The sequence below is a fragment of the Nonomuraea sp. NPDC049646 genome, assembly GCF_044465525.1.
Classification (GTDB): domain Bacteria; phylum Actinomycetota; class Actinomycetes; order Streptosporangiales; family Streptosporangiaceae; genus Nonomuraea.
Genome location: NZ_JBITLU010000008.1, coordinates 385,017 through 440,478, shown reverse-complemented (window position 1 = coordinate 440,478; position 55,462 = coordinate 385,017). Strand labels below are relative to the sequence as shown.

Sequence of the window (55,462 nt, the reverse complement as noted above, 5' to 3'; positions counted from 1 at the left end):
TTTGTTCTTCGTGTGCGTCGTCGTGGTCGCCAGTGGGTGAGGCGGTGTCGAGTGGGGCCAGGCCGAGGAGCATGCGGGCGTGATCGGGCAGGCGTAGGCCGGCGGCGATGCGCTCGATGACGGCGAGTTCTTTGATCGTGGTGGTGCCGCGCATGATGGCGTTGACGCGGGGCTGGCCGAGGCCGGTGGCTGTGCCGATCCGGACCTGGCTGGCGCCGTATTTGGCTGCGATACCGAAAAGTCCGGCGATGTCGCGCTTTCTGAGAATGTCGCATGTCTGTTCCTGTTCCCAGACGGCAACGGGTAGTTCAATGGGGTCGAACGCGCCATTCTGCATTGCTGACCTCCGGCTTTTCGCGTCCGGATGATGATTTCCCTCGCGCGGCGGAGCCTATATCCCAAGGTCGTATATCGGCGTGAGATAGGTCTGAAAAGTATCGGCAATCATGCTGTCCGGCATGACAACGCCAGTCAGATGCACAGAATGCGACGGACGAGGCTGGAAGATCGTCACTCGGCGCGGCCATGTGGCGGCCGCCGGGTTGGGCCTGGCGGCCTCCGCTCAGGAGGACTGCCTGCACTGCCCGGGGTCAGCCGATGCGCCGCAGGAGCGGTTTGAGTGGGAGGTTCGCATCCCCTCCAAGCAGGGCGACGCCCTGGGGCCGTGCGGCTCCTCCGCGTTCCAGGCCACCGCGATGGACGAGCTGCGCAAGGCGATGCGGAGCATGCCGGGTGACGTCCCTGTCCGAGGCAGCGTCGTTCACAAGGTCTTTGACTTCGGCGCGGGTCCTGACGCTTCGTCAAGCCGTCATATCTTCCGCGCATATCTCGATCCGGCAGGTTCCGTACTTTTTGAGCGGATCGCCAAGTGATCCGGCCGCCCATGCTGTTCAGCACCGCGGCCTGTCGGTCGGCCGGGCTCCTTCATCAGGAATTGCGCCACGGCGGAATCAGCGCCGATGTCCATACTGGTTACGGTCTGGCGTTGGTTTCGGTCTGGGTCGGCCTGGTCGTCTGGTGCGATGGCCAACGGTTCTGGTGGCGGACCGGGTGGAATGCCGATCGCCATCGCGTCATTTATGCGTGGCATCCGGCGACTGATCCTCGTGGGGCGGCTCGCCGAATCGCGATGCGTTATGCCGAACTCCGCTCTCGGCAGACCTCGGAGCCGTCGTGACGCGCTCGGGTTCGCGCGTCGGCTGGAGGGCGACGATCGTGGACACCTTCCACAGTCACGCGCGCACGGCTGCTTATCACTCGGCCTTGGTCGGGCGTGAGGGTGTGGTGGTGGCGGTGCTGACCAATGGCACGACGGCTCTGGTGCAGCTTGACGGCGACGCCTGGGACCTGCCCGACGGTGTGCGTCGCTGGCCACTGCGGTGGGATGACCTTGATCTGAAAGAGCCGGTCGGGATGGTTGCTCTGCCGGCGCACGTGACGGGCTGGAAGAAGACGGGGCGGTCCATTGAGCTGCACGCCGTGGAACCGGGCGCCAAGGTGGCGGTGTGCTCATCACCTGCCAGGCCGCTGCCGATGTGCGGTTGGTCCGTGCCCTTCTCGGTGACCGCGTCCAGAGCGTGCCCGAGATGTGTCGTCCTGGTGAAGGGCTCTTGAGCCGGTTACATACTGCTGGCCTTTGGACCAGGGCCACTGACAGATGATGCCTCAGCCGGTACTGTGCTTATGCGCACAAGTGGAAGAGTGAACGGGCGGTTGAGATGGGCATGGATTTCGCCCCACCCAAATACGCGCAGGTCATGCGGACGATCCAAGAGCGGATCGAGTCGGGCGAGTACGCCCCGGGTGACATGCTGCCGTCTGAGACCCAACTCGTGCGCGAACTCGGTGTCGGTCGGACCACTGTCGTGCGTGCCCTTCAGACCCTGGCCATGCAGGGGTGGATCGAACGTGAGCACGGCCGCGGGTCGTTCGTCAAAGGCCGCCCTCAGAGTCCGGCCGAGAGCGTGCGCCCCAGTCTGAGCACGACCGAGCAGGGCGAGAGTGCTGATGCGGTCCTGGAGGCGGGGCGCGTGTCGGCTCCCCGTCATGTCGCGCGCCTGCTGGGTATCGCCGAGGGGACTCCGCTGATCGCGCGGAAGAGAGTGGCACGGCAAGCCGATGTCATCTCGGCGGTAGAGACCATCTGGGTGCCGCTGGAACACGCCCTCGGCACCGACCTGGACAAGCCCGAACCTCTGCGGCGGGGCATCCGCCAGCATCTTCAGTCGGTCAAGCATCTGCGCTTCGACCACATCACCGAGCGTGTCAGCGCGCGCAAGCCGACCAAGGAGGAAGCCGATCTGCTCGGATCCTCCAACCCGGTCCTCGGCGTGCTGGCCACCGTGCACGACCCGGCCGGCGACGTGCTGATGGTGGTGAGCCTGGCGCTGCCGGGGAGCCTGCACGTGCTCGAAGATGTCTTCAAGGTGAGCTAACTCTTACCCGCCACTTACTGCTCAACCACTTGTGCGGACGAGTTGCGATCACATACTCTCAACTCATGCGGACAAGTGGACGAGCGAACGAAGGGCTCTCCTCCGCTAGCGAGAGGAACAACATGGCTATCCAGGGACCTATCCCCGTCACCTACACGATGGTCTTTCCGCACGGCTGCTACATCGTCGGCGAGGTCGAGCCCGTCAAAGACTTCGGCGCCTCGTCCAACGGCCGGTTCGTGCAGGCCCGCGACAAGCAGACCGCAGAGCTGGTCTGGCAGGTCGCGGTCATGGACGGTGACCCAACCCTCAAGCCCGCCCAGAAGACGGTGGCGGTGAAGATCCTCGCGCCGGTCCAGCCGGTGCCGCCGGCCCCGATGCCGGGGCTTCCGTTCACGCCGGTCGAGTTCGACGGCATCGCGATCACTCCGTACGTCAACGCCACCGGACGCCTCGCGTACTCCATCAAGGTTCGCGAGATGCACGCACCCCGTCAGCTGAACCAGCCCGCTCAGAGCAAGGCTTCGGCCGGAAAGGACGCCGCCTGATGACCCGACGCCGTACCCCACGCAACAGCGTGATCCGGCTGACCACCGGGCACGCCGCCCGCACCATGAACCATCCATTCGCCCGCCGTGAGCCCGTCCTGGCGCTCGACTTCGGCGCCACCTCCGTCCTGGTCACCACGGATGGTCCGGTGACGGCGGAGGACCTGGAGTTCGCCCGCCAGCTCGCCCACGCGGCTCACCGCTTCGTCCGCTCGCTGGAGCGCAGCTTCTACGGCCTCCCTGACGGGCGGGGGGTTGCGGCATGAGTCGCCGCCCGTACACCTACGTCACCCTGTCCCTGGAACCGGAGGCCACGCCGCACGTCGGCGTCTCCTTCCACACTCCCGGCCTCAAGGTCCGCGCCGGTCTCCTGCTCAGCAGCCCGCGCCCGTACCTGGAGCTCTACTCCACCGAGGCGAACGTGCACATCTCCACCACTGGAGCCGGTCCAATAACCGACGCCGACCTGAGCACCGCCCGCGAGATCTTCCACGCCGCTGCTCGCTACCTGGCCGACTGCGAGCAACTGCACGCCGAACAGTCCGACAAGGACGCCACCGACCCGGCGACCTGACATGAGGCGGGGCCGCTGGAAGCGGCAACTTCCGGCGGCCCCTCGGTTCTCCCCTGACTCCACATCACGAGAGGTTCCAAGCTTATGTTCAAGCGGCTGCCTGGCGACGAGGCGCGCAACCTCGTCACCACCACGCCCGACACGGCCGTCGTCTTCCGCCCGGCCGTCGTCACCACTCCCGCCATCCTCACCATCGTCATCCTCACCGGACGCATGCTCGCCGGGCTCGTCCGTACGATCTGGCGTCACCCCATCGCGGCCCTCGTTCCGGCGGCTCTCGGCGCTGCCTGGTACTTCTACGGCTGGCCGTTGGCGGCGTCCTTGGCCGGGACGGTCGTCTTGGCCTTGGTCTCGTGGGCGTTCCTCGACCGGCCGTCGTTCGCCCGTCTCGCTGGTTACCGGCTGCTGGCCTGGTGGCGGCTCGTGTGGGTCTACCGCCGGCACTGGCAACCCGTCATGATCGTCTCCGGTCTCGGCCGTCACCTGCGGGGCCGTGACTACGTCCCGCGCCTGGGCAAGGTCACGTGCACCTCGTGGGCCGACCTGGTCACCGTACGCATGCTCAAGGGTCAAGCGGTCAAGGACTGGTCCGACCGAACCGACCACCTGGCCCAAGGCTTCGGCGCGAAGTCGTGCCGGGTGGCGCTGTCTCACGCTGGTCGGCTGACGCTGACCTTTCCGCGCAGTGATCCACTCGCCTCGCCCCTCTCGGCGCTGCCTATACCGCAGGAGCCGACCGTGGGGCCGGTCGAGATTGGCAAGCAAGAGGACGGGCGGCCGTGGCGGCTGAAGGTGCACGGCACCCATGTCCTCGTCGCGGGCGCGACCGGGGCCGGCAAGGGATCGATCATCTGGTCCGTCATCCGCTCCCTGCTCCCCGCCGCCCGTGCGGGCCTGGTCGAGCTGTGGGCGCTGGACCCCAAGCTGATGGAACTGTCCTACGGCCGCGACCTGTTCGGCCCGCGTTACGCGGCCACGCCGGAAGAGTGCGCCGACCTGCTGGACGAGGCCGTGAGCGTCATGCAGAAGCGGGCGGCTCGCTTCGCCGGCCTCCAGCGCTCCCACTCCCCCACCGTCGATGCCCCCTTCGTCCTGGTCGTGGTCGACGAGGTGGCGTTCCTGACCGCCTACCAGTCCGACCGGCAACTCCGGCAACGCATCTCCGCCGCGCTGGCCACGCTCACCACGCAAGGCCGCGCAGTCGGCGTCGGCGTCCTGGCCGCACTCCAGGACCCGCGCAAAGAGGTCATGAACATCCGCAACCTGTTCCCCGACAAGATCGCCCTGCGGCTGGACGAGTCGGAGCAGGTGGACATGGTCCTCGGTGACGGCGCACGTGATCGCGGCGCGCTCGCTGACCACATCTCGCCGGTTCCGGAGCTGGGCGCGGGCGTCGGCTACGTCCGGCTGGAAGCCAGCCCCGAACCCGTCCGAGTCCGCGCCGCCTACGTCTCCGACGCCGACATCCGTGCCATGGCCGCTCAGTTCGGGGAGGCCGCGTGAAGATCTGCTTCCACGGGACGGCCGATGAGATCAGCCTGGTCGCCGCCCGTCCGCTGCTGGTCCTGCTGACCGCTCGTGACCTGCCCCGCATGCGCGTCTTCGAGCTCTACCACTCCCGCATCCACGCTCACCCCCAACTGGGGCACTACCGCCTCTGCGCCCTCATGACCGAGACCACCGACGAAGGGAGGACCGCGTGACCCATCCGCACGACCGCGCACTCCCCCGGGCCGTACGTCAGGCCATGCCAGTGGCCCGGGACGTGCTTGTGGAGGTCGCCAAGCAGCACGGCGTCTGCATCCGGCCCATCCCGCTCAAGCGCCTCGACACGTACACCGGCAAGTGGGAGATCATCGACGTTCCGTGCGGGGCCACCTTCGACAGCAAGTGCCCGCCGTGTGCCAAGCGCAACAAGCAGCTCCGCAAGGCTCAGTGCCGCGAGGGCTGGCACCTCGACAGCGAACCCGCGATCACCCCGGACGAGCCGAACGAGGAACAGCGCTGGCTGGTCGAGTTCCGCGCCGATGTCCACGCCCAGCGCGAGGCCGCCGAGAAGGCCGGCCACGACACCACCGAGTTGGACCAGCTAATCAGCGGCCTGGACGAGGAGATCAATGCCGCCGGGATGCGCGGCAACGTCCTCGGTCGTACCACCGCGAAGCGCTCTCGCTCCACGCGGCGGCGGCAGGACGCGCCTGACCTGCCCAAGCGCAAGATGGCCCACACCACCCTGGGACGTACCTTCCAAGGCACGGACGGCAAGGTCTACCGACCGTCTCTGTTCGTGACGCTCACCCTGCCCAGCTACGGCAAGGTCCGCGACGGCGTACCGCTCGACCCGGACGCCTACGACTACCGGCGTGCCGCTCGGGACGCGCTGCACTTCTCCAAGCTCGTGGACCGGTTCGTGCAGAACCTGCGCCGGGTCGCGGGTTACGACGTCCAGTACTTCGCCTCGGTGGAACCTCAGAAGCGGCTCGCCCCACACCTGCACATGGCCATCCGCGGCACCCTCCCCCGCGCGGAGATCAAGCAGATCGCGGCGGCCACCTATCACCAGGTCTGGTGGCCCCAGGCCGACGAAGTCGTCTTCGACGGTGACCACCTGCCCGTCTGGGACGAGCAGGCCGGCTACCTCGACCCGGCCACCGGGGAAGTTCTGCCCAGCTGGGACGAAGCCCTCGACGCCCTCGACGAGGACGCGGAACCATTGCACGTCATCCGCTTCGGCGAACAGATCGACGTCCAAGGCGTCTTGGCGGGCACCCCGGACGCCGATCAGTGCATCCGGTATCTGTCCAAGTACCTCACCAAGTCCCTCGGCGACGCCCTCGACGGCGGCCATGCCCAGCGCGAGCACGCCGCCCGCATGCTGGACGCCCTCCGCTACGAACCCTGCTCGCCTACCTGCCCGAACTGGCTCCGCTACGGCGTCCAGCCCAAGGGCGCCAAGCCCGGCATGCAGCCCGGCCGGTGCCGTGGCAAGGCCCACAAGCCCGACCACCTCGGCTACGCCGGACGGCGCGTCCTGGTCTCCCGCAAGTGGAGCAACAAGACCCTCGCCGAGCACAAGCAGGACCGCCGGACATGGGTCCTGGAAGCCCTCGGCCAGGCCGACGAACCCACCGACCCGCATCGCTACATCTGGCGCCCCGTCCCGGCCGGCGACGCCAACGTACCGCCGTTGGCCGTCCGGCTCCTCCGCTCCGTACACGAACGCCAACGCTGGCGCGCTCATCTCCGCGAGCTGGAGGCCAGAGCAGCCGGACAAGATCTTTCGGCAACCGAGGACATGGGGAGGGCCGCATGACCAAGCACGACGAACTCCTGACCGTCCGCCAGGTCCTCAACGAACTCGGCGGAGTCTCCCGTCGCACCTTCTACCGCTGGCGCGAGATCGGCAAGGCACCACACGGCATCCGCCTGCCCAACGGCGAGCTCCGCATCTACCGCAGCGAACTCAACATCTGGCTGGAGTCCTTGAGGGAGGTCGCGTGAACGCCTCCTACGACGTGAAGTTCTGGGACATCCGCCCGAACAAGTCCACGAAGCCCGGCGAGAACCGCAAGACGATCTCCTACACCGTGCGCTGGACCGTGGCCGGCCGCGAGAAGTCCAAGACCTACCGCACCTCGGCTCAGGCGAAGAACTGGCTCTCTGACCTTCGCCAGGCCGCCAAGACGGGCGAACTGTTCGACCTGGAGACGGGCCTCCCTCAGTCGATGATCAAGGCGAAGGAGGCCCGTACCGTCTACGCCTTCGTCAGGGCGTACATCGACATGAAGTGGCCGCACGCGGCGGCCAAGACGCGCGACAGCATTTCTGACGCTCTCGCCACGGCCCTGCCCGCTCTCACGAAGGACCGCCCCGGCCGTCCGGACGCCGAGATCTTGCGTACCGCGCTGCGCAAGTACGCTCTCCTGCCTGAGACCAAGCGTCGTCCGGATGTGCCGTTGGAGAGCAGGCAGGCGCTTCGGTGGCTGGAAGGTGCGTCGCTCGACCTGACCGACCTGAACGAGACCAAGACGGTACGCCTGGCGCTCGACGCCCTCGCCCTCCGTCTCGACGGCAAGGCCGCGAGCGCCAACACGGTCCGCCGCAAGCGGGCGGTCCTGCACGCCGTTCTGGAGTACGCGGTGGAGCTGGAGGAGCTGCCCGTCAACCCCGTGCACAAAGTCAAGTGGAAGCCCCCCAAGACCACGGAGACCGTAGACCCTCGGGTGGTGGTGAATCCCCGCCAGGCGGAAGCGCTGCTGACTGCAGTTGCGTCCGTGGGCGGACGGGGCCGCGGGCGTCGGCTTCAGGCCATGTTCGCGTGCATGTACTACGCCGCCCTCCGCCCCGGCGAGACGGTGGCGCTCAGACAGCAGGACTGCCATCTTCCGGCAACCGGCTGGGGCCGCATCCTCGTGGATGTCTCCCGCCCGGAGGTCAACGTCCAGTGGACCGACACCGGCGACGCCCACGAGGAACGCGGGCTCAAGCACCGTGGCCGCGACGATGTCCGCCCGGTGCCCATCCCGCCCAAGCTGGTTCGGATTCTTCGGCAACACATCCAAGAGTTCGGTGTCGCCGAGGATGGCCGGCTGTTCCGCAGCGAGCGTGGTGGAGTCGTGGCCTCGACGGCCTACACGGAGGTCTGGCAAGAGGCCCGGAAGCTGGCCCTGACGCCCGCCCAGTTCGCCTCACCGCTCGCTCGTCGTCCGTACGACCTGAGGCATGCGGCGGTGTCCCTCTGGCTGAACGTGGGCGTGCCCGCTCCGGACGTAGCCGAGCGAGCCGGGCACGGCGTGGACGTGCTCCTCAGGGTCTACGCCAAGTGCCTCGACGGCCAACAGGAGATCGCCAACAAGCGGATTGAGGACGCCCTCCCCGTGTGATCAACCAGCACCACCCAGAAGGGTCCCGGAACGCCACCGGGACCCTTCGCCGTTCCCAATACGTTCCCACGCCCGGCACATCCCGCGAATCCTCCGGATCATGGCCTCCGACCAGGGGAAACGCTCCAAGATCCATTCCGGACATATTCCGGGACCTGCGACAACGGGCCGCTCACGGCGACATCCGGCTGCATACCCCTGAAACGCAGAAGAGGCCCCGAAGGGCCTCTGACCTGCAGCTACTGCTGGTGGCAGGTGCAAGGTTCGAACTTGCGTAGGCTGAGCCGACGGTTTTACAGACCGCTCCCTTTGGCCACTCGGGCAACCTGCCGTGCCATCCGCTTTCGCGGCGACAGACAGAAGAATAGCGGACTTCCGAGGTGTACGTGACACCAGTTTGTCCCCAGCCGGATCGTGGTCACCTGCTGCGCCGGAACAGCAGGCGTCCCATCCCGCGTGCGTGCTGGTCGAAGCCTGCCGCGTCGTTGGTTCTGGGGAAGGGTTCGTCCGGGACGGGTACGCCGAGGAAGTCGCATAGCGGCTGCCAGCCCTGGGCTACTTCGAACACCAGCAGGCGGTCCTGGGGGATGGTGGCTTTGACCTCCTCCACGTGTTCGTTAAAGATCTTCAGCGCGAGTTCGGTGTCGGGGATGCCGCCGCCGAAGACGCGTTCGCTCACGACCAGCCGGGTCATCCGGATGAATGCCGCGAAGTCCGTGTCGAGGAGGCGGGAGAGCGTGGCCATCGTCCGGCCCGACCAGGTGCGGGCGCGGGCCGACTGTTTGAAGATGGTGGCGTTCATGCTGGCCAGCCAGCGTTCCGGGTCGCGGACGGTGAGGATGACCTTGGCGTCGGTGTAGTGCTGGGCGAGTTCGCGCCAGTACGCGGCGGCCGGCCAGTCGACGCAGGAGTCGTACCCCGACATGAGGGTTTCCCAGGTGACCGGACGGCCTTCGGCGAGGTCCAGCCAGCGTCGGATGTGGACGGGATTCTGGAGCACCTCCGTCATGTGGTGACATGGGCCGAAGCCCAGACGTTCCAGCGCGGTCTTGGTGGACAAGGTTCCGGTGCGGCCGAAGCCGGCTCCGATGACTCGCATGATCCCTACCAATACGATCGGAAACTGCGAAATGTGGGCCCACAGGCATGATCCGTCGCCGAGGGCCCGGCATCAAGCCGCCGCACGCCCACGTGGACTGCACGGCGCGCCGATGCTGGCTAGGCTCGTTCGCTGGGTCCGCGCATTCGACGTACGGCGGAGCGGTTTCGCCTACGGCGGAGAGGCGGGATCCCGAATAACGCTTTCACAGCCGAGAGGATGGGTGTTTTGGCCGATTCATCTTTCGACATCGTCAGCAAGATCGACCGCCAGGAGGTCGACAACGCGCTGAACCAGACGGTCAAGGAGATCGGACACCGCTTCGACTTCAAGGGCACCGGGGCGAGCATCAGCTGGTCCGGTCAGGACAACATCGAGATCAAGGCGAACAGCGAGGAGCGCGCGAATGCCGCACTCGACGTGTTCAAGGAGAAGGTGGTCAAGCGCGGGCTCTCGCTGAAGATCCTCGACGCGGGCGAGCCCAGGCTGTCGGGCAAGGAATACCGCATGCTGGTCACCCTCAAGGAGGGCATCGACCAGGAGAACGCCAAGAAGATCTCCAAGCTGATCCGCGACGAGGGCCCCAAGGGCATCAAGGCGCAGATCCAGGGCGAGGAGCTGCGGGTCAGCTCGAAGAAGAAGGACGATCTGCAGGACGTCATTTCTCTGCTCAAGGGCAAGGATCTGGACATCGCTCTGCAATTCGTGAACTACCGCTAACAGGTCGGCATCCGGGGCACATGGCGGCGTACGCGCCTTCTTGTGCCTCGGGCCTGCGTTCGCGTTGGAACGGGCGAATCCGGCATCGTAGGCTCGACCACCGTGACGAAGATCCCCCTGCGCCGCTTCACGGCACGCGTCCTGCCCCTCGACGCGAAAGACCGGGTGCTGCTGCTGCACGGCTTTGATCCGCAAGTGCCGGACGAGCCGTTCTGGTTCACCATCGGGGGCGCGGCGGAGGCCGGGGAGGAGCTTCGGCAGGCCGCCGCGCGCGAGCTGTACGAGGAGGTCGGGATCCGGCGGGAGGTGGAGGAGTTCACCGGGCCGTACGGGACGAGCACGATCGAGTTCTGCTGGTCCGATTATGCGATCACGCAGGACCAGACCTTCTTCGCGATCCGGGTGCACGACGCCGCCGTCTCGTTCGAGCACATGGAGCAGATCGAGAAGGAGACGACGACCGGGCACCGGTGGTGGAGCGCGGAGGAACTCGAGAGCACCGAGGAGACCTTCTTCCCGGAGGACCTGCCGGCCATCCTGAGGAGGATCTCTGCGGCCGGAGAGCCCGGATAGTCCCGGCGTCGCCGGAAGGCCCTGATCGCGGCAGCAAGACCACCCAAGAGCAGGATGACGGGTGAGCCCCTTTCGGGACTCTCGGTCGATTTCGGAGGCCCTGGCGCATTCAGCACGGACGTGTCCCCCCGCACTTCGTACCGGCCGGGAAGGTCAGCGGCGGTAGCCGGCCATGCGCTCCAGCCTCGCCACCCGCTCCGACGTGGGCGGATGCGTCGAGAAGAGGCGGCCGAGGCCGGATCCGCTGAACGGGTTCGCGATCATCATGTGGGAAGCCGACGTGAGACGGCTGTTCTCGGGAAGCGGCAGCCTGCGCGCACCCATCTCGATCTTGCGAAGGGCTGAGGCCAGGGCCAGCGGGTCGCCCGTGAGCCGCGCGCCCGACTCGTCGGCCTGGAACTCCCTGGTGCGGGAGATGGCCATCTGGACCATGCCGGCCGCCACGGGCCCGAGGATCATCATCAGCAGGGCGCCCACGAACCCGGGCCCCTCGTCGTCGTCGGAGCCGCCGAAGAAGACGGCGACGTAGCTGACCCATGTGATCATCGTGGCCAGCGCACCGGCCACGGACGAGACGAGGATGTCCCGGTTGTACACGTGGGACAGCTCGTGCCCGATCACGCCGCGCAGCTCGCGCTCGTCGAGCAACTGGGTCAGGCCGTACGTGACGCACACGGCGGCCTTCCGCGGGCTGCGGCCGGTCGCGAAGGCGTTGGGCTGTACCGTCGGGGAGATGTACAGCCGCGGCATCGGCTGGCGCGCCTCGGTGGAGAGCTCGCGGACGATCCGGTAGAGCGTGGGGTGCTCGACCTCGCTGACCGGCCTGGCCCGCATGGCCGACAGCGCGATGCGGTCGGAGAAGAAGTAGGCGACGCCGTTGCTCAGCAGGGCCAGCACGAGCGCGATCTGCAGGCCGGTGCCACCCCCGAGCCACGCGCCCATCACGATGATGAACGCGGACAGACCTCCCAGGAGGATGGCGGTACGCAGACCGTTGTGGTGCAAGGTCTCCCCCCTTCGTGGTCCGGGTTTCACCTCGTCCAACGACGATGACCCGGTCTATCGTTCCCCGGCGTGCTCAGCTGCGGGCGGAGCGCGACTTACCCCCGTGTCCGCCGGGTAGCGGGGCGCGTTGCGGCCCGGCTGGCCGCAACGGGGACAGCCGGTGTCATGACCTGCTTCCGGTCAGCTCGTGGCCGATAAGGACGTCATGTCCAGCACGAGCTGCGGAGCGAGCGAGAAGAGGATCGCCACGGCCAGGGCCAGGCCGACGGCGAGCCACGCAGGCAGGGACGAGCCACGCAGGCGCGTCTCCCCGGGAGGAGCGAAGAGGCGGGCCGCCCAGGCGGCGTAGTAGTAGAGGCCGATCACGGTGTTGACGGCCATGACCAGCGCGAGCCAGCCGAGGCCGCCCTCGACGATCGTCCGGAACACGAAGACCTTGGCGAAGAGGCCGGCCAGCCCCGGCGGCAGCCCGGCCAGGCAGACCAGGCAGAACGCCAGCGCGATGCCGGCCGCCGGGCTGCGCAGGACGAGGCCGCGATAGTCGTCGAGCTCGTTGCGCGGGGCGGCCCTGGAGACGAGCATGACGACGGCGAAGGCTCCGAGGTTCATGGCCGCGTAGATGACCAGGTACGCGACGGAGGTGCCGGCCGCGGCCTGGGACGTGGCCGCCGTGGCGGCGACCGCCAGCGGGGCCAGGATGTAGCCGGACTGCGCGACCGAGGACCAGGCCAGCATGCGGACGGCCGACCGCTGACGCATGGCGAGCAGGTTGCCCACGGTCATGGTCAGCGCCGAGACGACCGCGATCACCGGCCCCCAGGCGGACGACTGGCCGGCCAGCCCGGCGACCAGGACCAGGATGAGCCCCGCGAACCCGGCCGCCTTGGAGATGACCGAGAGCAGGGCCGCCACCGGGACGGGCGCACCCTGGTAGACGTCCGCCGCCCAGGAGTGGAACGGCACGGCCGCGATCTTGAACGCGAACCCGGCCGCCACGAGGACGACGCCCACCGTGACGACCGCGGGCAGCCCGTGGGCCGTCGCCAAGGCCGTGGAATGCGTGCCCGCCGCCGCTCCCGGCGCCGGGATCCGGCCTCCCAGGACGGCCGCCAGGCGGGAGAGGTGAACCGCACCGGAGACGCCGTACAGGAGGGAGACGCCGAACAGCATGACGGCCGTGGACACGACCGACACGACGAAGAGCTTGACCGCGGCCTCGGAGGCGCGGCCGTCGTAGCGCCTGAGCGCGGTGAGGGCGAACACCGGCAGCGAGACCAGTTCGAGCGCCACCACGAGCATGATCAGGTCGCGGGAGGCAGGCAGGGTCACCGCGCCGACGAGGGTGCACAGCAGCAGGAAGTACCACTCACCGGCCGGGATGCCGCCCCCGGCCAGCTCCGTCATCGACATCAGCACGACCACCAGGGCCGCGACGAGCACCAGCCCCGCGAAGGCCGTCGTGAACCGGTCGGCGACGAACGAGCAGAGCGTGCCCGCTCCCCCGGTCGCGAGATCCGGCGGCACGCAGAACGTCGCCCGGGACGTGCCGCCCGCGGCCTGCGCGATCACGAACCCGAGGGCCACGACGACCCCCGCCAGGGTCACCAGCCCGAGCGCGGTGCGGGTGCGCGTCGCGGCGGGCAGGAACACGTCGAGCAGCAGCACGAGCCCGGCCACCACCGCCAACGCCAGCGGCGGCGCGATGACGAAGTAGTCGATCTGCTGAGTCATGGCAGGGCTCCCAGCAGGGTCTGCGCCACCGGCGTGGTGAGTGAGAGCAGGAGACCGGGCCAGAGCCCGAAAAGCACGATCAGGACCACCAGCGGGGTCCACGCCGCCGCTTCGTAGGACCGGAGGTCGTCGATGCGCTGCGTGGGGTTCCCGGCTTCGAGCGTCGCGGTCGCCGGCCGCCCCGCGAGCGACTCCGCCGAGCCGAGAGGCACTACGGGACGTTCGTCCGGAGTCTCCCCCTCCGGCTGGGGCTCCCGCTGCCGCGCGGCTCCCGACGGGCGGCCGTGGGTGACGCGGGACAGCATGAGCACGAAGTACGCGGCCGTCAGGACCGCCCCAAGGCCGCCGATCACCATGTACGTGCGGAAAAGCGCCCGCGGCAGGCCGCTCGCCGGCTGGAACGCCCCCAGCAGCGCCAGCATCTCCCCCCAGAACCCGGCCAGGCCGGGCAGCCCGAGCGAGGCGATCGCGGCGAACGTGAGCACCGATCCCAGGCGCGGCATCGTGGCCAGCAGACCGCCGCCGAGGCTCGGCATGTCGGCCGTGCGGTAGCGGTCCTTGATCCCGCCGGCGAGGAAGAACAGCAGGCCGGTGATCAGACCGTGGGCGACGTTCGCGAACAGGGCGCCGTTGACGCCGACCGGGGTCAGCGTGGCGAAGCCGAGCAGGACGAAACCCATGTGGCCCACGGAGGAGTAGGCGATCATGCGCTTGAGGTCACGCTGGGCCAGGCACGCCAGGGCGCCGTAGACGATGCCCGCCACGGCGAACGCCCCCAGCCACGGCGCCACCGCCGTCGCCCCCTCGGGGAGGACGGGGATGGCGATCCTGGCGAAACCGTACGTGCCCATCTTCAGCAGCACTCCGGCCAGCAGCACCGAGCCGACGGTCGGGGCCTCGGTGTGGGCGTCGGGCAACCAGGTGTGCAGGGGCCACATCGGCGTCTTGACCGCCAGCCCCACACCGATCGCCACGAACGCCAGGATCTGCACGGACCTGGACATCCCTGCGCCGTGTGCCGCGGCCAGCTCGGCCATGTCGAGCGTGCCGGTACGCGCCCAGACGAGCAGCAGGCCGAGGAGCATCACGACCGAGCCGAGCAGCGTGTACAGGATGAACTTGACCGACGCCGCCCGCCGCCCGGCGCCGCCCCAGATGCCGATCAGGAAGTACATCGGGATCAGCACGATCTCGAAGAAGACGAAGAAGAGCAGCAGGTCGAGGGCGAGGAACGTGCCGATCATGCCGACTTCGAGCACCAGCAGCGTGAACACCAGCGCCCTCGGCCTGTTGCCCAGGAAGCGGCCGGGCGTGCGGGGCCGGCCCCAGGACAGGTAGCCGAAGCAGAGGAACGTCAGCAGCGCGGTGAGGACGATCAGCGGCAGGGAGATGCCGTCGACGCCCAGGTGGAACCGGAGCCCCAGGCCGGGGATCCACGGCTGGTCGAGCGCGAACTGCAGGCTCGTCGGCCGCCCGTGGTCGAACGTGGCCGCCATGACCAGGGCCAACGTCAGCGTGATTCCCGACAGGATCAAGCCGTACGTGCGCAGGACCGGGCGGAGCGCGCCGGGGGCGAGGAGGAGCACGAGCGCGCCGAGCAGGGGCACGGCGAGCAGCGCGACCGACAGCCAGCCCGTCATGTGAGCATCACCGCCCCCACCGCGATCAGGATCACGCCGGCGAGAACGCCGCTGACATAGAGCTGGACGTTGCCGTTCTGGGCCAGGCGCAGCCATCCGGACAGGCCGCGGGCGGTGCGGCCCGACCCGCGGACGGCGCCGTCCACGACCACGTCGTCCGTTCTGACGACCAGCCGGGCCAGGGCCGTGATCGGGCGGACGAACAGCGCCGCGTAGACGTCGTCGACGTAGAAGGCGCGCTCGCAGGGCACCCGTAGAGGGCCCAGCAGGCGTGCCGGGTCGGTGACGGGATCGCCGCGCCAGACGGCATAGACGACGCCCGCGCCGAGCAGGGCGAGCACGACGCTGATGGCGGCCACCCCCAGGTCGACGTGCGGCCGACCCGCGAAGCCCAGCAGCAGGGCGGGGACCGCGAGGAGCACGACGGGCACGAGCATGGTCCTGGGGGCCTCGGTGACGTCGACGACGTGGGCCGTGCCGGGCTCGGGCTCGGGGAGCGCCACCACCCGCGGCGGCCCGAAGAAGGTGCGGAGCCAGGCTCTGGTGGCGTACGCGCCGGTGACGGCGACGGTCGCGAGGGCGCAGCCGTACAGGAGCAGGGCGGCGGCGTCCGTGAGGCTGCCGCCGGCCAGCGCGCCGTCCATGGCCGCCAGGACGCCGTCCTTGCTGAAGAAGCCGCTGGCCGGCGGGAGGCCCATCAGAGCGGCGAACCCCACCGTCATCGTTGCGAACGTGACCGGCAGCTCACGGCGCAACCCGCCCATCTGAGTCATCAGGTTGGAGCCGACGTGGTGGATCACCACGCCCGCGCACAGGAACAGCAGCGCTTTGAACGCCCCGTGGGTCACCAGGTGGAAGATCGCCGCCCGGTCGGAGCCCGCGGCCAGGCCGCCGGCCATGTAGGCGAGCTGGCTGACCGTGGAGTAGGCCAGCACGCGTTTCAGGTCGTCCTGGGCGAACGCGGCCAGTGCGGCGCCCAGCATGCCGATCGCGGCGATGACGGCCAGGACGTCGAGCGTGGGACGGGCGGCGAGGAAGGCGGGAAAGAGCCTGGCCACGATGAAGATGCCCGCGGCGACCATGGTGGCGGCGTGGATCAGGGCGCTGATCGGGGTCGGGCCGGCCATGGCGTCCGGGAGCCAGGTGTGCAGCGGCACCTGGGCGCTCTTGCCGGCGACGCCGCACAGCAGCAGCATGGTGGCCGTCGTCAGGGTGGCCGCGGACAGGTCGGGCACCTTCGCCAGCACGTCGGCGACGCGGAAGCTGCCCGCCGCCGTGCCGAGGACGAAGATGCCGAACAGGAAGCCGACGTCGCCGAGCCGGGTGACGAGGAACGCCTTGACCGCCGCGCGCGAATTGCCCCGGTCTTCCCACCAGTGACCGATGAGCAGGTAGGAGCACAGGCCCATGATCTCCCAGCCCACGTAGAGGACCAGGAGGTCGCCCGCGTAGACCACCAGGAGCATGGCACTGGTGAACAGGCTGATGAACGCGCTGTAGGAGGGGTAGCGGGGATCGTCTTTGAGGTAGCCGACCGAGTAGACCTGCACGGCGAGCGCCACCAGCGTCACCAGGACGCCGAGGACGGCCGACAGGTCGTCGGCCAGCAGGGTCAGCGAGATCGGGACGCCGCCGGTGACGATCGAGCCGTACGTGCGGCCCACGGGCTGTGTGGGGGCGCCGCCTTCGAGGAACGTGAAGCCCGGCCCCCAGGCCAGCCAGAGAGCCAGGACGGCCGACGCCGCGGTCGGGATGACGGCGATCCAGGCGGCTCGGGTGTTGCCGCGTTCGCCGGCGGTCTTCTCGGCCGCCGCCAGCCGCGCGCGGCCCGGTGGTTGTCCCTGGACAGCGGGGCGGCCGTGCGGCCAGCGGGAGAGCAGCAGGCCTGTGGCGGCGGCGATGGCCGGCAGCAACACGGCCAGCAGCGGGAACGTCGTCACAGCTCGCCCCCTCGCCCGGCGCGGTGGTCGTCCGAGAGGGGCCGGCCCGAGCCGGCCGGACGGTGGTCGTCGGGAGAGGGCGGCATGGTGTCAGCGGCGGGGGTGGCGGTCGGGCGGACGCCGCTCGGGACCAGGTCAGGGCGTTCGTCGGCAGGCTCGGACAGCTCACGGAGGTGGTCGAGGTCGACGGTGCGGCGGTTGCGGTAGAGGGCCAGGACGATCGCCAGGCCGAGACCGACCTCGGCGGCGGCGATGACGATGACGAAGAGGGTGAGCACCTGGCCGCTGTGCAGCCGGTCGCGCAGCCACACGTCGAACGCCACCAGATTGAGGTTGACGGCGTTGAGCATCAGCTCGACCGACATCAGCACGAGGATCGTGTTGCGCCTGGCCAGCACGCCGTAGACGCCCACGGAGAACAGCAGCGCGGAGACGACCGCCGGGTAGACGATGTGCACTAGTGACCCCCGGTCTGATCGGGCGGCGAGCCGGGAATGTCCGTACGGGACAGCACGATGGCTCCGATCAATGCGGCGAGCAGCAGCACGGACAACGCCTCGAACGGCAGCACCCAGGTGGCGAAGACGCTGGCGCCCAGTTCCTTGGCCGCCCCCTGGCCCGGCGTGAGCGGGGTGTACGCCGTGCGGAAACCGTCGATCACGACCGTGACCAGGACCGCGGCGGTCGCCACCGCCACCAGGGCGGCCACCGGCCGGTTGCCGCTGTCGAGGTCGGCGGAACGGCCGATCGGGGCACGGGTGAGCATGATGCCGAACAGCATCAGGACCACCACCGCGCCCACGTAGATGAGCACCTGGACCCAGGCCACGAACTCGGCCGTCAGCACCAGGTAGCCGCCCGCGAGCGCGCCGAAGGAGACCACGAGCCACAGGGCGGCGTGGACGAGTTGCCGGGTCGTGACGACGAGCAGCGCCGATCCAACCGCTACCGCTCCCAGCAGCAAGAAGACGATCTCTTGCCCGGTGGGTGACAGGTAGGAGGGCACCGCCTCGGTCACGACTCCTCCTCGGACTCCTCTGTGTCGTCAGGGCCGAGCCGCCCCGGCGGTCGGATGGACCTCGGGTCCGCCATCCGGCGCCTGCGGGGGCTCGCGGAAGAAGTCTGCTCGTCCGGGCCGGGTTCCGGAGACGGTTCACCCGCGCCTGTGGAAAACCCGTTCGAGGGCGGCTCGCCTGTGGATGAAGGCGTTCCCGGCGGGTGCTCGTCCGGGGCTGGGGTGCCCTGGCCGGGCGGGCGGCGGTTCGGCTCCTCGCCTGCCGGAGCTGCGGCGTCGTCCTCATGGACGCGCGGCGCGGCGCCCTCCGCCGCGGGGGGAACATCGCCTTCCGTCACATCTGACGGGCTTGCCGCTGTCGGTGGTTTCGGGGGCTTTGTGTCGGACGGGCGAGTGTCTTCCGGTTCCTGGCCCTGTGCGGGGGCGGGAGTTGCGGAGGACGGCTCGGACGGCTGCGGGCTGGGCGGGAGAGCGCCTGGAGGACGGATGCCTCGTACGTTGGACATGGGCCTGCGCGTGCGCTCGCGGCGGCCCGCGGGGGGCGGAGGCGCGGCCGGGCCTTCGCCGGGGGCGGCCTTGGGAGCTTCCGCGGAGCCGGCCTTCTCACCTGCCCGCTCTTCCCGGTCGGCGCCGGCACGCTCTTCGACGCCTCCGGCCGACGGGCTCGCGTCGGTGCGCCCAGAAGGCGGAGTCGCGGCGGCCCGTCCGGCGTCACCTGCTGCGGCGCCCTCGGGGGCAGGGGCGGCTTCCCCGCCTTCAGGACGGCGCGCTGCTTCGGTGCCGGGAGTTGCGCTTGTGGCGGAGCCCGCGTCGGGGGTTGCGCTCACGGCGGAGTCGGGGCCGAGCGTCGATGTGGTGCCGGTCTCGGAGTCGGCGCCCGGCGTCGCACCGGAGGCAGCCGCCCCAGGTTCTCCGCTCCCCGGTGGCACGGCTCCCGGCTCGGTGGCGCCCTCGCCCGGGACGCCCGTCGCTCCCCTGCGGGCACGCTCGCCCTGCGGGGCCGCCCCCGGTCGCGCGGTGCCCGTCCCCAGGGGGGCCGCTGCTTCGCCCGTGGCGTCCGCCCGCTCTCGCGGGGCGCGGCGCCCGGCTCCGGCGGGGCCGGGGGCCTCAGGCGCCGCTCCGGGGCGGGTGGTTCCGGTACGGGCGGCGGGACGGCGAGGGGCCGCCGTGAGCTCCTTGGGAGGTTCGGCGCCGGGATCGTGGGCGGGCGGCGGCGGGACGGTCTGGGTCCACGACGCCAGCTTGTCCTTCTCGTGAAGAAGGTTCCGGATGTCACCCTCGGCGTACTCGAACTCCGGAGACCAGAAGAGCGCGTCGAAGGGGCAGACCTCGATGCAGATGCCGCAGTACATGCACAGCGCGAAGTCGATGGCGAACCGGTCGAGCACGTTGCGCTGACGGGGACGCCCGCCCTCCGGCGCCGGGATCGTCTCCTTGTGGGAGTCGATGTAGATGCACCAGTCGGGGCACTCTCGGGCACAGAGCATGCAAGAGGTGCAATTTTCCTCAACGAGGGCGATGACACCTCGACTGCGCGGCGGAAGAGCCGGCTTGACCTCGGGATACTGCTGGGTGACGGATTTGCGCAGCATGTGGCGAAGAGTGATGGACAACCCTTTCGCCAGTCCGACTCCCGGTATCCGCGCCATGGTTCAACATCATGACGTACTTGGCGGCGGAGGTGAATGAGCCAAGACCGTTGTCCCCAGTTTTTCCACAGCCGTCCACAGGTTCGGTGGAAGTTATCCACAGGCTGGATGACTGTCCGATATGAACGACTGCATGGCGATAGTCTCTCGGCCATGCCGTACAGCCATCCGGTCCGTCCCAGCAGCGGGGCGTGGGCGGCCGCCATCGGGTGGGCCAGCCTGGCCCTCATCTCGTGCGGGCTGGCGACCCCGTTCACGATCGGGTTCGCGGCATTCTGGCTGCGGAGCACCTGGCAGGCCATCGGGGCCTGCGTCTACCTGGTCCTGATCGGCTCGTTCGTCATCGCCATCATGCTGTACGAGGACTTCGACAACATCCCCGAGCCGATGTCGACTTTGATCTCGTTCGGGTTCGTGATCGCCTGGATCGGCGGGATCGCCCATTCGGCCGTCCTGGTGCCGGCGATGGCGCGGGCGCGCCACCGGCCGCCGGTGCACGCGCAGGCCACCGTACGCACGCAGGCGCCCATGCACGCCCCCGCCCAGACGCCCGGGCCGCAGCACCGGCCCGCCGACCTGCATCAACGGACCACGGCCCCCACCCATCAGCAGCATCGCGGGCAGCCGGAGTGGATCGGGCACTACCGGGTGCTGCACCAGCTCGGGCGCGGCGGGCAGGGCGCCGTCTACCTGGCCATGGCGCCCAACGGGGCGCGGGTGGCGGTCAAGGTGCTGCACGACCTGGTCGACGAGACGGCCCGCACCCGGTTCGCGCGGGAGGTGGACGCGGCTCGGCGGGTCGCCACGTTCTCCACAGCCCGGGTGCTCGATGTGAACATCAACGGGCAGCACGCGTACATCGTCTCGGAATATGTGGAGGGGCCGTCGCTGGAGCAACTCGTACGGCGCCACGGGCCCCGCGACGAGGACGGCCTGACGCGGCTGGCGTTATCCACAGCCGGAGCGCTGGCGGCCATCCACAAGGCCGGGGTGGTGCATCGTGACTTCAAGCCGAGCAACGTCCTGATCGGGCACGACGGGCCGCGGGTGATCGACTTCGGGATCGCCAGGGCGCTCGACCGGATGACCATGACGTCCGGGAAGATGGTGGGGACGCCGCCGTACATGTCGCCGGAGCAGCTGACCGGGGAGCCTGTGGGGCCGGCGTCCGACGTGTTCAGCTGGGCGGTGACGATGATGTTCGCGGCCACCGGGCGTCCGGCGTTCGGCGAGGACACCGTGCCTGCCGTCTTCAACCGGGTGCTCACGTTCCATCCGGACCTGTCGCCGCTGCCGCCCGCCTTGCGCGGCGTGGTCGGGGCATGCCTGAACAAACGCCCCGAGGAACGCCCTTCGGCTTCGGACGTGATGGTCGCAATCGTCCACTAACGGCCGATCGCCCCCGTACAGGCCGGCAACTGCCACACAACCGACCACAGACGGCTTGACCACCGCTCACCCATCGCCCACCGGTGGCTACGACCGAGCGGCCACCCACTGGTAACTCCACCGAACGACCGCGAACCGGTGATCGCCGTAACACCACCGAAGGCGAGTGGCCGCCGCCGTACAACCGCGGACCGACGATCGCCGCCCAGCCACCGAAGACCGGTGGCCGACCAATAGCCACCGCCAACCTGGAGGCCGTCGTGGTCTGGCCGGAGGGTTCGGGGAGGGCGGCGCGACGGTGGAACGGTCAGGGAAAGGCTTGGGGGGAGTGGGTGGTGAGGGTGAGGTATTCCTCGTGGGAGACCCGGTGCATCGCCAGCCCCAGCCCGTGCCGTTCGGTGAAGCGGTGGAGCGAAGCCGGGGGCCAGCGGCCGGGCAGGTGGAGCAGGGGGTTCCCTGCGGGGTCGAGGAAGAAGACGCCGCACAGGTCGTCGTGGCGGTACCGGAGGAGGCTGCTGCCCGGTTCGACCGGAAGTTCGGCGACGACCTCCGAACGGCGGTACACCGACAGCGTCCGGGACGACTTCATCCGCAGGTACGGCCCTCCAGGCAGCCCCACGACCAGACCACGCCTCTCCTGCCACCGATGCACCCCGCCCAGCACAGGCCGTACGACGAGCAGTGCGGGACTGAAAGCCACCACCAGCCATTTGGCCTGGATCAGGTCCGTCAGGAAATGGCCGACGGTCGAGAAGCCGCGCCAGGCGCCCCACATTCCGGCAGCCCCCAGATACACCATCAACGCCAGCCCGGCGATTCCCGCGCACACCCCCAGCGCCATGTCCCATCGGGCCGTCCGAGGCGCCGGAATTCCGCGGATGCGTTCCCAGCCGGGGGCGCGGGCGGCGAGGATCCGGCGCGCCCGTCCGGAGCTGTCGTCCCGGCCGTCGCGGAGCGGGATGCCGGCCTTGGCGGCGAAGTCCCGCAGGTGGGGTGGGTCCCAGTCGCCGGGGAGGTCCAGCAGGACGAGCCCGTCGGGGTCGAGGGCGGCGACCCCTTTCAGGAAGCGCGACCTCTTCCCGGAGCCGTCCGTCGAATAGTCGTAACGGTAGAGCGACGCGGGCGACAGGGTGGTGGAACGGCCCCTGGCTTCGTCGGTGACGGTCAAGGTGCGGCCGTCGGAGGTGAGGCTGACTTTCGGGCAGCGGGCGCCTTTCATCGCACCCGCGACGGGCAGGATTTGCGCGTTCACGAATCGTCCCCTTCATTTGGGGCCCCCTATGCCGGATACGACGGATAAGCGCGGCATAAAGTTTCCGTCGGGACGAAGCTCAGATGAGAACCTTCACCACTCCGGTGAGCGCTAGCTGCACGAGCGCCAGCGGCACCAGTCCGGCCCAGGCGAGCTTCTGTAGCTGGTCCTCACGCAGCCGCGGAAAGGTGACGCGCAGCCAGATCACCACGAACGCCAGCGCGAACACCTTGATCAGGGTCCAGATCCAGCCGGGCAGGAACGGCCCGTGCCAGCCGCCCAGGAAGAGCACGGTGGTCAGGAAGGACAGGACGACGATCCCGACGTACTCGGAGAGCATGAACAGGGCGAAACGCATGCCGGTGTACTCGGTCATCGGGCCCATGATGATCTCGGACTCGGCGATCGGCATGTCGAACGGCGGACGGCGCAACTCGGCCAGCCCCGCCACGAAGAACACCACGCCGCCGATCGCCTGCCAGGGCAGCCACCACCACTGCCACGCCTCGACGATGCCGGGCATCGACAGCGTGCCCGCCGCCATCGCCACGGACGAGGCCGCCAGCACCAGCGGCAGCTCGTACGACATGAGCTGGGCAGCCGCCCGCATGCCGCCGAGCACCGAATACTTGTTGGCCGACGCCCACCCCGCCATGATCGCGCCAAGCACCCCGACGCCCATGACGGCGAGCACGAAGAACAGCCCGAGATCGAGGTCGACGGCGACCAGGCCGCGGTCGAGCGGAATGACGATCAGCACGAGCAGGTACGGGACCAGCGCCACGCCCGGCGCGATCATGAAGACGCGGCGGTCGGCCGCGGCCGGGATGACGTCCTCCTTCTGCATGAACTTCACGCCGTCGGCGATGAGCTGCGCCCAGCCGTGGAAGCCGCCGGCGTACATGGGGCCGAGCCTCGACTGCATGTGGGCCATGACCTTGTGCTCGGTCTGGCCGACGATCAGCGGCAGCACCAGGAACACGACGAGGATGACGACGAAGCTCAGCACCACTTCAAGCATCAGGCGGACCCCAATCGGCCGGTACTCCGGGCGGAAGCGTCTTGCGGCGGCTCGGGGCGCCGTGCCCCGACTCGCCCGGCTCCTTGGCGCCCGGCCACGGCTTGGCCACGCGGGCGGCCAGCACGAAGTCCTTGCGCAGCGGATGGCCCTCGAAGCCGTCGGGCAGGAGCAGCGGCACCAGGTGGGGGTGCTCCTCGAAGATCACCCCGAACATCTCGTACGTCTCGCGCTCGTACCAGTTCGCCCCCCGGTAGACGCCGACGGCGGAGGGCAGGCGCGGGTCGGCGCGCGGCACGCGGGTGCGCAGCAGCAGCCGCTCGCGGGCGTCCGGGTTGTAGACGTGGGCGACGACGACGAAGGCGTCGGGCGGCTCGTCCACGCCGGTCAGCCAGTCGAAGAAGGCGTGGCCGAGGTCGTCGCGGGCGAAGGCCAGCAGCTCGATCCAGTCGGCGGGGGCGACGTCGACCGTGGTCTCGCCGTAGGACTCGCTGATCTCGGCGCGCTCGCCGAACCGGGCGGCGACGGCGGCGTTCACGCCTCGTCCTCGGAGCCGTGGGAGCGGGACCAGACGTAGCGGTCGCTGAGCTTCTCCCCCGCGATCTTCTCCTGGAGCTTCATGATCCCGTAGAGCAGCGCCTCGGGACGGGGCGGGCAGCCGGGCACGTAGACGTCGACGGGGATGATCTGGTCGACGCCGTTGGTCACGCAGTAGGAGTCCCAGTAGGGGCCGCCGGTGTTGGAGCAGGCGCCGAAGGAGATCACGTACTTGGGGTCGGGCATCTGCTCGTAGAGGCGCTTCACGGCGGGGGCCATCTTGTCGGTGACCGTGCCGGAGACGATCATCAGGTCGGCCTGACGGGGGCCGTTGGCGAACGGGATGACCCCGAACCGGATGAAGTCGTGCCTGCTCATGGAGGTCGCGATGAACTCGATGGCGCAGCAGGCCAGCCCGAAGTTGAACACCCACAGCGAATAGCGCCGCCCCCAGTTGAGCACGAACCGCATGGGTTTGGGCGCGAGCCTGGAGACAGGTCCGACGGTGGGCATCGGGAGATCCGTTGCTGCCATGTCGCCCATTCTTGCGCGAATCGCAGGTCAGGCAAAGGACGCGCCCGCGGCGGCCGGCGGCTTGCTCAGCGGTACAGAGCCGACTGGACGTCTTCCTTGAGGCCGAGCGCCACGCGTTCGGCCGGCCGCGCCAGCTCCTCCTCGATCTCCTCCATGGCCTCCGCCAGCACCCGCGCCTCCGCGTACGGCAGCGCCGCCAGATGCTCCTTCCGCAGGTGCGTGGGCGGGTGCGTCCTGTCCACCCGTAGTTCGTCCAGCCCGGCTTCCGCGCACAGCCGTTCGATCTCCGCCTCAGAGATGCCGGCGACGTGGGCCCGCAGCTCCGCCCACAGGTCCTGCCGGCCCACCGCGAGGGTCTGCGTCTCCAGGAACCGGTCGGCGGGCACGACCCGCGTGCGCAGAGCGTCCATCGAGGAGAGCGCCGCCTCGGTCCCGCCGACGCGGGCCTGGATGGCGTCGGCGCGGTACTCGGCCCGCTGCGACGACCGGTGGACCATCAGCTCCAGGACGAGGATGAGCCCCCGCACCGGCAGCCCGACGACCGCGAGCAGGCATTCGGCGGCCAGCCGGGACAGGCCGTCGCCCGGCTGCCAGCAGAACCGGGTCACCTCCCGCAGCTCGTCCAGCGAGTACAGCGCGCCGCCCACGACAAGCCCGTGCCTGGCGTCGCCGTTGCGCGAGTGGGCCATCTCGTGGGCGATCACCGACACGCGTTCGGCCGGGGTCAGCAGCATCCAGAGGGGGTAACCGATCTCCACCAGGCGGCGCCTGCGCCAGCCGTACGTGGCGAAGGCGGCGTTCGGGACGCCGCTGAGCACGACGAGGTCGGTGGGCGGCGCGCCGACCTCCGCGCCGATCCGGTCGATCAGCTCGTACAGGCGCGGGGCGTTCTTCCGGGTGAGGGTCTCGGCTCCGCCCGGGACGCCCATGACGCGGGGACGCAGCAACCAGGCGACGTCGAGCGCGATCACCCCGAACGGCACGCTGAGCAGGGTGAACCTGGTCACCAGGTAGCCGCCGAGGACGAGGAAGGCGAACGGGAGCAGATGGACCAGCGCGGCGAGCGCGTAACCGGCCGCCCGCGCGGCCCCGGCCGATCCGCCCGCCCGAGCGGCGTCTCCCTCGCGGGCGGCGCGCATCACGTCACGGTGGAGGCCGTGGATCACGGCCGCCTGCCGGCGCGCCGCCCATCCCTTGCCGGTGCTGGACACGGCAGACAAATGTGCCGAGGCGGCACGAGAACGTCAAGGGTGATCTACGTCCAGGACAGGACGCGTTTGCGCCAGGCGTACAGGATGCCGAGGGCGATGAAGCCGAGGAACACGAACATCTCCACCAGCGTCGTGACCCCGTAGCCGGGCGCGTCGAAGATCGTGGCCCACGGGAAGAGGAAGACGGCGTCGACGGCGAAGACGACGTAGAGATAGGTGAAGACGTAGTAGCGGACCTGCGACTGCGCCCAGCCGTCGCCGACGGGGTCGACGCCGCATTCGTACGTGGTCAGCTTCTCGGGGGTCGGCCTGGTGGGCCGCAGGAGCCGGTTGGCCATGAGGGCCCCGGCGACGATGGCGACACCGATCGCGAGCAGCGCGGCGACCAGCACGTAGGACCCGAAGTAGCCCTCCATGACGTGATCGTAACCCAGTCAAACCTCAGACCCCATAACCCCAAGACGGGGCAAAAGGTAAGATCCCCCACATACCCTGACAGACATGCATCAAACGCGATTCTTTGCTGGAATCGCTCTGCTGGCCCTCTCGGCCGGGGGCTGCGGGCTGGCCGCCGCCGCACCCGAGCGGGACGTGCTGGTCCCGGCAGAGCCGACCGCGATCGACTTCGTCGACCCCGCGACAGTCGTCGGCCTGTCCACCGCGACCATCACGAACGAGGACGACGACCACAGCAGATACGTGCACATCAGCTACCCGGAACTGGCCGACGCGCCGGGCCTCAACCGCGCGCTGCGCGCCGACGCCGAGCGGCAGCTGCGGGACTTCCGAGCCGCCAAGAGCGTCAACGGCGACTACCCGCGTCCGGAGCTGAACGTGGACTGGCAGCTCGCCGCCCGTTCCCCGGAGGCCGTCGCGGTACGGCTGCGCACCGGCGAGTTCCTGGGCGCGAGCTGGGGCAACTCCACTCGTACCTTCTGGTTCGACCCGCGTACCGGCAAGGCGGGCGGGTCCACGGCGCTGCTGGGCGGGACGCAGGCGCTGGACCGGCTCGCGGTGCTGGTCAAGGAGCAGCTCAAGGGACGCGGGCCGCAGGTCGAGCGGGACGGCGTGCGGGCCGACCCCGGCCAGTTCGACTCCATGGCCTTCAACCGCAGCGGTGACCTGGTGGTCGAGTTCGACGACTGCCAGGTCGGGCCGTGCTCGCTCGGCCGGGTCGCGGTGGCCGTCCAGGCCGGACGGGTCGCGCCGCTGCTGTCCGAGCTGGGCCGCCGGGCGCAGGAGAGCGTGCGGGAGGCCGCCCGCAGCGCCCCTCCGGCCGGGCCGACGACGACGCCGAAGACGGGGCCGACGGCGAGCCCCGAGGCGTCCAGCAACCGGGCCGGGAGCGTGAACTGCGCCAGGACCAAGTGCGTGGCGCTGACGTTCGACGACGGGCCGGGGCCGCGCACCGGGCGGCTGCTCGACCTGCTGGCCGCGGGCAAGGCGCGGGCCACCTTCTTCGCCGTCGGGACGAACGCCGTCGCCCAGCCGGGCCTGCTGCGCCGGATGAGCGCCGAAGGCCACCTGGTCGGCAACCACTCCTGGTCGCACCGGGACCTGTCCAAGCAGGCGACCAGCAAGATCGCCGACTCCTTCCGGCGTACCGACGACGCCGTCCGGGCGGCGATCGCGCAGGAGCCCACGCTGGCCCGCCCGCCCTACGGCGCGATCAGCAAGGACGTGCGCGACGTCGCCCGCGACCTGGGCCTGTCGCTGGTCGGCTGGGACGTGAACTCCAGGGACGAGCCGGGCGCGACGGCCTCGGAGATCACCGACCGCGTCGTGCGCAAGGCCCATCCGGGCGCGATCATCCTGATGCACGACACCAACCCCGAGTCGATCGACGCGATTCCGGGCATCCTGAAAGAACTCAGCGGGAAGGGTTACACCTTCGTGACCGTTCCAGAGTTGTACGGCTCCGCATCGATGCGCGCCGGACGCCTGTACGAGTCGGGGAACCAGCAGTCGCGTAAGCAGCCCCTGACGTAGCACACGTGTTGGGGGGACGTATCATTGGCGCTCGTGACCCGAACCGTCCTCTTCGCACGCCTGCATGTAGACCTCTGCAGGCTCGCGTCAGGGCTGTGTCGTCGTTCTCCCGCCTCACCCTGACTTCCGACCGCGTTACCCGCTTTCGCGGCTGGCAAACGCGTGACCTTCCGAGGATCTAGCATGGAAACAGAGAACGCGCCCAAAGCAACCGCGCCTTGGCGCGTCGAGGAGGACTGAGCTGTGACGAAGCAGGTCCAGCAACTCGACCGCGTGATCATCAGGTTCGCCGGCGACTCCGGCGACGGCATGCAGCTCACCGGCGACCGCTTCACCGCGGGGACGGCGGAGTTCGGCAACGACCTGTCGACGCTGCCCAACTTCCCCGCCGAGATCCGCGCCCCCGCAGGAACCCTGCCCGGCGTGTCGAGCTTCCAGCTCCACTTCGCCGACCACGACATCCTGACCCCCGGCGACGCGCCCAACGTGCTCGTGGCCATGAACCCGGCGGCGCTGAAGGCCAACCTCGGCGACCTGCCGCGCGGCGCCGACATCATCGCCAACACCGACGAGTTCTCCAAGCGCAACCTGCAGAAGGTCGGCTACGCGGCCAACCCGCTGGAGGACGACTCCCTGAGCGAGTGGCGCGTGCACGCGGTGCCGCTGACCTCGCTGACGGTCAAGGCGCTCGAAGGCTTCGAGATCTCGAAGAAGGACGCCGAGCGCGCCAAGAACATGTTCGCCCTCGGCCTGCTGTCGTGGCTCTACCACCGGCCGACCGAGCAGACGATCTCGTTCCTGCAGCAGAAGTTCGCCAAGAAGCCCGACATCGCCAAGGCGAACATCGCGGCCTTCCAGGCGGGCTGGAACTACGGCGAGACGACCGAGTCGTTCTCGGTCTCCTACGAGGTCAAGCCGGCCAGGCTGGCTCCCGGCGTCTATCGCAACATCTCCGGGAACCAGGCCCTCGCCTACGGGCTGATCGCGGCCAGCGTGCAGTCGAAGCTGCCGCTGTTCCTGGGCTCGTACCCGATCACGCCGGCCAGCGACATCCTGCACGAGTTGTCCAAGCACAAGCGGTTCGGCATCCGCACCTTCCAGGCGGAGGACGAGATCGCGGGCGTCGGCGCGGCGCTGGGGGCCGCGTTCGGCGGGGCGCTGGGCGTGACCACCACCTCCGGCCCCGGCGTGGCGCTGAAGGCGGAGACGGTCGGCCTGGCGGTCACCACCGAGCTGCCGTTGATCATCGTTGACGTCCAGCGCGCCGGTCCCAGCACGGGCATGCCGACCAAGACCGAGCAGACCGACCTGCTGATGGCCATGTTCGGCCGCAACGGCGAGTCGCCGGTGCCGATCGTCGCGCCACTCTCGCCGAGCGACTGCTTCGACGCGGCCGTCGAGGCGGCCCGCATCGCGGTCAAGTACCGCACGCCGGTCATGTTGCTCTCGGACGGCTACCTGGCCAACGGCTCGGAGCCGTGGCGCCTGCCCGAAGTTTCCGACTTGCCCGACATTTCGCAGGAATTTACGACCGAGCCCAACGGTGAGGGCGGCGAGTTCCTGCCGTTCAAGCGTGACACCGAGACGCTGGCCCGCCCCTGGGCCATCCCCGGCACCCCCGGCCTCGAACACCGCATCGGCGGCATCGAGAAGGCCGACGGCACCGGCAACATCTCCTACGACCCGGACAACCACGACCTGATGGTCCGCACCCGGGCCGCCAAGATCGCCGGGATCGACGTGCCCGACCTGGAGGTCGACGACCCCGACGGCGACGCCAAGGTCCTGGTCATCGGCTGGGGCTCGACGTACGGGCCGATCGCGGCGGCCGTGCGGCGCATCAGGCGCAACGGCGGCAAGGTCGCCCAGGCGCACCTGCGCCACCTCAACCCGCTGCCGGCCAACACCGGCGAGGTGCTCAAGAGCTACGACAAGGTGCTGCTGCCCGAGATCAACCTCGGCCAGCTCGCGCTGCTGCTGCGGGCCCGCTACCTCGTCGACGTGATCAGCTACAACCGCGTGCGCGGGCTCCCGTTCAAGGCCGAGGAGCTGGCCGGAGTCATTCAGGACGTGATCGACAGTGACTGAGCTGGTGAACGGGAAGGGCCTGAGCCTGGTTCCCAAGACCGACGTCAAGCAGGGGCTGAAGGACTTCAAGTCCGACCAGGAGGTGCGCTGGTGCCCGGGTTGCGGCGACTACGCGATCCTGGCCGCGGTGCAGAGCTTCCTGCCCGAGCTGGGGTTGCGGCGCGAGAACATCGTGTTCGTCTCCGGCATCGGCTGCTCCTCGCGCTTCCCGTACTACCTCGACACCTACGGCTTCCACTCGATCCACGGCCGCGCGCCCGCGATCGCGACCGGCCTGGCCGCCTCGCGGCCCGACCTGTCGGTGTGGGTGATCACCGGTGACGGCGACGCGCTGTCGATCGGCGGCAACCACCTGATCCACGCGCTGCGCCGCAACGTCAACCTGAACATCCTGCTGTTCAACAACAGGATCTACGGTCTGACCAAGGGCCAGTACTCGCCCACCTCCGAGGTCGGCAAGATCACCAAGTCGACGCCGATGGGCTCGCTGGACAAGCCGTTCAACCCGATCTCGCTGGCCATCGGCGCCGAGGCGTCGTTCGTGGCCCGCACGATCGACTCCGACCGCAAGCACCTGCAGTCGGTGCTGCGCGAGGCCACGGCCCACCGCGGCACGTCGCTGGTGGAGATCTACCAGAACTGCAACATCTTCAACGACAACGCCTTCGAGCAGCTCAAGGACCCGGCGGTCCGCGACGACATCACGCTGCGCCTGGAGCACGGCGAGCCGATCGTGAGCGCGTCCAAGGCCGTCGTGCGCGGCGCGAACGGCGGCATCGAGGTCGTCGCCAGGGACGGCGTGAGCGAGGAGCAGATCCTCGTGCACGACGCCCACAACCCCGACCCGTCGGTGGCCTTCGCCCTCAGCAGGCTCGACGAGCCGGCCTTCGAGCACGTGCCGATCGGCATCTTCCGCCAGGTCGACCGCCCGGCCTACGACGTGCTCATGGCCGACCAGCTGGAGGAGGCCGTGGCGCAGAAGGGCCCCGGCGACCTGAGCGAGCTGCTCATGGGTGGAGACACCTGGCGCATCGGCTAGTTCGTGTATTAGATGGAGCCGTCGGCCCGACGGCTCCATCTTCCACGGAGGTCAATCCACGATGTCGTATTGGCCTGAGGCCGTGGTGCTGGTGACGGGTGCGGCCGGGTTCATCGGATCGCACCTGGCCGCGCGCTTACGCGTGCTCGGCGCGCAGGTGCACACGGTCAGCCGGCGGCCCCAGCGCGCCCGCCACGGGGAGATCTGGCACCAGGCCCGGCTCGACGACGCCGGCGACACCGCGCGGCTGTTCCGGTCGGTACGCCCCGACCTGCTGTTCCACCTGGCCGGCGAGGTCACCGGGTCGCGCGGCGACGAGGTCGTCCGGGCCACGCTGGAGAGCAACGTCGTGGGCGCGGTCAACGTGCTGTCGGCCGCGCGCGAGCACGGCGTCCGGACCGTGTTCACCGGCTCGATCGAGGAGCCGCGGCCGGGCAACGACCATGCGCCGCCCTCGTCGGCGTACGCGATGTCCAAGTGGGCCGCCACCGGCTACGCGCGGCTCTACCACCGGCTCTGGGACCTTCCCGTCACCGTGCTGCGTCCCAGCATGGTCTACGGCCCGGCCCAGCCCGACACCACCAAGCTGGTGCCGTACGTGACGCTCAGCCTGCTGCGCGGCGAACGTCCCCGGCTCACCAAGGGCGCCAAGCTCGCCGACTGGATCTACGTGGACGACGTCGTCGACGCGTTCGTGCTGGCCGGCGAGTCCGACAAGGCGGTCGGCCACACGCTCGACGTCGGCACCGGCGTACGGACCGCCGCCCACGAGGTCGTCGAGCGGCTCTACCGCATCACGGGCGCGGGCACCCGGCCCGAGTTCGGCACCGCGCCGGACCGCCCGCACGACATCACGCAGGTCGCCGACATCGTCCCGGCGGCGGACCGGCTCGGCTGGCGCCCTGCCACGGAATTGGACGAAGGGTTGCGCCGGACGGTCAATTGGTACGCATCCCAAGAATGTCACGAAGAAAGGCGTCCTTAGCCGGGCAGGCGAAATTCTGGGAGCATGGGGCTACTTATTCCGGCCGGAGGAGTCGCCTTTATGAGCCGCCTGAACGCCCTGCGCAGTCGTTTCGTGGACGCTCCCGACTCGCTGGGGGCCAAGGCGCGGGCACGCAGGTGGCAGTGGTTCGCCGCCCGTTTCCCCGACCTCGACCGGATGAGCGTCCTCGACCTCGGCGGCACGGCCGGGGCCTGGATGCGCGCCCCGGTCAGGCCCGCGCACGTGCACATCGTCAACCTCGAACAGCCGCCCGCCGACCTGCCGTCCTGGCTGCGGGCCGACGTCGCCGACGCCTGCGACCTGCCGCCCGCGATCCGCGGCGCCCGCTACGACCTGGTCTTCTCCAACGCCGTCATCGAGCACGTCGGCGGGCACCAGCGCCGGCAGCGGTTCGCCGACACCGTGCACGAGATGGCCGACCGCCACTGGGTGCAGACGCCCTACCGGTACTTCCCGGTCGAACCGCACTTCCTGTTCCCCGGCTTCCAGTTCCTGCCGCTCGCCGCGCGGACGACGATCCTGCGCCGCTGGCCGCTCGTCCACACGCCGACCTCCGACCGGGACGCCGCCCGGATGATCGCCATGGAGGTCGAACTGCTGAGCGTGACCGAGATGCGGCACTACTTCCCGAAGTCGCGGCTGCGCTTCGAGCGGCTGGCCGGGCTGGTGAAGTCGGTCATCGCGGTCCGCAGCTAGCGTCCGGGCTCGGCGGGGTCAGTCCGTGCCCATGATGCTCGCGCCGCCGCCCTCCCAGGAGTTGCCCTTCCAGACGTTGCCCGGCCCGTTCGCGTCCCAGTACGACACCGGGCCGGCGTAGCCGCCCTTCGGCCAGACCTTGCGGCTGAAGACGTTGTCGATCACCTTGATGTTGGACGACAGGCCCTTCCGCCCGGCGCCCGCGTACAGCGACCAGCCGCCGCCGGCGAGGTAGTTGCCCTGGACGGTGACGTTCCTCGTGACGCCGAAGTCCTGGAAGAGGGCGATGGCGCCGGTCTGGTCGAGGGTGTTGATCACCGTGTTGCGCCGGATGACCAGCTCGGTGCCGGGTGCGGCGGTGCCGGTGGACATGATCATGTCGGTGTGGTCGCCGGAGTAGTACTTCGGGTCGTGCACGTAGGAGTCCTCGACCAGGCCCTGGTCGGTGAGGATGCCGTTGGAGATGGTGTGGATGTCCACGCGGCGGATGGTGATCAGCTTGCCCTGGTTGAGGATGCCGAACTGGGTGCGCACCTTGCCGTTGCCGAAGATCTCGCTGTCCTCGACCTTCAGGCCGGAGAAGCCCTCGCGCTGGAGGATGCCCCAGTAGTCGCTCTGGCCGCGGACGCGGGTGTTGCGGATGGTCACGTTGTCGGCCTCGACGGTGATGTCACCGGTGACGTCCCAGCCGTCGATGACCTTGCCGTCCTCCTTGATGACGATCGAGCCGGTCTTCTTGACCAGGTCGGTGCCGTCGGGGACGCCGGTGTTGCCCGCCCCGGGCCAGCCGCCGCCGGGGGGCGGGGTGGAGGTGGGGGTCTTGGTGGGGGTCTGGGTCGGCGTCTGTGTCGGGGTGTGCGTCGGGGTCGGCGACTCGCTGGGCGGCGGGCCCGTGGGGGTCGGGGTGCGGGTGGCCGTGACGGTCGGCGTGGCGGGAGGGCTCACCGTGGGCGTCACTGTGGGCGTCGTCGTGGGCGTCCCGGGCGTCGCGGTGGGCGTCCCGGGCGTCGCGGTGGGGGTGCCGGGCGTCGCGGTGGGGGTGCCGGTCGGCGTCGGGCGGTGCGTGGGCCGGTGGGTGGGACGGCGCGTCGGGCGCGCGGTCGGCTTCCTCGTCGGCCTCCTGGGCCACCACCAGGGCTCCTGGCTCCTCGTCCTGGCGGGCCGGGGCTTGTGGGTGGTGGGACGCGGCCGGGCACGCCGGCCGGCGGCGGCCTGCGGCGAGGTCGCGCCGCTCGCCCCGCTCGCCTCCGTCAGGACGGCCCTGGGCTCCAGTACGTCGGAGACGACGAGGCCGTACCCGCCGGCCAGCACCGCCACCACGGAGACCCCGGCCAGGGATAACCAGCCGGTGCGTCTCTTGCCTCTTCGATGCCGCGACACAGGCGACTCCTTCCGATCGTGGCCGAGTCCGAGTCCCCCAAGGGGAGAGAGTAGCCATGCCGAAAGAAGAAGTAGTGCCTTTTACCGAAATAAACTCGTTATCCTCCAAATTCCCAACAAGCTCATGTTTCACATCTATCGCGGCAAATCCGACAAAGGGTCGTTATCCCGGCGTTACCGTGCCGCCGTTTTCCCAGGTGTTCCCGTGCCACCGATTTCCGGGCCCGTCTTTATCCCAATATGAAACCGGCCCCGCCGCTCCGCCCTTGGGCCAGACGCGGCGGCTGAAGACGTTGTCGATCACCTTGATGTTGGACGACTTCCCCTTCACCCCGGCCCCGGCGTACAGCGACCAGCCGCCGCCGGCCAGCAGGTTGCCCTCGACCGTCACGTCCTTGACCACGCCGAAGTCCTGGAAGAGGGCGATGGCGCCGGTCTGGTCGAGGGTGTTGATCACCGTGTTGCGCCGGATGACCAGCTCGGTGCCGGGCGCGGGCGGGCCGGTGGACATGATCATGTCGGTGTGGTCGCCGGAGTAGTACTTCGGGTCGTGCACGTACGAGTCCTCGACCAGGCCCTGCTGGGTCAGGATGCCGTTGGAGATCGTGTGGACGTCCACGCGGCGGACGGTGATCAGCTTGCCCTGGTTGAGGATGCCGAACTGGGTGCGCACCTTGCCGTTGCCGAAGATCTCGGTGTCCTCGACCGTCAGGCCCGTGCGTCCCTCGCGCTGGAGGATGCCCCACCAGCCCTTGGTGCCGCGCACCCGCGTGTTGCGGATGACCACGTCGTCGGCCTCGACCGTGATGTAGCCGGTCACCTCGACGCCGTCGATCACCGTGCCGTTCCTGGTCACCCGGATCGATCCCGACTTGCGCAGCGTCACCCCCTCGGGGACGCCGGTGTTGTGCGCGCCCGGCCAGCCCTGCTCGGCCGGCTTCGACGGCGACGGCGTGCCCGGCCTGGACGTGCCCACAGCGGGCGACCGGGTGACCTCGGGCCCGCCCGGGGACCCGGTGCAGCCGCCCAGCAGCACGACCAGGACCGCGACGAGGCACCAGCCCCCTCGGACGTACGGCCTCACTCGCCCTTGGTCCTCCGGCCGCCGACGAGGTCGGCCAGCGCGGGCGGCGTCCAGCGCTTGGCGACCTGGCGCAGGTTGCTCTTCCACGCCTCGCCCGGCCGCTGCTTGAACAGCGTGGTGTGGTCGTCGGTGACCTCGTCCTCGGGTCTGCCGTTGGAGTAGTAGTAGAGCGCCATCGAGCGGCGGGCCCGGTCGTCCGGGCAGGTGAGCGGGTCGGGGTGGCCGTGGTTGGCGTCGTCGGTCGTGGCGAACAGCACGAACCGGTTGAAGACCGGGAGGATCTTGCCCTCGCACTCGGTCATGTCCTTGTTCCACAGCTGCAGGTGGCCGCCGTAGCTCTCCTGCCAGTCCTTGTTGAGGTAGAGCAGGCCGTTGAGCCGGCGGTCGAGGTTGAGCCGGCGGCTGCGGTTGAAGTCGGCGTGCACCTTCAGGAAGCCGCCGGGCCGGATCTGGTGCAGGCCGCCGCCCTCGAAGTGCGGGTCGGAGACCAGCTGCGTGATGCCGGTCAGCCGCTCCAGGAACTCGACGAACACGCCGCTGTTGAATTCGGCCAGCAGCCGCCGGGTGGCCGGCCCCATGCGCTCGGTGTCGGCCAGCGCCAGCTTCACCTCGCGCGCGCTGTCGAACCGCTGCCAGGTGGCGTCGCGCGGCTCGGGGAACTCGTCCAGGACGGGCTCCAGCACCTCGGGCGGCAGGAAGTCGTCGATGACGACGTGACGGAACGGCGAGGCGGTACGGAACTGCTCGGAGTACTTGTCCGCCAGCGGGAACAGCTCGTCCCGGTGGAAGGTGAAAGCCTGCAGATCCTGCATGGAATGTGTCTCCGTCTCCTACGACACCCGGCCCCTACCTCCTCATCGCCTCAGCAGTGCCTTCTGTTACCTGTAACGATCCATTCCCGGCCGCCGATGGCGACATGTGACGCCCGGCTCTCCCCGAGTCGCGATCGTGATCGTGACCTACAACAGCGCGCCGGTCCTCGGCGGTTGCCTGGCCTCCCTGCCCGAGGGCGCGAAGGGGGTCCGGCTCACCGACGTCGTCGTGGCCGACAACGCCTCCAAGGACGACTCGCTCGCCATCGCCGAACAGGCCGCCGGCCTGCCCGTACGGCCCCTCCAGGTAGGCCGGAACGCCGGGTACGCCGCGGCGATCAACGCCGGGGTCGCCTCGCTCGGCCTGGACGGCCTCGACGCGGTGCTCGTCCTGAACCCGGACTGCCGCCTGCGCCCCGGCGCGCTGGCCGTGCTGGCCGCGGCACTCGACCGGCCCGGCACCGGCATCGCGGTCCCCCGGCTGGTCAGCACCGAGGGGGTGCTCCACCACTCGCTGCGCCGCACGCCCGCGGTACGCCGCGCGCTGGCCGAGTCGCTGGTCGGCGGCCGATTGGCGGGCCGGATCGGCACGCTGGGCGAGATGGTCGTCGATCCGGCCCGCTACGAGCGTCCCGGGCCGGCCGACTGGGCCACCGGCGCCGCCATGCTCGTCTCGGCCACGGCGCTGGCCCGGCTCGGCCCCTGGGACGAGTCCTTCCTGCTCTACAGCGAGGAGACCGAGTACGCCCTGCGCGCCGCGGACGCCGGCTGGACCCTCTGGTACGAGCCGGCCGCGGTGGTCGAGCACATCGGCGGCGAGGCCAAGACCAGCCCGATGCTGGCCGCGCTGCTCACCGTCAACCGCGTCCGGCTGTTCCGGCGGCGGCGGGGCCGGGTCGCGACCGCGGGCTTCTACCTGGCGGTGCTGCTCGGCGAGGTGATGCGGGCGGCGGCCGGGCGGCGTACGGCCAGGGCCTCGGTCGTGGCGCTGCTCAGGCCGTCCCGCCGGTTGCGGGCCCTGCCGGGCTGAGCCGCGGGCCCTTCCACCGCAGCCGCGGGCCCGTCCGCGGGACGCCGGCCCTTCCACAGGAGAGGAACACGATGAGAGTCGAGCGACTGGGGCTCGAAGGCGCGCTGCTGTTCGTGCCGACGCCGAGCCACGACGACCGCGGCCTGTTCACCAGGACCTTCGACGCCGTGATCGCGGCCGAGCACGGGCTGGACCACACGGCGTTCGTCCAGGACAGCCAGTCGCGCTCGCGGCTCGGCACGGTCAGGGGCATGCACGGCCGGTCGGGGCGCGGCGAGGCCAAGCTGGTGCGCGCCGCCCGGGGCGCGGTGCTGGACGTCCTGGTGGACGCGCGGCCGGGGTCGCCGACGTTCGGCTCGCACGTCGCCGTCCGGCTCGACGACGTGACCTTCGCCAACCTGTACGTGCCGCCGGGCGTCCTGCACGGCTACCAGGCGCTGACCGAGCAGGCCGACGTCTGCTACCGCATCGACAGGGAGCACGACCCGGCCGAGGACCTGGCGGTCCGCTACGACGACCCCGACCTCGCGCTGCCGTGGCCGTTGCCGGTGACCGCGATCAGCGAGCGCGACAGGTCGGCGGGCTCGTGGAAGGAGCTCAGGGCCGTCCTGGCCGCCTGATCGCGGCGTTCGAACCGCATCAGCGCCCCGGCCGCGCCGACGAGCAGGAACAGCACGCTGGTGATGCCGGGGAAGGACAGCAGGTCGAAGGTGGCCGCGCCGAGCAGCGGGATCACCAGGCAGGCGGCGATGGTCAGGCCGAGGTTGCGCACGTTCGGGTCGGTGCTCATCCGGCGCACCCGCAGGGCGACGACGATCCCGCACACGATCACGCCGACGAACCCGAGCACGCCGACCACCCCGGTCTCCACCAGGGACAGCAGGTACTGGTTGTCGAACACCTGGTGCTTGAAGGGGTACCAGGTGCCCAGGCCGCGGCCGAAGACCGGGCTCTTGGCGAACTCCCGCATCGCGAAGGGGTAGTCGTGGGTGCGGTAGATGACGCTGCTGTCCTCGCCCGCGCCGGCGAACAGGTTGTAGAACGTGCCGATCAGGCCCGGCGCCAGGACCTTCATGAAGCCCAGGAACACCACGAACGCGCCGATGGTGACGATCCGCCGCCGGTTGGACCAGCCGAGCAGCAGGATCAGCCCGGCCCCGGCCAGGCCGAGCACGGCCGTCCTGGAGACCGAGAACATCAGGCCGGCCGCGATGACGGCCGCGCAGACCCACCAGCGGCCCGCGGCCTGGCCCCGGCTGCGCGCCTGGAAGCCGAGGTGGGCGGCCAGCGGCAGCAGCATCGCCGACAGCGCGCCGAACTCGATCGGGTGGCCGAGCGTGCCGGCGACCCTGCGCAGGTCGGACCGGGAGATCACGGTCGGCACCTCCTCGACCGAGGAGTGGCGCAGGCCGGGGACGCGCATGTACTCGGTCAGGTCGAAGTCCAGCCGGAACTGCAGCAACGCGACGATCGCGGCGAACGTGCCGCCGATGACGACCGCCTTGAGCACGAAGTCGAGGCGCTCGCGGCTGCCGATCCCGTCGCACATGACCAGCAGCAGGCTCGCGTACCCCAGGTAGAGCACCAGCGTGTGGTCGGCGAGGTTGAGCTCGTCGGAGGGCAGGTAGCGGTAGGTCGTGTAGCCGTAGACGGCCAGCAGGAGCATGCCGTAGACGAAGATCGAGGTGCGGACGGGGTTGCCGCCCTTGGCGACGCCGGTCGTGCCGACCATCTGGGCGCACACCCACACCACGCCCATGAACAGGGCCATGATCTCGGCGGGGGTGAGCGAGAGCGGCAGCCCGGCGACCGCCAGGCGGGCCGGCAGGATCAGCAGGAACAGCACGAACAGGCAGGCCAGGGTGGCGCCGTCGGCGCGCCGCGGCAGGACGGTCGCGGTCATCCTTCGTGTCCCGCCGGCGTCCTGGCGCCGTTGGCGAGCGCGGGCTCGAACCGCACGGGACCGCTCCCGGACCGGCGGCGCGCCCGGCGGTGCCGGGCGAGGCTCTCGACGGCGAAGGCGGCGAACAGGCTCATGAAGAACGCCAGCGCGCCGGTGATGACGGCGCTGCGCATGCGGCTGCCCTTCTTCTCGTCGGGCGCGGTCGGCGGCACCACGACGGTGGCGGTCACGTACGTGCTGGGCGGCGCCTTGACCTGCTGCTGGCGGGCCCGGAGCTCCTTCTGGGCCAGGGCGGTGACCTTCACGACGATGCCGTGGGCCAGCTCGGCGGTCGGCGCCTCACAGATGATCACGATGAACGGCGTCGCGGGCATCAGCTCGGGGTTGGTGCCGCCGCTGGTGATCTTGAGGGTGACGTCGCCGCCGATGGGCGCGCCGAGCTCGGCGGCCGTCCGGGGCGTGTTGAGCGCCTGGATGAGGATCGAGGAGGTCATGCTGAGCCCCTGGTCGAAGGAGACCAGGGGGTTGGTGCGCGGGTTGGGGAACTTGGGGTCGCTCGGCACGCTGCCGCCGGTCACCGGCAGGGTCAGCACGAGCGCCGAGGTGGAGATGAAGGTCTTGGGCGCGACGGCGAAGACGCCGAGGGCCGTGACGACCGTGAGCAGGAACGCGGGGACCGTCACGTACCAGCGCTTGAACAGGATCTTCGCCGTCGCCCAGAAGTCCATGGCGGGCCCTCACTCCTCGCCGTCGTCCTGGTTCGCCTTCCTCGGCCCCGGGACGGGCGACAGCGGGCCGGCCCGGTAGGCGGGGAACTCCATGGTGGCCGAGCTGTCCTCGTCGAGGACCGGGAGCTCGGCGGGCTCGCCCGCCTGGGCCTCGACCGGCTCGGGCGCCGCAACCGGGACGGGAACCGGAACGGGGGCGGCGATCGGGGGCGCGGGCGGGGCGGCGGGTTCGGGCTGCCGGCGCTGCCGGGGCTCGCGCCGGACCACCACGCCGTAGGCGATGCCGAGGCCCAGGAACAGGGTGAGCAGCGCGCCGCCGATCGCCCCCTGCCAGTTCACGCTGTGGTCGGCCTCGGGCTTGGACGGCGGCACGATGTCGGTGGAGGTGATGAAGGTGTTCGGCGGCGCGCCGAGCGTCTTCTGCCATTTGTACAGCTCGGTCGCCACGCGCTCGCGGGCCGCCATGAGCACGGTCGTGGCCTGCCGGGGGGACTCGCTGTCCACCCTGATGTAGATGTAGGGCCCGTTGATGTCCAGGACGTTGGGGTTGGTGCGCCCGTCATCGATGGTGATCTCGGTCGGGCCGTCCTTGGGGGCGCCGAGCTCGGTCCAGACGTCCTGGGTGTTCATCGCGAGGATGACGATGCTGGCCCCGGTCTTGAGCGCGTCGTTGAAGGACAGGAAGGGGTTGGTCAGCCCTTGCTTGGTCTTGTCGCTGTTGACCGTACCGCCGTTCACCGGGGTGGCGAGGACGAGGGAGACGTCGGTCGTGTAGTGGGCCGGGAGGACGAGGTACACGACACCGCCCACCAGGATCGACAGGAGGATCAGCGGCGGGCCTATCAGAATTCGTCGGAGAAGACCAAGGATCGCCTTCCAGAACTCCATTTTGGTACGTTCCCCCGCATCAGCGAACTTGCCCTATAGCGGACCATCGCCCAATCACTGGCAGACGTTACATCCCCCCAGATCGGTTACATCGGACGTGATCGCCGCGATAGACCTACGACTACGGCGACGGGGGCTTTCGGTGGGGCTGACAACTGAGCGTCCGGCGACGCGGAGCAGGCTCGCCGGGCTCGACGGGTTACGGGGGCTGGCCGCGCTGTTCGTGGTCCTGCACCACTGCTGGCTGCTGTCGTTCCCCGGGTTCCCGGTCAACGACGCGCCCTGGTGGACGGGGTGGCTGCTCTACGGGCACTTCGCGGTCGTGGTGTTCATCGTGCTGTCCGGGTTCTCGCTCGCGGTCTCGCCCGCCCGGTCCGGCTGGCGGCTCGGCGGCATCCCGACGTTCTTCAACCGGCGGGCCTGGCGCATCCTGCCGCCGTACTGGGCGGCGCTGGCGTTCAGCCTGGTGATCGCGTGGACTGTCATCCCGCAGCCGGGGCAGCAGGTCCCCACCGGGCAGTCGGTGCTCATCTACGGCCTGCTGCTCCAGGACGTCTTCGGCTCCCCCAGCCCCAACGGCGCCATGTGGTCGATCGCCGTCGAGGCGCAGCTCTACCTGGTGTTCCCGCTGATGATCCTGGTGCTGCGCCGGTGGGGCGCGGCGGTGATGCTGGGCGCGGTGACGCTGGTCGTGGTGGCCGTGGGGGCGCTGGCGCCGTACGTGCCGGCCGTGGAGCTGCTGATGCGGCTGACCCCGCAGTTCGCCGCGCTGTTCGCCGTGGGCGCGGTGTGCGCCGGGGTGGTGCGGGCCTCGGAACGTTCCGGGGGGCCGCCCTGGCACTGGCTGGCCGCGGCGGCCGCGCTGCCGGTGCTCGCGCTGGTCGTGGTGGCCGGTCCCGAGTGGGTGGTCGGGCACTTCTTCTGGGTGGACCTCGCGGTCGGGCCCGCCGCCGGCCTGCTGCTGGCCGGCGTGGCGACGGGCCGGCCGTCCTGGCTCGTCCGGCTGCTGGACACCCGTCCGGTACGGCGGCTCGGCTCGTTCTCCTACAGCCTCTACCTGATCCACGCGCCGCTGGTCGTCATGGTCAACCGGCTGGTCGTCGCCCCGCGCGTGCCGCCGGGGATGCCCGCCTTCCTCCTCACGCTCGCCCTGGCCGTGCCTGCGAGCGTGGGAGTGGCGTGGTTGTTCGCGTCCGTCTTCGAGCTGCCCTTCCAGCGGCACAGAGGCTGGCGGAGCCTGCGCGAGGCCGCGCGGGCGCGGTTCAGGTGACCCGGATCAGGTGATCTTCGCCAGCGCCTCGGCCTCGTAGGCCGCCGCGAGTTCCTCGGGGATGCGCGACAGGTCGTCGGCCCGGTGGAAGTCGCGCAGGGTGGTGCCGCGGCAGGCGGCGTCCACGTTGGGGGCGGCGGCGCGCGAGCGGACGTCGTCGATGTGGACGGTGCGGAAGTCGATGCTGAAGCGGGTCCTGCCGGAGGTGTTGGCGACGGTGGAGTGCAGGTGCGCGCCGGAGAACAGCATCATGCCGCCCGGCTCGGGGACGAGCCGCAGCTCGGGGTCGAGGTCGAGCGCCTCCTCCGGCTTGGGCTGCTCCCTGGTGTCGCTGTGGACGTGCTGCGCGGCGGTGGGCCGGCTCACCGCGGTCCATTCCGCGTAGTCGTAGCGCCCGCTGCCGTTGCGCACGGGACGGTCGAAGTACTGCGGGTGCAGGGCGAAGACGTTCTCCGGGACCACCTCGTAGATGGGCATCCACCAGTTGACCTGGCAGAACGGCGCGGAGTACCAGCAGTCCCTGTGCGCGTGGTAGGCGTAGGAGATGCCCGAGTCGAGGTAGTGGTCGGCGGTCGAGGTGCGCAGCCGCGGCACGTCGAAGTAGGTCTGGTCCAGCGCCATGCCGAGCTCCGCCAGCAGGGCGCCGATCAGCTTCTTGCTGGTGGGATGATGGATGAAGCGGGGCTTGAGCTCGGCGAGCAGCGCGGCGAAGTCCTCCACCGGCATCTCGTACTGGGCGGTCTGCGGGTCGCGTGCTCCGAACGCCTCCTCGATCAGCTCGCGGGCGAACTCGATCAGCTTGGTCGAGGCGGGGGTGGCGGAGTAGAGGAACACGTCCCCTTTGAAGATCATTTGGCGCCGAACATCATCCCGAATTCGGCTATTGGTTAATATAACGGACATAGCGAGATTTACCCCCTCGCGTCGTTCTTTTCCTTTCTCTCGCCGGTGCCCGCTTCTTCGTTACAGGGACTTACAGCGGCAATTGTGTCTCGGTGTCCGGACGGGCGACATAGGTCGAGTAGTCGGGGTGGTCGAACCGGTGCAGCGCCTGGATGTTGTCGTTCCAGGGGGCGGGGACCGGGCGCTTGTGCCGCAGGCCGTGGATCGGGGCCAGCTTCATCGCCTTGTTGTCCTCGTTGAACTCCCGGATCGCGCTCAGCTCGCCGACGTAGTCGTTGTGGATGACCTGGTCGTCGTCGCCGACGGTGTCGTCCAGGTAGACGAACACGCGGGGCAGGAAGTAGCGGTGGTCGCCGGCGAACAGCCGCAGCGCCGCCGCCGTCGAGGAGTAGAAGTCCACGTCGATGGAGACGAAGCCGATGGGCGCGGGGCGCTCGCCGTCCAGGAACTCCCCGACGGTGTCCTCGATGTTGCCCAGGATCAGCTGCGCCGCTCCCAGGCGGGCGCGCAGGGCCTCGACGTCCATGACGAAGTCGCCCTCGCGCCAGATGTAGGGCAGGTCGCGGTAGTCGGTGGGCTTGGGCAGGCCGGCGCCGGTGTCGAAGCCGTACACGTCGATCTTGACGCCGGTCGCGGCCGTCGCCAGCGCCGCCATGCGGTTGAGCTCGACCATGCCCGCGCCGCCGGCGACGCCGAACTCGACCACGCTGATCCGGCCGACGCCGAGCCGCCTGGCCAGCTCGGCCGCCTGCTGGACGCCGTACGCGTAGTGCGGGCGCGGATAGAGGTCGAGCGCGCAGCGCAGCTCGTGGGAGCCGAACGGCAGGCGCCGCATGACGGCCAGCAGGATGCGGCCCGGCTGCATGAGCAGCCGCACGATGCGAATCAGCACGAGGGTTTCACCCTTTCGAGGAGACGAGTCGGGCGGCCAACCCGGCGATCTTGCGGCTGCGGTGCGTCAGCATCTGCTGCTGGCGCCGCCAGTACGTGCGCAGCAGCACGGCCCGCGCGCGGGCGCGTTGCTCCGCCGACAGTTCCGTGCCGCCGAGGGCCCGGTGCATGGCCCGGAACTGCAGCGTGGTGGCGAAATGAGCGGTCCAGGCCGGCACGCCGAGCGCCGCGGCGATCCCGGACAGGCGGCGTTCGCGCAGGTTGCGATGGGCCAGCACCCGCGGGACGTGCCCCCAGGGCGCGGTCAGCGCGAGCATGGTGGCGTAGACCTCGTCCTCGCGGATCATCAGCGGTCTGGGCACGGCGGCCACCCGCTCGCGCCGCATCAGCCCGTAGAGGGGGTCGAGGCCGTGGTGCTGGGTGGTGACCACGTCCCACAGCTCGTCGAGGCGGTCGACCGGGTCGTCGGAGAGCATCCGGGTGCCGCGGTAGCGCGGCTCGTGGACGGTCCCGTCCGCGCCGGTGTACCGGACGTCGGAGGTGACCAGGATGAGCCGCTCGTCGGCCAGGAACGGCTCCAGCGTGCGCGAGACGTAGTCGGGTTCGAGCAGGTCGTCGTCGCCCATCCAGCGGAAGAACTCGCCGCGCGCGCGGCGCAGCACCTCCACGAAGTTCCCGACGACGTGCAGGTCGTGGGGCTGGCGGTGGTAGGCGATGCGGCCGTCCTGGCGGGCCAGCTCGCGGCAGAGCTCCTGCGTGCCGTCGGTGGAGGCGTTGTCCGAGATCACGACCTCCAGCTCGGCGTGATCCTGGGCGAGCGCGGAGCGCACGGCCGTCTCCAGCCGGTCCGCGCCGTTGCGGACCGGGATTCCGATGGACACCAGCATCGTCTCTCCTCGGGGTCAGCGCGCGCGGGCGGGCAGCAGCCGCACCAGACGGGCGCTCACTAGGTGGAACTGGTCGCGGGTCACCACGACCAGCACGTACGCCAGCAGCCCGCCGCCGCCGGCCAGGGCGAGCTGGACGAACGGGCTGCCGTGGGTCAGGCTCGCCAGGCCGAGCATGACGGCGGCGCAGACCACCGCCCCGACCGCCGGCCGTACGAGACCCGGCAGCACCGGCCCGAGCCGGACCCCGGCCCGCTGCACGGCGATCATCGCGAGCGGCAGCGCGACCAGCACGGCGGCGGCGGCCTGGCCGATCGCGGCGCCGCGGATGCCGTCGAGGTGCGTGCCGGCGATGACCGCCGGGATCATCGCCGCGGCGTGGCCGAGGTTCATCCAGACGGTCGAGCGGGTGGCGCCTTGGCCGTTCAGGATGTCGAGCGCGAAGGCGGTGAGCATGCGCACCACCATCAGGACCGCCAGGAAGCGCAGCACCCCGGCGGACTGCTCCCACTCCGGACCGTAGATGAAGATGATCATCGAGTGCGCCAGCACCGCCATGAACACCGCCAGCGGCAGCACCATGGCGACGAGCAGCGGCACGCTGCGCTGGACGCCGATCGACAACGACTCCTCGTCGCGCTCGGCCAGCCGGGAGAAGCCGGCGATCGACACCATGCGGATGGCGCTGCCGATGATGCCCGGCACCCAGCTCGACACGTTGAACGCCATCAGGTAGAAGCCCAGCCACGCATCGCCCATGATGTTGCCGACGATGATGTAGCCCACGTTGAGCAGCAGGACCTCCAGGGCGATCCCGGCCGCCGAGGGGATCCCGAACCTCAGCAGCCGGCCCGCGATCTGCCGGTCGAAGCCGAACCGGTAGGGCAGCCGGGCGTAGATCAGCATGAAGACGCCGGTGACCACGGCCCCGGCGAGCTGCCCCCAGGCGAAGCTGTAGGCGCCGGCGCCGTTGACCGCGAGCACGATGGCCACCGGCGCGTTGACCAGGAAGCCCGCGAGCACCGCCTTGGCGTTCTTGCCCGTGCGGAACCAGCGCAGCAGGGCCGCGCTGCGCACCGCCGTGACCGCCTCGACCAGGATGACCGCGGTGAGGATGCGCACCACGGAGGTGGCCTCCGCGCTGCCGGCCAGCGCCGAGAAGTACGGCGCCCCGACCCAGAAGATCCCGTACAGGCCGAGCGCGGAGATCATCGTGAGCGTCGTGGCCGTGGGCGCGATGTCCTCCAGCCGGCCGCGCCACTGCACGACGGCCGACATGACGCCGACGTCCTTGACCACCATGACGAACTGGGTGGCCGCGAGCGCGACGGCGTACGTGCCGAAGTCCGCGGGTGCGAGGAGCCGGGCCAGGATCAGCCCGAGGATGAACGAGCCCGCACGGGTGACCAGCGTGCCGAGCAGGCTCCACACCGCCCCTCGACCCGCTTTGCGCCCAATGTCACTGATGTCCGGGCTCGCCTGATCAACCATGCTGTGCCCTACTTTTGCTCGTTGACCCGCTCCAGCCAGATCTCCCGCCAGAACGGGATGAACGCGCGGGGGCAGTTGGACTTGTACACACCGTCGCAGATGATTCCGTCCAAGGCGATGCACGGATTTTTCATCTCAAGCAGCTTTCCGGTCTTCTCGTCGATGCAGCGCTCGACCCGCGCGGTGACCCGGGCGACCTTGCCGCACGACCGGGCCATGTCCTCCTCGAAGCCCAGCCCCCGGTTGAACCCCTTGGTGGTGAGCGTGGCGACGATCTCGTCCTTGGACTTGACGCGGACCAGCTCGCCCGGCTGGAGGTCGGTCGTCCCGGTCGGGGCCGGGCCGGTGTGCGGGCCGGGCTGCACGAACCCCCAGTCCAGGCCGCCCCTGAAGCGCAGCGCCCGGGGGAACTTCCTGGACAGCCGCTGGTAGCGGTTGAACAGGCCGAAGAACAGCGTCCGGACGGTCGAGGCGATCCCGGCGTTGCCCACCCGGACGTCCGTGACGTACTGGCCCAGGTCGCGGAACGGGAGCAGCTCGGGGGCGGCCCGCAGCAGCTCGGTCGCCTGGCAGCGGAACCGTTCCTCGCCGTCCGGCGCGGGCTCCTTGCGGGTGTTGACCTCCAGCAGCGGCAGCAGCGGCCGCTCGGGACGGACCTGCCCCTCGGCCGTCGGCGGCCCGTCGACCTTCCGCAGCCAGGACGTCTTCCAGTAGAGCAGGCAGGCCGTCTGGCAGCCGCCGTGGGCCGTGCCGTCGCAGCGGGAGCCGGTCAGGTGGACGGCGTCCTCCATCTTCCGCATCCCGGTCCTGGTCATCGTGTCGCAGAGCTTGTTGGCCACCTTGTGGACGGTGAGCCGTTGCCCGCAGAACCGCAGCATCTCCGGCATGAACGGAAGGCTGTCCAGCTCTCCGCGCTCATCGAGGGTCGCCAGGATCTCTTCAGCACTGAGAACCTCGACCACGTCGCCGACTTTCAGCGCCAGGCTCAATCCACCCACTCCTTCAGCAGGCCCGCGTTCTGCAGGGCGTTCGCCGCGTCCGCCAATGCCTGGAACGGCAGGTTCGACCGTTCCGCGATGTCGAGCAGGCTGTGCCGCCCGTCGGAAAGGTTGAGCACCCACAACATCGCCATCTGGGCCTGTTTCGTGTCACTGCGGCCGCCCAGCGAGCCGTACAGGCCGCGCGCCCCGAGCTGGGGCTCGCCGTACGGGCTGAGGTTCTGGTAGCGGCGGTTGCCCTCCAGGACCCGTACGGCGCCCCACAGCGTCTCCAGGGTGTCCTCCATGGCCTCGGGCCGCACGAAGTCCGGATCGTCGGCCGAGGTGTGGTACTCCGGGTAACTCCCGTAGGGCGTCCTGGTCAGCGAGCCCACGGGCAGGTCGAACCCCGGCGAGCAGTACTGCCGCTCGTCGTAGCCGTAGGGCGAGAAGTCCAGGAGGGTGTGCGGCCGGTCCTTGAGCACGTGCGCGAAGACCTGGTCGATCTCGGCGTCGCCGCGCCTGCTGCGCTTGTAGGTGACCGTCCCGGCGTCCCCGGCGCAGGCCAGGGTGAGGCCGTGCCTGATCCGGTCCACGCGCTCGCGGTTGAGCGCCAGCCAGGTGATCGCGCCGATGGTGCCGGGGGCGAACACGAACCGGTAGGTGTACCAGGGGTCGGCCAGCTCCCTGACCAGCGCCGCCAGCGCCACCGCCACCGCCACCCCGGCCAGGTTGTCGTTGGCCAGCGAGGGATGGCACACGTGGCAGGAGATCAGCACCTCCTCCGAGCTGCGGCCCCGGATCACGTGCTCGCCGTAGGTCAGGTGGCCGTCGGCGAGCGTGGAGTCGATCCTGACCTCGTACGGCCCGTCCGCCAGCCCGTCCAGGGTGTTCTGGCTCAGGCAGAAGCCCCAGGTCTCGGCGTAGTAGCTGGTCCGGTACGGCACCAGGTCCGGCTGGCCGGGCAGCGTGTGCAGGCGCCCGCGCAGCTCCGCCAGCGGCATGGTGGCCTCGACCGGCGCGCTGTAGCCGACGACGTGCAGGTTGCACTTCCGGAAGTCGACGACCCGGTTCCCGGCGGCGTCCTTGACGTAGGCGTCGCGGATGTTCCACTCGCGGGGGATCGTCCAGTCGAGCACCTGCGTGCCCGTCGGCACCTCGGTGATCTCCAGCGGGGCCGACCCGCTGATGATCTCCAGGGTGCGGCGCAGGCCGTCGCCGGTGATGCTGCGGCACAGCGGGTAGAGCCGCCGTACCAGGTCGTGCATCTCCGGGCCGGTCATGGCCGCAGGGTGGCGTCGACGGTGCCGGCCTCGCGCCGGTCGGCGAGCCGGGCCAGCCTGGTGAAGCGGCGGTCGAAGTCGTGCCTGGTCAGGCCGTGCTCGCGGTAGGCGTCGATGAGCTCGACGGCGCCCGCCTTGACCGTCCAGCGGGCCTCGTAACCCAGGGCGGACCTGATCCGGGAGAAGTCGACGCGGTAGGAGCGCGGGTCGGCGCCCGTCTCGCCGGTGATCGTCAGCGTCGAGCCGGGGACGGCCGCGACCACCTCGGACGCGATCTCGGCCACGGTCACGTTGTTGACCTCGGTGCCCACGTTGAAGGCCGTGGCGTGCACGGCTTCGCGCGGCGCGGTCAGGGCGGCGGCGAACGCGTCGGCGATGTCCCTGGCGTGCACCAGCGGACGCCACGGGGTGCCGTCGGACAACACCCGGACCTCGCCGGTCAGGTGCGCGTGGCCCACCAGGTTGTTCAGCACGATGTCGGCGCGCAGCCGCGGCGAGAACCCGAAGGCGGTGGCGTTGCGCAGGAACACCGGGGTGAAGTCGTCGTCGGCCAGCGCGGTCAGGTCGTCCTCGACCCGCACCTTCGACTCGGCGTACGGCGTGACCGGGCGCAGCGGGGCCTCCTCGTCCAGCAGGTCCGCGCCGCCGGAGGCGCCGTAGACCGAGCAGGTGGAGGCGTACAGGAAGCGGCGCACGCCCGCGTCCCTGGCCAGCCTGGCCAGCCGTACGGAGGCGTGGTGGTTGATGTCGTAGGTCAGGTCGGGCGCGAGCGCGCCGAGCGGGTCGTTGGACAGGGCGGCCAGGTGGATCACCGCGTCGAACCCGGCGACGTGCTCGGGCCCGGCGTCGCGCAGGTCCACTGCGTGCGCCTCGACCGGCTCGGGCTCTGGCCCGAGCACGCAGTCGGCGAACAGGCCGGAGTCCAGGCCGACGACCTGGTGCCCGGCCTCGGCCAGGACGGGGGCCATCACGCTGCCCAGGTAGCCCTGGTGGCCGGTGAGAAGTACCCGCATCAGTTCTCCAGATCGACGGTCAGCTTGGACACGTGGAACGCCTCGGCGTACCGCGCGTGGCATTCGATGCCCCGGATGCGGGCCAGGCCCAGGAACGCCTCGCGGTCGTACCACGGGCGGTGCCGCTGGGAGGCGTAGTGGCGCTGGAGCAGGTCCGCCTTGCGCCCGGCCACCTCCGGGGCGAGCGGCTGGTAGACGGCGGGGGCGGCCAGGTCGCCGTCCCATTTGACGATCTCGTAGCCGAGCGTCAGGTGGTCGCGGAAGGCGGTGGGCACCAGCTCGGCCAGCCCCCGGTGGTCCTGGTGGGCGTCGCCGCGCCAGGGCGCCAGGATCAGATCGGGCTCGGTGCGGGCCCGCAGCTCCTCGACCGCGGCCTTGGCCTCCTCCCAGCGGGCCGGCAGGTAGCCGTCGGGCAGCTTGAGCACGCTCACCCGCAGGTCCGCGCCGGGGCAGAAGTCGGCCAGCGCGGCCCGTTCCTCCTCCTCCCGCTCGGTCCCGCCGCCGGACAGCACCAGCGCGTCCACGCGCAGGCCGGGACGGGCAGCGCAGATCGTCAGCAGGCTGCCGCCGGCTCCGATCGCCAGGTCGTCGCAGTGCGCGGCGAGCGCCACGACGGAGGTCACGCCCCCGGGACGCAGTCCGATCACCGGGACCGTTCCCACAGAGCCCACGGGCGCACGCCGCGCGAGTACGCCTCGTCCAGCTCCATGCGCTGGTTGACGGTGTCGGTGGGCCGCCAGTAGCCGCGATGGGGGTAGGCCAGCAGGCGTCCGCGCTTGGCCAGCTCGGCGCAGCCGTCGGCGACCAGGTCGCCGTTCTCCGGGATGTGCTCGAAGATCTCCTGGGTCAGCACGAAGTAGCCGCCGTTGACCCACACCGGCATCTCGCTGACCGGCGAGATGCCGCCGACCAGTCCGTTCTCGCCGACGTCCACGCAGTGGAAGGTCTGGGACGGCGGCACCACCATCATCGAGGCGGCCGCGCCGGACTCGGCGAACCGGTCGATGATCTCGGGCAGCGGCGCGTCGGTGAGCACGTCGGCGTAGTTGGCGAGGAACACCTCGTCGTCGCCCAGATGGCGGCGCACCCGGCGTAACCGCTCCCCGATCGGGGAGTCCGTCCCGGTCTGCACGAACGAGATGGACCAGTCGGAGATGTCGCTCGACAGCAGCTCGACCTTGCCGCCGCGCAGCACGAAGTCGTTGGACGTGGCCTCCTGGTAGCCGAGGAAGAAGTCCTTGATGTGGTGGGCGCCGTACCCCAGGCACAGGATGAACTCCTTGTGTCCGAAGTGGGCGTAGTAGCGCATCACGTGCCAGAGCAGCGGTCGCGGACCGACGAGCGCCATCGGTTTGGGCACCTCGCCCGGCACACCGGTCCGCATCCGGGTGCCGAATCCTCCGCAGAACAGGACAACCTTCACACGACCTCCAGGTGTGGGATCGGGAAGACCAGCCGGCCTCCCCATTCGTGCACATAGGAGAGCTGAGCGGTGAGCTCTTCGCGCAGGTTCCACGGCAGGACCAGCACATAGTCCGGGCGGTCCTGGGCGATGCGCTCCGGCGGAGCGATCGGGATCCTGGTGCCCGGCGTGAACCTGCCGTGTTTGTACGGATTGCGATCCACCGTGTAGGCCAGCAGATCCGGCCGGACGCCACAGTGGTTGAGCAGCGTGTTGCCCTTGCCCGGCGCGCCGTACCCGGCGACCGTCTTGCCCTCCTCGGCGGCGGTGATCAGGAATCGGAGCAGGTCGCGGCGGACGCGGGCGACCCGCTCCGCGAACCCCGCGTAACCGGAGAGGTCGTGCAGCCCGGCGGCCTTCTCCCTGGCGAGCACGTCGAGCACCCGGCCGGACGGGCTGCCCGAGGGCCGCGCCCACAGCCGGATCGACCCGCCGTGGGTGGGCAGCAGCTCGACGTCGACCAGGGTCAGGCCGCCGCTCGCCAGCGCCCGCTGCGCGGAGGCCACCGTGTAGTACTGGAAGTGCTCGTGGTAGATCGTGTCGTACTGGTTCAGCTCCACGAGCGTGAGCAGGTGCTGGACCTCGATCGAGACCCATCCGTCGTCGGCCACCAGGGCGCGCAGCCCCTTGGTGAAGCCGATGACGTCGGGGATGTGCGCGTAGACGTTGTTGGCCACCACCAGGTCGGCGGGACCGTTCCCGTCCCGCACCGACGCGCCCGTCTCCGGGGTCAGGAACGCGGTGAGCGTCGGCACGCCCTTGTCCTTGGCCGCCTGCCCCACGTTGGCCGACGGCTCGATGCCGAGGCACCGGATGCCGCGTGCGACCACGTGCTGCAGGAGGTAGCCGTCGTTGCTGGCCACCTCGACCACGAACGACGGCTTCAACCGTTCCACGGCCGTGTCGACGAACCGCCGCGCGTGCTCCACCCAGGAGGCGGAAAATGACGCGAAGTAGGCGTATTCGGTGAAAGTTTCTTCCGGCGTGATCAACGGCGGGATCTGGGCCAGCCAGCAGCCCGTGCAAACCCGCAGATGAAGGGGATAGGTGAGCTCGGGCTGATCCAGTTGTTCCGCCGTGAGGAAGAGCTCACAGGGCGGTGTCGCCCCGAGATCCACCACGCCGACCAGGTCCGTCGAGCCGCACAACCGGCACGATGTCATCAACAAAGGGCCCCACCCAGAAATGACAAGATTTCCCCCTTTGGAAACCCACAGCCATACTTCGGGTGGGCGGCAATGAGTGTTACAAGTGTCTTCATGAAACGCCTGAGCATCGATGGAGCATTGCTCTACACCCCCCGCATCCTCAGCGATCCCCGGGGCGTTTTCCTGGAAAGCTTCCGCGCCGCCGACCTGCGGGAGGCGACCGGGCGCTCGATCGAGCTGGCCCAGGTCAACTGCTCGGTCTCCAGCCGCGGAGTGCTGCGCGGCATCCACTTCGCCGACGTGCCGCCCGGCCAGGCCAAATACGTCATGTGCGTGGCGGGCGAGGCCCTCGACGTCGTGGTGGACGTCCGCGTGGGGTCGCCGACGTACGGGCGGTGGGAGGCGGTGCGGCTGGACGACGTCTCGCGCCAGGGCATCTTCCTGACCGAGGGATTAGGCCATGGCTTCATGGCCCTCAGCGAGTCGGCCACGGTCGTCTACCTCTGCTCCTCCCCGTACGACCCGGCCCACGAGCACGGCATCCACCCGCTCGACCCCGATCTCGCCATCGAGTGGCCGATCGACGTGGAGCCGGTCCTGTCGGCGAAGGACGCCGCCGCCCCCACGCTCAAGCAGGCCCGCGACGCGGGGATACTGCCGTCGTGGTGAGCGTCGTGATCCCGGCCCACAACGAGGCCAAGGTGCTCGGCCGGCTGCTGGACGGCCTGCTCGGCGAGGCGGCGCCCGGCGAGTTCGACGTGGTGGTCGTGGCCAACGGCTGCACCGACGGCACGGCCGAGGTGGCCCGGCCGTACGACGTCCGGGTGCTGACGACGCCCGTCCCCTCCAAGAGCGCGGCGCTGCGCATGGGCGACGCGGCCGCCCGCGGCTACCCCCGCCTGTACGTCGACGCCGACATCGAGCTCAGCACGGCCTCGGCGCGCGCGCTGGCGGCCGTGCTGGCCGCGCCGGACGGGCCGCTCGCCGCCGCGCCGGAGCGGGACCTGACGCTGGCCGACCGCCCGTGGCCGGTGCGCGCCTACTACGCGATCTGGACCCGGCTGCCGCACGTCCGCACCGGGCTGTTCGCCCGGGGCGTGATCGCGGTGAACGCCGCAGGCAACGAACGGCTGCGCGCGCTGCCGCCGGTGATGGCCGACGACCTGACCGCCTCGCTGGCCTTCACGCCCGACGAACGCGTGATCGTCGGCACGGCCCGCGCGGTGATCCATCCGCCGCGCACGGTCGGCGACCTGCTGCGCCGCCGGGTCCGGGCCATGACCAGCGTCACCGAGCTGGAGCGGACCTCGGCCGGCGCGGGCGAGCGCACCGGCCCGCGCGACCTGGCGGCCATCGTGGCGAAGGAGCCGCGCCTGGCGGGCGCGGCGGCGGTCTTCGCCGCGATGGCCGTGCTGGCCAGGCGGCGGGCCGCCCGCGCGATCCGCGCGGGCGACTACACCACCTGGCTGCGCGACGAGAGCAGCCGGAGCTAGCTGACCGGCGTGTTCATGTCGGTGGTGATCTGGGCGGCGGTCAGCGCCTTGTTGTAGACCCGCACCTCGTCGATCAGACCGCTGAAGTACTCGCCCGAACCGCTGTTCCCGCCGATCCGCAACGGGCTCGTCCCGGTACGCAGGTTGCCGACCGTCGGATTCGTCGCCACCTGCGTGCCGTTGACGAACATCCGCAACGTCGAACCGTCATAGGTCGCCGCCACATGACTCCAGACGTTCAACGGCAGATTGCCCGCCGCCGGAGCGTTCGCCCCCGAAGACGTGTAGACGAACGCCGCCGGACCGCTGCCGCCACTCCCCATGATCGCGTACGCCAGATCAGCCCCGAACTCCTTCATCAGCACCGTCCGCCACCCCGTCACACTCGACGGACGCACCCACGCCTCCAACGTCATCCCGCCGGTCAGACGCAGAGAAGCGGAGTCGGCCACCGTCACCCAGCTCGACGTGCCGTCGAACGACAACGCCTGGCCGTACTTGCCGGCCGTCCAGGTCGCCGCGGTGAGGGTGCCGTTGTTGCCGTTGCCGGAGGCGTCGGCGACGGCCGTCCCGGTACCCGCGTTCATGCCGTACGCCGCCACCAGCCCGCTGACCGTCGGCGGCTGGGTGACCACTGCGGACGCCTCGTTGGACGGCGGCCCCGTGTTGCTGGAGCCGTCGAAGGCCACGACGCGGTAGTAGTACGTGCCCGCCGCGACCCCCGAGTCCGTGAACGACGTGCTCGCGGTCGAGCCCACCTGGTTGGCCCCGGACGGCGTGAACCCGGCGGTCGCCGACCGGTGGACGGTGTACCCGGTGACGGCCACGTTGTCGGTCGAGGCCGTCCAGGTGAGCTGGGCGCTGCCCTGACCGCCGGTCGCGGCCAGCGAGCCGGGGGCGGTGGGCGGCTGCGTGTCGGGCGGTCCCTGCTGCCCGACCGGGGTGTTCATGTCGGTGGCGATCTGGGCGGCGGTCAGCGCCTTGTTGTAGACCCGCACCTCGTCGATCAGGCCGCTGAAGTACTCGCCCGAGCCGCTGTTCCCGCCGATCCGCAACGGGCTCGTCCCGGTACGCAGGTTGCCGACCGTCGGATTCGTCGCCACCTGCGTGCCGTTGACGAACATCCGCAACGTCGAACCGTCATAGGTCGCCGCCACATGACTCCAGACGTTCAACGGCAGATTGCCCGCCGCCGGAGCATTCGCCCCCGACGACGTGTAGACGAACGCCGCAGGACCGCTGCCGCCGCTCCCCATGATCGCGTACGCCAGATCAGCCCCGAACTCCTTCATCAGCACCGTCCGCCACCCCGTCACACTCGACGGACGCACCCACGCCTCCAACGTCATCCCGCCGGTCAGACGCAGAGAGCTGGAGTCGGCCACCGTCACCCAGCTCGATGTGCCGTCGAACGACAACGCCTGGCCGTACTTGCCGGTCAGGGACCACGTGGTGTTCGCGGCCGTGCCGTTGTTGCCCTTGCCCGAGGCGTCGGCGACCGCCGTCCCGGCGCCCGCGTCCATGCCGTACGCCGCCACCAGGCCGTCCGGCACCTGGGACTGCTGGTAGGTCGCGGTGTAGGTCGCCGCGGTGGCCGGCGCCGTGACGTTGTGGGTGGCCGCGCCGCCGTCGGACCAGGAGGCGAGCGTGTAGCTGGAGCCGCCGGAGCTCTGCGGCGAGGGTGCGGAGACCGAGTTGTGGGAGCCGACGATCACCGTCCTGGTGAAGGGGGCGACGGTCTGCTCGCTGTTGAAGCCGAGCTGCAGCCCGGCGGGCACGGTCTGGAAGGTCAGGTTCACCGTCTTCGGCTGCAGCAGCACGCTCTTGGTGTCGGTCAGGCCGTGCGCGTCGGTCACGGTCAGCCGGAGCTCCAGGTGCGACGGGTATTCGTGGTCCGGCGGCGCGAACGAGCCGCCGGTGCCGGTGAAGGTGGTGATCTCGTGCTCGTGGCAGGTGCTGGGGCAGTGATGCATGATCAGCTTCCACTGCATCCGCGAGCCGGGGATCGTGCCGTCCTGGGCGTCGGTGCCGGTGCCGGAGAACGTGATCGTGTCGCCGACGGCCCACGTCAGCGAGGGCGACGGCGAGTTGATCGTCGCCGTCGGCGCCGTGTTGTTCACGTTGATCGTCACGGTCGCGGTCCCCTGGCCGCCTCGCCCGTCGTCGGCCAGCAGCTTCACCACGTAGGAGCCGGGTTGCGCGTAGGTGCGGGACGGCGTGGCCGAGGTGGAGTCGTCGTAGTCGCCGT

Annotated in this window: 57 protein-coding genes, 1 tRNA gene and 1 pseudogene (2 of these 59 only partly in view); 26 read left to right on the top strand and 33 right to left on the bottom strand. The window is 70.0% G+C overall.

Going from position 1 to position 55,462, the window contains the following annotated elements; all coding sequences use genetic code 11:
• On the bottom strand, nt 1-337 hold the 5' portion of the coding sequence (locus ACIBQ8_RS26205; RefSeq protein WP_397193197.1) for a hypothetical protein. Its footprint begins 287 nt before the window's first position; only the first 337 of its 624 coding nucleotides appear in the window; its start codon is at nt 335-337; its stop codon lies off the left edge, out of view.
• 109 nt (nt 338-446) lie between these two features.
• Between ACIBQ8_RS26205 and ACIBQ8_RS26200 the strand changes: the two genes are divergently transcribed.
• The 12 genes from ACIBQ8_RS26200 (at nt 447) to ACIBQ8_RS26145 (ending at nt 8,440) form a co-directional block, all read left to right on the top strand.
• On the top strand, nt 447-872 hold the full coding sequence (locus ACIBQ8_RS26200; RefSeq protein WP_397193196.1) for a hypothetical protein: 426 nt from the start codon (nt 447-449) through the stop codon (nt 870-872).
• 11 nt (nt 873-883) lie between these two features.
• Complete coding sequence (locus tag ACIBQ8_RS26195; protein WP_397193195.1) at nt 884-1,177, top strand: hypothetical protein; 294 nt, start codon at nt 884-886, stop codon at nt 1,175-1,177.
• Nucleotides 1,178-1,215: 38 nt separating this feature from the next.
• Entirely contained in the window at nt 1,216-1,614 is a 399-nt protein-coding gene (locus tag ACIBQ8_RS26190; protein WP_397193194.1) for a hypothetical protein, read from the top strand.
• Nucleotides 1,615-1,724: 110 nt separating this feature from the next.
• The gene (locus ACIBQ8_RS26185) at nt 1,725-2,435 is read left to right on the top strand and encodes a GntR family transcriptional regulator (protein WP_397193193.1); all 711 of its coding nucleotides are present in this window, start codon (nt 1,725-1,727) and stop codon (nt 2,433-2,435) included.
• 65 nt (nt 2,436-2,500) lie between these two features.
• On the top strand, nt 2,501-2,983 hold the full coding sequence (locus tag ACIBQ8_RS26180; protein WP_397193192.1) for a plasmid replication, integration and excision activator: 483 nt from the start codon (nt 2,501-2,503) through the stop codon (nt 2,981-2,983).
• Nucleotides 2,983-3,249 (top strand): hypothetical protein, encoded by a 267-nt coding sequence (locus tag ACIBQ8_RS26175; RefSeq protein WP_397193191.1) that lies wholly within the window; start codon nt 2,983-2,985, stop codon nt 3,247-3,249. The genes ACIBQ8_RS26180 and ACIBQ8_RS26175 overlap by 1 nt, the downstream gene beginning before the upstream one ends.
• Nucleotides 3,246-3,557, top strand: coding sequence for a hypothetical protein (locus ACIBQ8_RS26170; protein WP_397193190.1), 312 nt, complete (start codon nt 3,246-3,248; stop codon nt 3,555-3,557). The genes ACIBQ8_RS26175 and ACIBQ8_RS26170 overlap by 4 nt, the downstream gene beginning before the upstream one ends.
• An 84-nt stretch (nt 3,558-3,641) precedes the next feature.
• Nucleotides 3,642-5,060, top strand: coding sequence for an FtsK/SpoIIIE domain-containing protein (locus ACIBQ8_RS26165; protein ID WP_397193189.1), 1,419 nt, complete (start codon nt 3,642-3,644; stop codon nt 5,058-5,060).
• Nucleotides 5,057-5,260: a hypothetical protein gene (locus tag ACIBQ8_RS26160; RefSeq protein WP_397193188.1), complete on the top strand. Its 204-nt coding sequence runs from the start codon at nt 5,057-5,059 to the stop codon at nt 5,258-5,260. Before ACIBQ8_RS26165 ends, ACIBQ8_RS26160 begins: the two co-directional genes overlap by 4 nt.
• Nucleotides 5,257-6,870 carry a replication initiator gene (locus tag ACIBQ8_RS26155; RefSeq protein ID WP_397193187.1) on the top strand — a complete coding sequence of 538 codons (1,614 nt, stop codon included), beginning with the start codon at nt 5,257-5,259 and terminating at the stop codon, nt 6,868-6,870. The genes ACIBQ8_RS26160 and ACIBQ8_RS26155 overlap by 4 nt, the downstream gene beginning before the upstream one ends.
• The gene (locus ACIBQ8_RS26150) at nt 6,867-7,058 is read left to right on the top strand and encodes a helix-turn-helix transcriptional regulator (RefSeq protein ID WP_367804214.1); all 192 of its coding nucleotides are present in this window, start codon (nt 6,867-6,869) and stop codon (nt 7,056-7,058) included. The genes ACIBQ8_RS26155 and ACIBQ8_RS26150 overlap by 4 nt, the downstream gene beginning before the upstream one ends.
• Nucleotides 7,055-8,440 carry a tyrosine-type recombinase/integrase gene (locus ACIBQ8_RS26145; RefSeq protein ID WP_397193186.1) on the top strand — a complete coding sequence of 462 codons (1,386 nt, stop codon included), beginning with the start codon at nt 7,055-7,057 and terminating at the stop codon, nt 8,438-8,440. The genes ACIBQ8_RS26150 and ACIBQ8_RS26145 overlap by 4 nt, the downstream gene beginning before the upstream one ends.
• Nucleotides 8,441-8,686: 246 nt before the next feature.
• Here the strand turns inward: ACIBQ8_RS26145 and ACIBQ8_RS26140 are convergent.
• Nucleotides 8,687-8,771: transfer RNA gene (locus tag ACIBQ8_RS26140), tRNA-Tyr, on the bottom strand.
• A gap of 87 nt (nt 8,772-8,858) precedes the next feature.
• Nucleotides 8,859-9,539: a sulfotransferase family protein gene (locus tag ACIBQ8_RS26135; protein WP_397193185.1), complete on the bottom strand. Its 681-nt coding sequence runs from the start codon at nt 9,537-9,539 to the stop codon at nt 8,859-8,861.
• A gap of 228 nt (nt 9,540-9,767) precedes the next feature.
• Here ACIBQ8_RS26135 and ACIBQ8_RS26130 point away from each other — a divergent pair, with 228 nt between their 5' ends.
• On the top strand, nt 9,768-10,259 hold the full coding sequence (locus tag ACIBQ8_RS26130) for a YajQ family cyclic di-GMP-binding protein (protein ID WP_397173056.1): 492 nt from the start codon (nt 9,768-9,770) through the stop codon (nt 10,257-10,259).
• Between the two features lie 102 nt (nt 10,260-10,361).
• Nucleotides 10,362-10,832 carry an NUDIX hydrolase gene (locus tag ACIBQ8_RS26125; RefSeq protein ID WP_397193184.1) on the top strand — a complete coding sequence of 157 codons (471 nt, stop codon included), beginning with the start codon at nt 10,362-10,364 and terminating at the stop codon, nt 10,830-10,832.
• 153 nt (nt 10,833-10,985) lie between these two features.
• On the opposite strand, the gene htpX is transcribed toward ACIBQ8_RS26125, so the two are convergent.
• From htpX to ACIBQ8_RS26090, 7 genes and pseudogenes are all read right to left on the bottom strand, one after another.
• Complete coding sequence (gene htpX, locus ACIBQ8_RS26120; RefSeq protein ID WP_397173052.1) at nt 10,986-11,837, bottom strand: zinc metalloprotease HtpX; 852 nt, start codon at nt 11,835-11,837, stop codon at nt 10,986-10,988.
• A 180-nt stretch (nt 11,838-12,017) separates the two neighbouring features.
• On the bottom strand, nt 12,018-13,568 hold the full coding sequence (locus ACIBQ8_RS26115; RefSeq protein ID WP_397193183.1) for an NADH-quinone oxidoreductase subunit N: 1,551 nt from the start codon (nt 13,566-13,568) through the stop codon (nt 12,018-12,020).
• Nucleotides 13,565-15,208 (bottom strand): NuoM family protein, encoded by a 1,644-nt coding sequence (locus ACIBQ8_RS26110; protein WP_397193182.1) that lies wholly within the window; start codon nt 15,206-15,208, stop codon nt 13,565-13,567. The genes ACIBQ8_RS26115 and ACIBQ8_RS26110 overlap by 4 nt, the downstream gene beginning before the upstream one ends.
• Entirely contained in the window at nt 15,205-17,148 is a 1,944-nt protein-coding gene (locus tag ACIBQ8_RS26105; protein ID WP_397193181.1) for an NADH-quinone oxidoreductase subunit L, read from the bottom strand. The genes ACIBQ8_RS26110 and ACIBQ8_RS26105 overlap by 4 nt, the downstream gene beginning before the upstream one ends.
• Nucleotides 17,149-17,309: 161 nt before the next feature.
• Nucleotides 17,310-17,606: pseudogene (nuoK, locus tag ACIBQ8_RS26100) on the bottom strand (NADH-quinone oxidoreductase subunit NuoK); the annotation flags it as partial.
• A complete protein-coding gene (locus ACIBQ8_RS26095; protein WP_352322488.1) occupies nt 17,606-18,166 on the bottom strand; it encodes an NADH-quinone oxidoreductase subunit J in 561 nt (186 codons plus the stop codon). The gene ACIBQ8_RS26095 and the pseudogene nuoK, both read right to left, overlap by 1 nt.
• Nucleotides 18,163-19,650 carry a 4Fe-4S binding protein gene (locus tag ACIBQ8_RS26090; protein ID WP_397193223.1) on the bottom strand — a complete coding sequence of 496 codons (1,488 nt, stop codon included), beginning with the start codon at nt 19,648-19,650 and terminating at the stop codon, nt 18,163-18,165. Before ACIBQ8_RS26090 ends, ACIBQ8_RS26095 begins: the two co-directional genes overlap by 4 nt.
• Nucleotides 19,651-19,965: 315 nt before the next feature.
• On the opposite strand from ACIBQ8_RS26090, the gene ACIBQ8_RS26085 reads away from it, so the two are divergent.
• Nucleotides 19,966-21,201 carry a serine/threonine-protein kinase gene (locus tag ACIBQ8_RS26085; RefSeq protein ID WP_397173045.1) on the top strand — a complete coding sequence of 412 codons (1,236 nt, stop codon included), beginning with the start codon at nt 19,966-19,968 and terminating at the stop codon, nt 21,199-21,201.
• Nucleotides 21,202-21,508: 307 nt separating this feature from the next.
• Here ACIBQ8_RS26085 and ACIBQ8_RS26080 read toward each other — a convergent pair whose 3' ends face one another.
• The 6 genes from ACIBQ8_RS26080 to ndhC form a co-directional block, all read right to left on the bottom strand.
• Nucleotides 21,509-22,453 (bottom strand): hypothetical protein, encoded by a 945-nt coding sequence (locus ACIBQ8_RS26080; RefSeq protein ID WP_397193180.1) that lies wholly within the window; start codon nt 22,451-22,453, stop codon nt 21,509-21,511.
• A gap of 79 nt (nt 22,454-22,532) precedes the next feature.
• Nucleotides 22,533-23,474 (bottom strand): NADH-quinone oxidoreductase subunit NuoH, encoded by a 942-nt coding sequence (gene nuoH / locus ACIBQ8_RS26075; RefSeq protein ID WP_397173041.1) that lies wholly within the window; start codon nt 23,472-23,474, stop codon nt 22,533-22,535.
• Nucleotides 23,467-24,009, bottom strand: a complete 543-nt coding sequence (locus tag ACIBQ8_RS26070) for an NADH-quinone oxidoreductase subunit C (protein ID WP_397193179.1) — start codon at nt 24,007-24,009, stop codon at nt 23,467-23,469. The genes nuoH and ACIBQ8_RS26070 overlap by 8 nt, the downstream gene beginning before the upstream one ends.
• On the bottom strand, nt 24,006-24,521 hold the full coding sequence (locus tag ACIBQ8_RS26065) for an NADH-quinone oxidoreductase subunit B (protein ID WP_397173038.1): 516 nt from the start codon (nt 24,519-24,521) through the stop codon (nt 24,006-24,008). Before ACIBQ8_RS26065 ends, ACIBQ8_RS26070 begins: the two co-directional genes overlap by 4 nt.
• Before the next feature lie 86 nt (nt 24,522-24,607).
• Complete coding sequence (locus tag ACIBQ8_RS26060; RefSeq protein ID WP_397193178.1) at nt 24,608-25,753, bottom strand: M48 family metallopeptidase; 1,146 nt, start codon at nt 25,751-25,753, stop codon at nt 24,608-24,610.
• Nucleotides 25,754-25,797: 44 nt separating this feature from the next.
• The gene (gene ndhC / locus ACIBQ8_RS26055; RefSeq protein ID WP_387678251.1) at nt 25,798-26,169 is read right to left on the bottom strand and encodes an NADH-quinone oxidoreductase subunit A; all 372 of its coding nucleotides are present in this window, start codon (nt 26,167-26,169) and stop codon (nt 25,798-25,800) included.
• A gap of 85 nt (nt 26,170-26,254) precedes the next feature.
• On the opposite strand from ndhC, the gene ACIBQ8_RS26050 reads away from it, so the two are divergent.
• The 6 genes from ACIBQ8_RS26050 (at nt 26,255) to ACIBQ8_RS26025 (ending at nt 32,571) form a co-directional block, all read left to right on the top strand.
• On the top strand, nt 26,255-27,742 hold the full coding sequence (locus ACIBQ8_RS26050) for a polysaccharide deacetylase family protein (RefSeq protein WP_397193177.1): 1,488 nt from the start codon (nt 26,255-26,257) through the stop codon (nt 27,740-27,742).
• Between the two features lie 33 nt (nt 27,743-27,775).
• Nucleotides 27,776-27,865: a putative leader peptide gene (locus ACIBQ8_RS26045; RefSeq protein ID WP_352322479.1), complete on the top strand. Its 90-nt coding sequence runs from the start codon at nt 27,776-27,778 to the stop codon at nt 27,863-27,865.
• Nucleotides 27,866-27,985: 120 nt separating this feature from the next.
• Entirely contained in the window at nt 27,986-29,830 is a 1,845-nt protein-coding gene (locus ACIBQ8_RS26040) for a 2-oxoacid:acceptor oxidoreductase subunit alpha (RefSeq protein ID WP_397173032.1), read from the top strand.
• Nucleotides 29,823-30,869: a 2-oxoacid:ferredoxin oxidoreductase subunit beta gene (locus ACIBQ8_RS26035; protein ID WP_397173030.1), complete on the top strand. Its 1,047-nt coding sequence runs from the start codon at nt 29,823-29,825 to the stop codon at nt 30,867-30,869. The genes ACIBQ8_RS26040 and ACIBQ8_RS26035 overlap by 8 nt, the downstream gene beginning before the upstream one ends.
• A gap of 61 nt (nt 30,870-30,930) precedes the next feature.
• Nucleotides 30,931-31,854, top strand: a complete 924-nt coding sequence (locus ACIBQ8_RS26030; protein WP_397173028.1) for an NAD-dependent epimerase/dehydratase family protein — start codon at nt 30,931-30,933, stop codon at nt 31,852-31,854.
• Nucleotides 31,855-31,914: 60 nt separating this feature from the next.
• A complete protein-coding gene (locus ACIBQ8_RS26025; RefSeq protein WP_397173026.1) occupies nt 31,915-32,571 on the top strand; it encodes a hypothetical protein in 657 nt (218 codons plus the stop codon).
• An 18-nt stretch (nt 32,572-32,589) separates the two neighbouring features.
• Here ACIBQ8_RS26025 and ACIBQ8_RS26020 read toward each other — a convergent pair whose 3' ends face one another.
• The 3 genes from ACIBQ8_RS26020 to ACIBQ8_RS26010 form a co-directional block, all read right to left on the bottom strand.
• A complete protein-coding gene (locus ACIBQ8_RS26020; RefSeq protein ID WP_397193176.1) occupies nt 32,590-33,951 on the bottom strand; it encodes a hypothetical protein in 1,362 nt (453 codons plus the stop codon).
• Between the two features lie 163 nt (nt 33,952-34,114).
• Nucleotides 34,115-35,035: a hypothetical protein gene (locus tag ACIBQ8_RS26015; protein ID WP_397193175.1), complete on the bottom strand. Its 921-nt coding sequence runs from the start codon at nt 35,033-35,035 to the stop codon at nt 34,115-34,117.
• Entirely contained in the window at nt 35,032-35,847 is an 816-nt protein-coding gene (locus tag ACIBQ8_RS26010) for a 2OG-Fe(II) oxygenase (RefSeq protein WP_397173022.1), read from the bottom strand. The genes ACIBQ8_RS26015 and ACIBQ8_RS26010 overlap by 4 nt, the downstream gene beginning before the upstream one ends.
• Nucleotides 35,848-35,953: 106 nt before the next feature.
• Here ACIBQ8_RS26010 and ACIBQ8_RS26005 point away from each other — a divergent pair, with 106 nt between their 5' ends.
• A complete protein-coding gene (locus ACIBQ8_RS26005; protein WP_397193174.1) occupies nt 35,954-36,877 on the top strand; it encodes a glycosyltransferase family 2 protein in 924 nt (307 codons plus the stop codon).
• Between the two features lie 71 nt (nt 36,878-36,948).
• Nucleotides 36,949-37,497 (top strand): dTDP-4-dehydrorhamnose 3,5-epimerase family protein, encoded by a 549-nt coding sequence (locus ACIBQ8_RS26000; protein ID WP_397173018.1) that lies wholly within the window; start codon nt 36,949-36,951, stop codon nt 37,495-37,497.
• Here ACIBQ8_RS26000 and ACIBQ8_RS25995 read toward each other — a convergent pair.
• From ACIBQ8_RS25995 to ACIBQ8_RS25985, 3 genes are read right to left on the bottom strand one after another with little or no spacing between them, the layout of a single operon-like run.
• Entirely contained in the window at nt 37,386-38,780 is a 1,395-nt protein-coding gene (locus tag ACIBQ8_RS25995; RefSeq protein WP_397173017.1) for an O-antigen ligase family protein, read from the bottom strand. The genes ACIBQ8_RS26000 and ACIBQ8_RS25995 overlap by 112 nt on opposite strands.
• Nucleotides 38,777-39,508 (bottom strand): hypothetical protein, encoded by a 732-nt coding sequence (locus ACIBQ8_RS25990; protein WP_397173015.1) that lies wholly within the window; start codon nt 39,506-39,508, stop codon nt 38,777-38,779. The genes ACIBQ8_RS25995 and ACIBQ8_RS25990 overlap by 4 nt, the downstream gene beginning before the upstream one ends.
• A 9-nt stretch (nt 39,509-39,517) precedes the next feature.
• Nucleotides 39,518-40,396, bottom strand: coding sequence for a hypothetical protein (locus ACIBQ8_RS25985; RefSeq protein WP_397173013.1), 879 nt, complete (start codon nt 40,394-40,396; stop codon nt 39,518-39,520).
• Between the two features lie 142 nt (nt 40,397-40,538).
• On the opposite strand from ACIBQ8_RS25985, the gene ACIBQ8_RS25980 reads away from it, so the two are divergent.
• Nucleotides 40,539-41,666 (top strand): acyltransferase family protein, encoded by a 1,128-nt coding sequence (locus ACIBQ8_RS25980; protein ID WP_397193173.1) that lies wholly within the window; start codon nt 40,539-40,541, stop codon nt 41,664-41,666.
• A gap of 6 nt (nt 41,667-41,672) precedes the next feature.
• Here ACIBQ8_RS25980 and ACIBQ8_RS25975 read toward each other — a convergent pair whose 3' ends face one another.
• The 10 genes from ACIBQ8_RS25975 to ACIBQ8_RS25930 all read right to left on the bottom strand — a co-directional run bounded on the left by ACIBQ8_RS25975 (nt 41,673) and on the right by ACIBQ8_RS25930 (nt 51,736).
• Nucleotides 41,673-42,518: a hypothetical protein gene (locus ACIBQ8_RS25975; RefSeq protein WP_397173009.1), complete on the bottom strand. Its 846-nt coding sequence runs from the start codon at nt 42,516-42,518 to the stop codon at nt 41,673-41,675.
• Nucleotides 42,519-42,639: 121 nt separating this feature from the next.
• Nucleotides 42,640-43,461, bottom strand: coding sequence for a hypothetical protein (locus ACIBQ8_RS25970; protein WP_397173008.1), 822 nt, complete (start codon nt 43,459-43,461; stop codon nt 42,640-42,642).
• 7 nt (nt 43,462-43,468) lie between these two features.
• Nucleotides 43,469-44,347: a glycosyltransferase family 2 protein gene (locus ACIBQ8_RS25965; protein ID WP_357994053.1), complete on the bottom strand. Its 879-nt coding sequence runs from the start codon at nt 44,345-44,347 to the stop codon at nt 43,469-43,471.
• Nucleotides 44,348-44,362: 15 nt separating this feature from the next.
• Nucleotides 44,363-45,778, bottom strand: coding sequence for an oligosaccharide flippase family protein (locus tag ACIBQ8_RS25960; protein WP_397173006.1), 1,416 nt, complete (start codon nt 45,776-45,778; stop codon nt 44,363-44,365).
• Nucleotides 45,779-45,846: 68 nt separating this feature from the next.
• Nucleotides 45,847-46,836, bottom strand: a complete 990-nt coding sequence (locus ACIBQ8_RS25955; protein WP_397193172.1) for a hypothetical protein — start codon at nt 46,834-46,836, stop codon at nt 45,847-45,849.
• Nucleotides 46,824-48,098, bottom strand: a complete 1,275-nt coding sequence (locus tag ACIBQ8_RS25950) for a DUF4910 domain-containing protein (protein WP_397193171.1) — start codon at nt 48,096-48,098, stop codon at nt 46,824-46,826. The genes ACIBQ8_RS25955 and ACIBQ8_RS25950 overlap by 13 nt, the downstream gene beginning before the upstream one ends.
• Nucleotides 48,095-49,111 carry an NAD-dependent epimerase/dehydratase family protein gene (locus tag ACIBQ8_RS25945; RefSeq protein ID WP_397193170.1) on the bottom strand — a complete coding sequence of 339 codons (1,017 nt, stop codon included), beginning with the start codon at nt 49,109-49,111 and terminating at the stop codon, nt 48,095-48,097. Before ACIBQ8_RS25945 ends, ACIBQ8_RS25950 begins: the two co-directional genes overlap by 4 nt.
• Nucleotides 49,111-49,758 carry a PIG-L deacetylase family protein gene (locus ACIBQ8_RS25940; protein ID WP_397193169.1) on the bottom strand — a complete coding sequence of 216 codons (648 nt, stop codon included), beginning with the start codon at nt 49,756-49,758 and terminating at the stop codon, nt 49,111-49,113. Before ACIBQ8_RS25940 ends, ACIBQ8_RS25945 begins: the two co-directional genes overlap by 1 nt.
• Nucleotides 49,755-50,534 carry a sugar phosphate nucleotidyltransferase gene (locus tag ACIBQ8_RS25935; protein WP_397172996.1) on the bottom strand — a complete coding sequence of 260 codons (780 nt, stop codon included), beginning with the start codon at nt 50,532-50,534 and terminating at the stop codon, nt 49,755-49,757. The genes ACIBQ8_RS25940 and ACIBQ8_RS25935 overlap by 4 nt, the downstream gene beginning before the upstream one ends.
• The gene (locus ACIBQ8_RS25930; RefSeq protein ID WP_397173533.1) at nt 50,531-51,736 is read right to left on the bottom strand and encodes a class I SAM-dependent methyltransferase; all 1,206 of its coding nucleotides are present in this window, start codon (nt 51,734-51,736) and stop codon (nt 50,531-50,533) included. Before ACIBQ8_RS25930 ends, ACIBQ8_RS25935 begins: the two co-directional genes overlap by 4 nt.
• A 96-nt stretch (nt 51,737-51,832) precedes the next feature.
• On the opposite strand from ACIBQ8_RS25930, the gene rfbC reads away from it, so the two are divergent.
• Together rfbC and ACIBQ8_RS25920 are read left to right on the top strand one after the other, a co-directional pair.
• A complete protein-coding gene (gene rfbC, locus ACIBQ8_RS25925) occupies nt 51,833-52,390 on the top strand; it encodes a dTDP-4-dehydrorhamnose 3,5-epimerase (RefSeq protein ID WP_352364730.1) in 558 nt (185 codons plus the stop codon).
• The gene (locus ACIBQ8_RS25920; RefSeq protein ID WP_397193168.1) at nt 52,384-53,214 is read left to right on the top strand and encodes a glycosyltransferase; all 831 of its coding nucleotides are present in this window, start codon (nt 52,384-52,386) and stop codon (nt 53,212-53,214) included. The genes rfbC and ACIBQ8_RS25920 overlap by 7 nt, the downstream gene beginning before the upstream one ends.
• On the opposite strand, the gene ACIBQ8_RS25915 is transcribed toward ACIBQ8_RS25920, so the two are convergent.
• A protein-coding gene (locus tag ACIBQ8_RS25915) for a LamG-like jellyroll fold domain-containing protein (RefSeq protein WP_397193167.1) crosses the window boundary here: on the bottom strand, nt 53,211-55,462 show its 3' portion. It continues 1,561 nt past the right edge of the window; 2,252 of the gene's 3,813 nt are visible here — the last part of the coding sequence; its start codon lies beyond the right edge, outside the window; it ends in the stop codon at nt 53,211-53,213. The genes ACIBQ8_RS25920 and ACIBQ8_RS25915 overlap by 4 nt on opposite strands.

Bases quoted from the DNA above. Each gene is read 5' to 3' on its own strand.
- ACIBQ8_RS26200 (WP_397193196.1), top strand. From the start codon at position 447: ATGCTGTCCGGCATGACAACGCCAGTCAGATGCACAGAATGCGACGGA.
- ACIBQ8_RS26195 (WP_397193195.1), top strand. From the start codon at position 884: ATGCTGTTCAGCACCGCGGCCTGTCGGTCGGCCGGGCTCCTTCATCAG.
- ACIBQ8_RS26185 (WP_397193193.1), top strand. From the start codon at position 1,725: ATGGATTTCGCCCCACCCAAATACGCGCAGGTCATGCGGACGATCCAA.
- ACIBQ8_RS26180 (WP_397193192.1), top strand. From the start codon at position 2,501: ATGCGGACAAGTGGACGAGCGAACGAAGGGCTCTCCTCCGCTAGCGAG.
- ACIBQ8_RS26175 (WP_397193191.1), top strand. From the start codon at position 2,983: ATGACCCGACGCCGTACCCCACGCAACAGCGTGATCCGGCTGACCACC.
- ACIBQ8_RS26170 (WP_397193190.1), top strand. From the start codon at position 3,246: ATGAGTCGCCGCCCGTACACCTACGTCACCCTGTCCCTGGAACCGGAG.
- ACIBQ8_RS26165 (WP_397193189.1), top strand. From the start codon at position 3,642: ATGTTCAAGCGGCTGCCTGGCGACGAGGCGCGCAACCTCGTCACCACC.
- ACIBQ8_RS26150 (WP_367804214.1), top strand. From the start codon at position 6,867: ATGACCAAGCACGACGAACTCCTGACCGTCCGCCAGGTCCTCAACGAA.
- ACIBQ8_RS26135 (WP_397193185.1), bottom strand. From the start codon at position 9,539: ATGCGAGTCATCGGAGCCGGCTTCGGCCGCACCGGAACCTTGTCCACC.
- ACIBQ8_RS26115 (WP_397193183.1), bottom strand. From the start codon at position 13,568: ATGACTCAGCAGATCGACTACTTCGTCATCGCGCCGCCGCTGGCGTTG.
- ACIBQ8_RS26110 (WP_397193182.1), bottom strand. From the start codon at position 15,208: ATGACGGGCTGGCTGTCGGTCGCGCTGCTCGCCGTGCCCCTGCTCGGC.
- ACIBQ8_RS26090 (WP_397193223.1), bottom strand. From the start codon at position 19,650: ATGCTCTGTGCCCGAGAGTGCCCCGACTGGTGCATCTACATCGACTCC.
- ACIBQ8_RS26085 (WP_397173045.1), top strand. From the start codon at position 19,966: ATGCCGTACAGCCATCCGGTCCGTCCCAGCAGCGGGGCGTGGGCGGCC.
- nuoH (WP_397173041.1), bottom strand. From the start codon at position 23,474: ATGCTTGAAGTGGTGCTGAGCTTCGTCGTCATCCTCGTCGTGTTCCTG.
- ACIBQ8_RS26065 (WP_397173038.1), bottom strand. From the start codon at position 24,521: ATGCCCACCGTCGGACCTGTCTCCAGGCTCGCGCCCAAACCCATGCGG.
- ndhC (WP_387678251.1), bottom strand. From the start codon at position 26,169: ATGGAGGGCTACTTCGGGTCCTACGTGCTGGTCGCCGCGCTGCTCGCG.
- ACIBQ8_RS26050 (WP_397193177.1), top strand. From the start codon at position 26,255: ATGCATCAAACGCGATTCTTTGCTGGAATCGCTCTGCTGGCCCTCTCG.
- ACIBQ8_RS26030 (WP_397173028.1), top strand. From the start codon at position 30,931: ATGTCGTATTGGCCTGAGGCCGTGGTGCTGGTGACGGGTGCGGCCGGG.
- ACIBQ8_RS26025 (WP_397173026.1), top strand. From the start codon at position 31,915: ATGAGCCGCCTGAACGCCCTGCGCAGTCGTTTCGTGGACGCTCCCGAC.
- ACIBQ8_RS26010 (WP_397173022.1), bottom strand. From the start codon at position 35,847: ATGCAGGATCTGCAGGCTTTCACCTTCCACCGGGACGAGCTGTTCCCG.
- ACIBQ8_RS26000 (WP_397173018.1), top strand. From the start codon at position 36,949: ATGAGAGTCGAGCGACTGGGGCTCGAAGGCGCGCTGCTGTTCGTGCCG.
- ACIBQ8_RS25995 (WP_397173017.1), bottom strand. From the start codon at position 38,780: ATGACCGCGACCGTCCTGCCGCGGCGCGCCGACGGCGCCACCCTGGCC.
- ACIBQ8_RS25990 (WP_397173015.1), bottom strand. From the start codon at position 39,508: ATGGACTTCTGGGCGACGGCGAAGATCCTGTTCAAGCGCTGGTACGTG.
- ACIBQ8_RS25985 (WP_397173013.1), bottom strand. From the start codon at position 40,396: ATGGAGTTCTGGAAGGCGATCCTTGGTCTTCTCCGACGAATTCTGATA.
- ACIBQ8_RS25975 (WP_397173009.1), bottom strand. From the start codon at position 42,518: ATGATCTTCAAAGGGGACGTGTTCCTCTACTCCGCCACCCCCGCCTCG.
- ACIBQ8_RS25965 (WP_357994053.1), bottom strand. From the start codon at position 44,347: ATGCTGGTGTCCATCGGAATCCCGGTCCGCAACGGCGCGGACCGGCTG.
- ACIBQ8_RS25950 (WP_397193171.1), bottom strand. From the start codon at position 48,098: ATGACCGGCCCGGAGATGCACGACCTGGTACGGCGGCTCTACCCGCTG.
- ACIBQ8_RS25945 (WP_397193170.1), bottom strand. From the start codon at position 49,111: ATGCGGGTACTTCTCACCGGCCACCAGGGCTACCTGGGCAGCGTGATG.
- ACIBQ8_RS25930 (WP_397173533.1), bottom strand. From the start codon at position 51,736: ATGACATCGTGCCGGTTGTGCGGCTCGACGGACCTGGTCGGCGTGGTG.
- rfbC (WP_352364730.1), top strand. From the start codon at position 51,833: ATGAAACGCCTGAGCATCGATGGAGCATTGCTCTACACCCCCCGCATC.